The organism is Bradyrhizobium sp. Gha, assembly GCF_900113735.1.
In the GTDB taxonomy this organism is placed as follows: Bacteria; Pseudomonadota; Alphaproteobacteria; order Rhizobiales; family Xanthobacteraceae; genus Bradyrhizobium.
In genome coordinates this window covers 57,672-115,342 of record NZ_FOQM01000011.1, presented here as the reverse complement: position 1 = coordinate 115,342, position 57,671 = coordinate 57,672, and the positions used below count along the sequence as shown (strand labels likewise).

The following is a 57,671-nucleotide window of genomic DNA, read 5'->3' as shown; positions in this document are numbered from 1 at the left end:
TGAAACCGTGCGAAATATGCTGGAGCAGTCAGCGGGCGTGGGGCAGATCGCGACAGCAACAGGACTAAGCCGACAGACAATCTATCGGATCAAGGGGGACCCAGCAGGGGCCGAAGCAGCGCTGGCGCAATGGGCCACCTGAAGCATTAGCTAGGCGGCGTTACAAGCTGAGCCAAGTAAGGGCGCAAATGTTCGCGGACCATCGCAAACTGCTTGCTGCTCAGCAACTGGTTCTTGCGCTCACCAACATCTTGGATGCGTGCATCGTTGCTCGTAATGCCAACAGCCTCCTCGACGCCAAGGATCAACTGGGTGGCTGACGGCCGCCGTTTGACCAAGAATGATATGATTGCTGGCAGGTGTTGAGCGTCTTGTCCTTGTTGGTTCGGCGCATCGATCACGATTGGACAAAAGGCCGACGACCCAAACTCGTGCGCAGTATGCAATAAGGCGTAGCTGTATGCCGCAAGGCCACGCGGACCTTCACTGCCGCGAGCATGGGGGGTCGCCGAGATTGACGCCGTGCGGTCGTCACCAATGCGGACATCAAGTTCCTGTGCGAAGCTAACTAAGTTGGTGGAGAAGAAGTCCTTGATAACTCGCGCACGCTTGCGATCCAGAGACTTACGCATCTCGGCACTCTTCTCGTCCATCTGCGTAACGAGCTGACCGATCTCGGTTTCCACCGCTCCTATGCGGTCGCGCAAGGTACGGGTCGCTGCATTTCGCCCTTCTGCAGCTACGATCTCCCCGAACGTGAGATCATTCTTACGAACAGCAAGGACGGCTCGAACTCTGGAGACCGAAGCTTCGATTTGGCCAATTTCTGTTCGTGCCGCCTCGATCTGCTTCTGTATTTTTTCCTGCTGCTCTTGGGCATGGCGCAGAACCGCAACCAAAGCCTCGGTATCCGCCGCGATGTTGAACCTTGCGGCGATGTCATTTGTGTAGTGCTCGCCGCAGGTCGGGCACTCAACATCGATAGGGTGTCCTACCGCGCTCTTAAATACATCATCGAGTTCGCCAAGAGCTGCCCGGGTCACCTGTATCTGTGATTGCCAAAGAGCGCGTGCATCGACTAGTTCGGACATCTTTGCTCTGTGCGCTGTCTGTTGGTCCAATAACTGAGCACACTCAGCGAGTAGGTGATTTGTTTCGGCCTCGTAGTCTTCAAGATTGAAATAGATAGCTGTTTCGGGCTCCACTGCTCGGAGTTGCTCGACAGCGTCGCTGAGGCCCTGCAAACGTGCGCGAGCGTCCCGCAAGGTAACGGCCAAGCGGTCTTTCTCTGCCTGAGCTACGTAATAAGAGTTGGGCTTAAGGCCGGTATGATACTCAGCAAGCGTTGCAGACGAGCGAGGCAAGTACATGTTCCGGAACGGCTCCCAAGCCGATGTCCAGCTCTTGTCCTGATCCATGTAGAAGGGCGCAAATGCGTATGCAGGTGGTGGCACCACCACTTGCTCGCGTTGATCGGTCATCAGCAGCCTGAAATCTAATAGGTCCGCAAGGAATGGAGCCAGCTCGTGCGTGACAGATGTCGTTTGCAGGGCGCGTCTCCCAGACGCATCGAACACGGTATACGTGCCCGCAAACTTCATTATCGTGTGTGCTTTTCCATCCACTTCAAAATCGACCGCAGAAACTACCTGCGCGCTTCGCCAGCTCTGATCGATCCGATGTGGTTCGGCACCGAAGGTATCATACAGGCTTTTTAGGAGGGCCGACTTGCCGAACCCGTTCGCGGCCCGAAGAACCGTCGCGCCCGGGTCGAACTCGATCATCAAGGCGCGCTGCTCCTCCTGAGATAGAAGCCAGACCTTGTTGAATTTCATTGTGGTCACGCCGCTTTCTCCCAATGTTTAGCAGCAGTCGTCGCAGTCCGAACACGCGCTGCTCATCCATTCAGCGCCTCATATAGCTCCAAGAGGATCGCAGCTTCGACTATCTCTATCGGGTGAGATGGCTTGGGCGTGGGGAGGGCCGCCTTGACAAGTTCTGTGGCCGTCAACAAGCTTCCACATTGTTGTGCTGAAGCTTTGACCTTATGCAAGGCATCGCGCACGTCGGCGGCCAAAACAACGGCCTCATGGGCACGTCTTGAGCGATCGCGTAGATAAGAGACCATCGCTGTCTTGGCTTTGATACGAGCAACGGTGCCGCGACCTGCTTCCTTCAGCGCATCATCGACGACGGCCCAGTCATCAAGTATTCCCCTGCGCGCTTCAGCCGCGGTGAAGGCCGCCTCGATTTCATCACGCCCTAAAGACTTGCGCGAGTACACATCGGATACGCAAGTGCATTCCGTCGTGTCATGTGCTCTCGCCGTGACATCTTCAATAAGGGTGCGATAGAGCGCAGTGATTGCCAGGCCGTCCTTTGTGGACGCGGCATCAACCAACTTTCCCTTCAAGAACACGTCGTACCCGGTCACGGGAACGTCGGTCCGCTCAAAGCATAACACGTCGTCTTCTGAAGGAGTACGAGGTGACGGAAAATCGGCGTCCAGTGCAGCGGAAAAGCGCTTTTTATCGTCTGCCCCAACGCTCGCGTACGTGATCTTTATGTGGTCCGGCGTTGTCTTCGTGCCGTCAGCAAGCGTGAGCTGAAATGGTGCATTCGTGAGAAATGAGCATGCCCCAACAGCCGAACCAAAGTCTTTTGTGTTGTGATACATTTTGCCAATAATGGTTCTAGGAATGTCATCGCTTAAGGCGCAGAGGCCACTCGCGGTCCAACTGCCTTGCTGCTTGCCTTTGATCTGGAAAAAGTCGATCCGATCCGGGCTGTTGGACTTGTTGAGTAGGACAAGATCGTCGAAGTGATCGAAAAGTGCCCGGTAGTCTGCTCCTGACGCATGTACGTCCAGCACCTTCGAGAGTGACACGTGAAGCTGGAACGCATAACGCGCCCCGGTTCGAGGTCCCGCCTTCTCACGCGGCTTGGCCGCGACGAGCGTTGTTGTTAGTCCAGTCATAAGCCCCCGCAAAGCCTAGCCATTAGACGCGAGCTTCGGGTATCACGCAACTGGCGCGAGCCTCTAGTGGGCCCTTCTGCCGTTCCACTTTCGACCTATGATGGGCCGATCGCGGCGGAAGGTCGGCGGGTAGGGGCTTGAGCACTTGGAATTTTGCATCGCAACATTCGGCCCCGAGACAGGACGCTATGCAGGTAAGACGTGACGAAGAAATCGCTGGCGTGCGATTGATGAAAGTGCGGGACCTTTTGAGGTGGGCCGACGATGGCCCGATCCACCTATCAGCAATCAGCGATCGTCTCCATTGCGATCGGGCTAAGGCGGAGCTGGTCCAAAATGCGCTGCTTGAGGCTGGCTACATCGAGATCAACCCAAATGCGTCAGGCCAGAACTGCTACATTGCGAGTGACCTTGGAAGGCAACTGTGCAACGCAAAGTTTGTTCGGCGCATTACCCGCACCGAGGCGGATGAGCTGGTGGCTGACTTCCTTGAGCGCGTGCGGCTCGTGAATGGTCGTGACGAGCTGACCCACCGCGTCCGCGAGGTGCGCGTTTTTGGTAGTTACATCGAAGATGCGGCAGACCTCGGAGACGTAGACTTGGCCGTTGACTTCAGGCCGCGTCGCTCGACACACGTTGAAGAGGCGCAAGCGAGGGCGAAGCAGTCCGGGAAGACAATCGGCAATTTTCTTCAACTGATCACCTTTGGGCAGCGAGAGGTCAGACAAATTCTCAAAAACCGCAGCCCGTACCTTTCAATCCACGAGTTTGGAGAGGTCGAAGCGCTCGGTGCGAAGTACCGAGTGTTGTTTCGCACCGACGCAACATAGGTCTCGGATTGCGGGGGGGAATGCACCGGCTCGACCGTGCTACGGCGACGTGCTACAGTTGGCATGCTAAGGGTCGAACTTTCCCTCAGTAGATCAATGACTTCGATCGTTTAGCAGGCGGTCCCACCCCTTCCGCCATCTGCTAGTCCTAATCCGTCCTAATCCGTCTTTCCGTGTCGAACATGTGCTTGATCCAAAAGCACTTTTCGAACATCTCTGTTCGATCATGTCCGACGCCGCAAGAGTCTACACATTGCACGTCGCGCGTCACCCTGCTCGAAGTCCGGTCTCACGTTGGCGCCGCGGTAACCGCAACCTTTTCAGACGAACTGCGGCTCGAGGTCGGACATCGTCTGGCCAGCGGTCAGCGTCAAGCGCGACGTTGTGGCCGCAGTGGCAATACACCAGGACGCCGCGCAAACCCATTGCGCGCATCTCGCCGAAGGTGATCTTGAGCGGCCGGCCGTCGGAATGTGTTGGCGTGTGGTGTCGAGGGCGTGGCATTCCGCCATCGAAGCGCGTCCCCGGCGGGAGTCAGATTGTCGATTGCTAGTGGCCCGGAACGCGCGAAAGCCACAGCGCGTCGTGGGTATGGACATTCCACCACAGCGAGGCTCGGATGGAAAGGTCGGGCCGAACGACCTGTGCGGAGCGGCCGAAGGCCGCCAGAGGTCGCACTGCTCGCGCCCAGGCTCAAAAATCGAACAGCGAAGGGATTCTGAGATGTCGGACGACGCGGTAGCGAAGATCATCGATGAGATGAGCCTCCCAGAGCTGGTGACGCTGCAAGCGGATCTGCTGGCGCAAGTCGCTTCGGGTAAGATGACGCCGGAGCAAGCAAACGCGATCTCTGCGATAGTCGAAAAACGCATCGAAGCAGTTAGGCGAGAGACCAGATCTCACTGAGATAGTTGGAGCGGGACCGGGTTCCCCCATTCACATCGCCGCGCCGGTTCACGCTGGCGGGCCTACCTCTTCGATCACGTCGTATTCGAAAGCGACGCCTTCCGGATCGTTCTGATCGAACCACATTTCCGCTGCATCCACAGTAGCGAAAACCTTGATGTGATCCTTGTCGCCCACCTGTTTGGCGGTGTTCACATACACGAAAACGGTCATTGATCCCTCTTCAGTTTGGGTCATGACATGTCGGAGAGACGGCCCCGGCTTCAGGGGGCTATTGAGGGGAGGCCGGGGCCACTCCGCCAGCTCGGTCGCCGAGCCAGCGAGACTCACAAGCTTATTCAGTGGCCTTTGTTCCTGACACACTCTGACCGACACGCGACGCGCGGGCACGTCTGGGTTTGTCCTTATTTCCCGGAATGTTCCTATCGGGCTCGGGGTGCTGTCCCTATCTAACCCCCGGTGTCTTTAGTTGAATTGGGGAGTGTCCTAATTCGCTCAGCGGACTAACTTGCTTAAATGTCCGCCACCCATTTGTTGTATGCAGGTCCCGTCAATGAGGACACGGGGCAGAGGCAGAGGCAGAAGACACGAAGGTGAAGAATGCCCCCCGGTGCGAGGATGCCGAGCCCCGACGAGCTTCCGAGCACGCATCTTTGACGTTCGCAAAAATAGCCAGGTCAACGTCTACGATTGTCCGACCTGCAAACGGCTCTACTGGAAAGAGTAAAGCCCGCCAGTCGCCGTCCCGGAGTGGCTTAATTCTCCACGCGCGCACGATCTTGTTCCCGTCACCGTGTCGATGGTACGATCGTCCCTATCGGGGAACGACTGCCATGCACTACCGCGCTTACATCTTAGACGATGACGGGCGTATTACCGGCGTGCATGAGCTGGATTGCGCCAACGACGAAGAAGCCAAGGAGAAGGCGGCCCAACTATTCGATGGGCACGACCTTGATGTCTGGCGACGAGAACGGCATGTCGTTCGGCTGAAGCACCAGGAAAGGCAGTAGAGCTGCCTTAGTCTGTCTTCTTCTTGTGATCGAAGCGAGAGCAGAAAGCGCCAGGGTCCCATTTTCCGGGGCGCATCAACGCCAGAACGAAGGCCTTCTTGGAGATGGCGCTTGGAAGGGCGCCGCGACGTCTACGGCCCGATCTGTGCTCACCAGCGCGCAATCGTTGCATTTGAACAACCTACAGTCGGCTTGTTCGCTCAAGAACTTCATCGGCTCCAAGCACAGCTCACAGGTCTTGGGGGGATTGTCAGTGTTAGAAAAAATGATTTTCATTATGTGCTCCACGAAATGCGCTTCAGGAACGAGCACATAAGACGCTGATTCGACGGAGGTGTTAAATCCTCTTTAGGACTAACCTTAAGGCCGCTCGAGCTGTGTTGCCGCGAAGCCGCGGCGATTTCGAGATGGCCGCGGCCGGCGCATGGTCAAATCAGCCGGGTGAATTCGGCAACAACACATGTGAATCCGGTTGCGGCCTGTTGGGCCGACCGTTCGCGCTGGCGCGGCTACAGCGCGCGGGCCGCCCGACGAAGCTAGGGCATGCCGCGATAGAAGCGGCGACGTAAGCACCTCGCAAATGATCAATTCCAAGCGGCTCGGAAAGGCGGGGAGCTACTGCGTATCGTGGCTATGGGTTTATCAGGTGACCATTAGCCAAGCCACCCCGGCGACCATTACATAAAATCCCGTCAGCGCGATAAGGATAAAAGCTCGCTCGGTTCTGTCCATGGATTCCCCCTACGCAAAACTACGCAAAATCCCGGCATTTCCAGAAACGAGGTTATCCGCCCGAAGGACCGAATCAACTGCACTGTCAATCCCACTCGCACCTGAGGCTGTGGATAGCGGGGGAAACACAAAATGCACCGCGTGAACGGTCGCGGTCAGATTATCGCCGTATCCGGCCGGTCACCCGGGGGGCATCGGTCGGCTGTGTCCCTTGTGGGAGACTGCCACCGCGGGCGTGCCCACGACCCAAGGCCGGAAGAAAGGTCAATGCTGCGTCGCCTTCACATAAGCGAAGCACTCGGGAAACGCCCTGCCACTCGTTCTAGGAAGGCAGTGAGCCGATACTCATCCCTCGGTCTTGAGGCTGTTTTTTTTTGGCCATCTGTGAACCACTTCACAAAGGGCAATGAGGATAGTTTGCTATCGAGCGTCCATTGCGTTACCTAGGTCATACTTAGATCCCACCCCCGGCGTCGCAGGCGCTGGGGGTTTTGTTTGCGCCGCGGTGGTTGGTACGGACGCATAAAAGGCCGCCATTCCGCAGTGGTGGTCAGCCGCCGCCCTCAATTGGTCCCTTTGGGTTCAAAGCGCGCTAAGCGCCGTGGCCATCCCAGAGTTCGACGGGGTTAGTCTCGACTAACCCCTCGGCAAGCTTTCTGGCGTTCTCCTCGGTCGCACAGACCAAATCGACCGACTCCAAAATCTGCCCTTCGAACGTGGTGACAAAAGCCCGATAAGTCTTCATTGGACTCCATTACCACTTTTCCCCGAGAGCGTAAGGCCGCCTCAGTTGGCGGCCTCTCTCGCCTTCATCGCTCGACGCTGGTCACCTCGGTCGAAGTCGGGCCGAACGTCGGCGCCGCGATAACCACAGGCCTTGCAGACGAAGCGCGGCTCAAGATCCGACAGGCGTGTGTCGACCGGCCAGCGATCGGCGCTGAGCGCGATATGATGGCCGCAATGGCAATAGACCATGACGTCGCGCAGGCCCATCTCGCGCATCTCGCCGAAGGTGATCTTGAGGCGGCGGCCGTCGGCATGCGTCGGTGTAGGACGTCGAGGTCTTGGCATGGCGCCATCGAAGCGCGGCGCCTGAGAGTCAAATTGTCGATGGGTTGTGTCCCGGAACGCGCGCGAGCTACTGCGCGTCGTGGGTGTGGAAAAGCAAAGCGCGTGGTCACACTAAGAGAGCGCGAGGGCTCCCTATGCTCAAAAGGATACAGACCCGATTGCCGAATACCGCTAGACCTTAGCAAGCCTCGGGCCCCCCTTACGGTCGAGGCCTCCAACGGCTCCGGCGGGTTGTGCCGGGGCCGTTTTTTTTGCGAGTGCAGTAATGAGCGCGCCCCCTTCAACGCGTCGTGGGTGTATATTCGGCATCAGGTCGCGCGCCGCTCCGTTCAGTCCAACTGGCGCTTCAAGATTGCGATCGTCGCCAGAAGATTGTCCCGCCGGCTCCGCAGGTTTCGGGCAAGGATCGAATATGTCGGGTGAGCGAGGTCTTGGACCCGGGTCCGCGCTTCTTCGTGGGCGATGTCGGTTTCCAGCAGTTCGATTCGCCTTTGAAGGTCGGCAACCAACACTTTCATTTTGAGAGCGGTCTTGTCGGTGCGAGTCTCGAAAAGGGATGACGTCTGCATCTGTCTGCTCCGGTTTGGCACGGACTGACGATCGCCGCGCGGTCCTGAGCTGTAACTGGCAACACGCGGGCCAACGGCTTCCGTCAAGACGCGCGAGGCGCTCCGCCGTCGTGAGACCCCAGCTCAAAATCTTCTCGCGCAGTCCGTCGGCCGCTGCCTTGCGAGCTTCGCCCCTGGTCATCCGGGAGCCATGTCGACTGGCTGCCGCGATCGCGTTGCGGATGGCCGCGGGGCTGGCTTCCGTAGAGAATGCTTGCACCTCCGGGGGAGGGCAGGGAGTAAAGCGTGCGATTTGAGTGATTTACAGGCGATGGCAACGTGGATGTTGTTGGTAACCGTTCTTGCCCGGCTTCAGTTATAGGTTGTTTCGTGCTGAACTCACCCGACGGGGAATTCAGTGACCGAGCTTGCTCAGGCATATACTCATCTCAAACCATACTCAGCGTCTCGCCGCGATATTCAATCGCTGGGGCGGTATGCTAAGCGCGTCGCTATTCGAACGGCAGCCGACATTTACGGCGGCGAAGTCGAGATCGAAGTTCAAATAGAAGAGGGCTCACTTGTCGACCGCATCACGGTGATTGGATCACTTTTGCTGGCCGCCCATGGACATATCGCGGACTATAAGGGATTTAAAGAAAGCGTTGTCGATATGTGCGACGACGCGAGAGAGTTCGCAATAGACGTCTGCGCGCCTTTCATTAAAAAGGCGGGTGTCCCTAAGGAAGACGTCTACCGATTTGAGCGGCGGTTGAAAACGCCTGGTAAGCTCTATCGCTTCAGCAAGCGGCTTGAAAAGCTGGAGCACTCAGTTGGCGAATTGAGCCCGCATGATGTTCAAAAAGAACTTGGAAGTCTTCGGGCAGAACTGGATTTCATCACCGAGCATCTTTCACCGCAAGAAAGGCAGGCACTGGATCCAATCCTCAACCGCCCCGAGCTTCCGCCGCCAAAAGAATGGCCCATTCCAGAAGAGCCGAAATTCGCAGTGCGAAAGGAAGATGATCTACAGCAGGCTCTCTTGTTCTCTGAACCTGAACCGACAGCATTGGACCGGCACAGACCGAGAATCGTATTTCGAGAGGTTGCAAAGGTTCCTCGTCGAAAAGGAGGTCGTCGCAATAACCCGCGCAAACTTGAACAGCCGAAATTGCTCTCCTGATTCTAGCCCGTGGGGTAGGGCGTGGGTTTAACCGTAGAAAATCGAAATAGCGTCGCTTATTCAATGACCTTCGGTTGAAACCCTTCGCCAATATAGATTCCCGGTGATTTCCGGCGTGCACCGTCATTGTACGGCGATTTTACGCAGGGCAAGTATCTCACCCGCCGGGGCAACAGCTTCGTTTTCCAGGTCCGTCCACCGAAATCTATAGTCCCGGACCTTCCGCTTTCTCCAATCCGGGTGACGCTGGGTCCCGTACCAGCGCGCGTGGCGCGGCGAGTGGAATGACTTGGCCGGTAGTGCTCAAGTCCTGTTCGCGGCGCTTCAGAGGAAAAGGGACGTGTCCGAAGACCACATTTCAGCACAAGACCTTAAGCGGCGGATTCTCGTCCAGGCGCTCCCATTTTTCCAGGGGCTCGATGCTGCTGCGAACGTAGAAAGCTCGAGCGACGGAATGACCCGGCTTATGGTGCAGGCCGGCCTGAATGGGCTGATCGGCATCGGCATAGACCGGTCGCACGGAGCTTACTTGGCTACGTGTGAAGGCGAGGTGCTAACCAACCATTACTTGCGTGTCATTCAGGCCGAAGCTACCGCGCGGGCCCACCTCGGCCTTGAGCCCTGCAGCGTTGATCAGGTTCGCGAAAGCCTTGAGCAGCTCTCGGTCCAGCTCCAGCCAAAAATGGGACCCGGCCTAGACTGTCCCAATTTCAACGTGCGTTTAGACAAATGGACTTGCTGTGGCGGCGACCTTCGGCGCTGTTCGGGGGCAACCCGCGCGCCCATTGACGAATGCTAGCGCCAAGCACCGGCATCACGGTCCCATCGGCCCTTCGCACCCTCCGGGACGCTGAGGCTGGCGATGACAGGGCCGAAGAAGCGCCGCAGATCCTCCTGCAGCTGTGGAAACGGCGGCGGCTCGAGGCTTGGCGGAGTCCGGCGGAGGAAGCCCGTCCACAACCCACGCTCTTCGGCGATGGGCAAATGCTTCGGTGAGGCCCACAGGCATCTCGGTCGGGAACGCCGTCTCTCTGCGCCGAAGCGTGCCGCCGACCGCCTCGACCAAGCTGGGCAGGTCGAACTGGAATGTGCGCGTTGTGACCCAGATGTCGTGGAAATCCTTGATCCGGCCGTTGATCTCGCCGAACCGGAGCATCGCTTCGAACTTCTCGGCGACGACGGTTTCGGGTGGGTACATTAGGATATTCGCCTGCGGCAGGCCGGGCAGTAGGCTGGGGAAGTTCTCGCGCTTCGGCGGCGGATAGACGTGGTCTCCGAAGCCGATGTCAACCAGCACGGGGATGATCGCCCCGGCTAGGCATGCTTTCAAACTCAACCGAGCGCCCTGATACTTGTCGGCTTCGCGGAGGGGCTCGGCCTTCAGTGTCGCTGGGTCGAAAACGATACCATCGTCGGGAACGTCCACTTGGCAGATGCGCGTGAAGAGTTCAGCGAGCGCTGCAGGATCGGGATCGCCTTGGCCGAGCAGGTCGAGGTCTCCAGTGGGGCGAAAGACATGCTTGGGCCGGGTGACGAACAGCATCGCGTCTTTCAGTACATAGCGCTCGGCGGCGTCTGTCTGGCCGAGACGGAACAGCAGGCGTTCGATGGCGTAGCGCGTCAGCACGCGTCCGAAATCGTCACGGTGCAGTTTGGCGTGCGCGAGCAGTTTGGCACGGATCGACGCGGCTGGATCCTTGACGATCTTGCCCGTCATTGCATGGCCTTGATAAGAGGCTCTATCCGGCTTGCGACGCGGTCGATGGCCGCAAACTTCATCAGCTCACTTGGAGTGGTCTTCCTCTGTTGCAGGGCATCGCGGAGCGCTTCGATCGCCACGTCCTCGCCGACCTGGCGGCGATGCTTAAAGCAATCGGCGACAGTTTTCGCCACGCCGTAGATTGGCACCTGCACACCTTCCACCTCGACGTGTTCGATGCCGGCGGTTAGGGCTTCGCCGGTCGCACGAACAATTTCCAGCCGCAGACCCGGCGCATTCGGCGTGCGGGACTTGTGAGGTATGGTCATCCAGACAGCGTGCGGCAGTTGGGTGGTCAGCTCGTGCTGACGAAGGGCGCTGACCAGGCTGACAACGCCGTTCGGGACCAAACGCGTTGCCTCGGCCAGATTGTGTGCCACGTCTTGCCCGACGCGCTCGGGATCTTGGTAGAGGCCGCGACCGAGGCGGACAAGATCGCCGGCGTCGGTTAGGCGCTTTAGGTAGACGAGAGGGATGCCGGCAGCCTTGAAATCGCGCGCGCGCGCAATCCCCCGAGCCCGGGTGAGGCTAAGGGCGCGCTGGCGATAATTAAGCTGACGTTCGGCCATATTGTTATCTAATGCTGGCAAAAATCGTCAATTGTCAACGAAAAGGAACATTCTAGATTTCTTAGCTGATGTCATATATATACTATGACATGGCTCCGCCTGGTTCTCCCACGGATCTCACACCGAAGCACGTGCGGGCGGCACGGGCACTCCTTGCATGGTCGCAGCGCGACCTTGCCAAGGAGGCTGGAGTGGCAACGTCGACCGTCGCCGATTTCGAGCGCGGACAGCGGACGCCCGTGGCAAATAACGCCCAAGCCATCCGTGGCGCCCTCGAAAAGGCCGGTATCCGGTTCCTGCCTGCTGGCGCCGTCATTGGGCCGGCCGTGCCAATCATTAACAAGTCCGACCGTCCCGGCGCGCCGATCCGATGGGTCACCGCTGAAGATCTTTCGAACTGGGCCAACCGTACTGATGGTGCTGTTAGCCTGCCGACCCTTCTAGCATACCTGATTCAGGCCACCCATGGTTCGGCGGCCCAACTTCGCTTCCCCGCCGATGAGGGCGTGCGGCATCCTGGCTGGGACGGCCGTACTTCGACTGTGGTTGGAAGCGCCTACGTGCCTCTAGGCGACGCCGGGTGGGAGATCGGCGCCCAGCGTAACAACATCGCCCAGAAGGCGAACGATGACTACCTAAAGCGAACGGCCAAACCCGCGCCGCTCGACCCTCCCAACGCAACCTATGTATTCGTCACCCCGCGCCACTGGCCGCAAAAGGACGCATGGGCAAAGGCGCGCCAGGATGAAGGTCCTTGGAAAAAGGTCCTCGCCTATGACGCCGACGACCTAGTTCACTGGATCGAGCAAACGCCAGCGGTCGGACTCTGGCTTGCGGCCCGTCTGGACAAACGGCCGCCAGGAACACGAGAGCTCGAAGAGGTTTGGGAAGAATGGTCGCTCGCGACCCAATGGCCTTTGACCGAAGACCTAGTTCTCAGCGACCGCGACCAGGACGCCGCCGAGGTCCTACGTTGGCTTCGCGGCGACCCGTCCGTTTTCTCCCTCCAGGCGACCACAACTGAAGAGGTGGTGGCATTCTTCCACGCCACCCTCAACGAGCTGCCGGGCGACATGGCGAATGCCTACCGCGCGCGCTGTCTTGTCGCGACAACCGTCGCTGCGGCCCGGGCCCTGGCCAATGCTCCCGCGCCTCTAATCCTGCTGCTGGCAGAACCAGAGCCCGGTCTAGCCCGGAGCCTTGCGGAGCGCGGCCACTACGTCCTGCAGGCCTATGACGAGCGTCTGATCTCGCGCGGAGAGGTCCGCACCCTTGCCCGACCGTCACGCGAAGGAATCGCCAGCGCGTTGACCGGGGCGGGCATTGCCGAGCCGCGTGCCAAGGCGCTTGCCCGCGACAGTGCCCGCAATCTGGCCGTTCTACGTCGCCTGATCCCGGGAGCTCCCGGGCGACTTCCAAAATGGGCGGAGGAGCCGCCGCCGCACGCCTTGCTGGCGGCACTCTTGGCCGGGGGCTGGGATGAAAACGCCGGAGCTGATCAGGCTCGGCTCTCGGAACTTGCCGATCAGCCCTACGACACGGTGATCGCCGCTCTAGCGCCGTATATCGGGCAATTCGACAGCCCGTTGCAGAAGATCGGTTCGACTTGGCGTGTCGCGTCTCCGTCAGATGCTTGGTTTCTGCTCGCGCACAACCTGACGAGCGCCGACATCAAGCGGTTTGAGGCCGCGGCGTACGCCGTCCTTGGGTCGGCGGACCCGCGTTTCGACATGGATCCCGACGAGCGCTGGATGGCGGCCGTTCGCGGCATTCACCGGGACTACTCGGGCATGCTGCGCCACGGCATCGGTCAGGTTCTCATCATGCTCGCCCTATGGGGTGATCGGGTTCGTGCTGTGCCCGACGCCGCTCGGCGGGCCGACGACATTGTAGGAAAGCTGCTTCAAAAAGCCGATCAGCGGCGGTGGTGGTCGCTTTCCCGCGACTTTCGCCTGCTAGCCGAGGCGTCACCGGGCGCCTTCCTGACCGCGATCGAAGACAGTCTCGACCAGAACGACCCGCCCATTGGAGCCCTCTTTGGTCACGACGAGGGTGGAGTGTTCGGCGCCGAACACCTGTCCGACTTGATGGGGGCGCTCGAAGCGCTCGCCTGGTCGCCCGACTGGATGCCCCAGGTGACCCACGTCCTGGCGCGCTTGGACGCCATCGACAACCAGCCACGCCGCTACACAAATGGCCCAGCTAACAGCCTGCGCGAGATCCATCTGCTCTGGATTCCGCAGACCTACGCCAAGCTCGACGAGCGGCTTCGCGCGCTAGATCTGATTCGAAAGCGGGAGCCAAACGCTGCGTGGAAGCTGATGCTTGGTATCTTGCCTCGGGGGCACGACACCTCGACCCCGTCACCTAGGCCGCGTTGGCGAGACTTCACTGTTGACAATCCGGAGACGGTTACCTGGGCCCTCATCGGGCGGGGGACTACCGGGATCAGCGAGCGCCTGCTTGCTGATGTTGGGCTGAGCCCAGTGCGGTGGTCACTCCTGCTCGACCGCCTTGGGGATCTGGCGCCAAACCCAGCAGCTGCGCTGGAGGCGCTTGAGGCGACAGAGCCGCGGATTACGGATAAGAACGATCGGACGACGTTCTGGGACAAGCTGCGACGGGTGCTCCATCATCACCGACAATTTCCGGACCCCGAGTGGAGCCTGCCAGCGGCAGTGTTGGATCGACTAGAAGCGGTCTACAACAGGTTCGCGCCCACCGATCCGCTCGAGCAGGCTGGCTGGCTTTTCCAGCAATCGGTTCAGCTGCCGAAGCCTTCAAAGGCAGGCTGGGAAGCGGAACAACGGGATGTCGAGGCCGCTCGGCAGAAAGCAGCGCAGGCAGTCTACGCCAAAGGCGGGATTGCGGCCGTGCTGTCACTCGCCAGACTGACCGATACAGCCGGCTATCTCGGCAAGGCCCTCCATGATAGCGGGCTGTCGGCCCCCGAGCTCGACGTCCTACTCGAAGCAGCAGTTCGAAGCGACCACCCCCGCGAGCGAGACGTCGCGCACGGTCTGATTATCTCCATTTTCCGAGACCGAAAGAAGCGCTGGGCGGCGGCGCTGATTTCGAAGGCGCGAGCCGAGAGATGGGGCGACACCGCCCTGCAAACGATCCTCCGCGCACTTCCAGTCGAGCGCTGGACCTGGGATCAGGTTGCCGAGATCGGCGGCGAAATCGAAACAACATACTGGCGCCTGGCGCCGGTGTTCTGGATCAGCGACGACGGCGAAGATGTCGCTTACGCCATCCATAAACTGGTCAGCGTCGGCCGCGCCCGCCACGCCCTGCCGCTGGCGGAGCGGGGCAATAAGGCTCATCTGCCGACAAGCTTGCTGGTCGAGGTACTGCAGGAGGCCGCCCGCCAACCGTTCGAAAATGACGGTGACAGCAACGAAGCGACCATGTTCCAGCACTACGTTGCAGAGATTCTGCAGCTGCTCGACGAGCGTAAGGATGTCGACCGAAACGCTCTGGTCGCCTTGGAATGGAACTATCTTCGGGTGCTGGAGCATTCCCGCCGACCGGCGAAGGTGCTGCTAACGGCGCTCTCTGAGCAACCGTCGCTGTTCATCGAAACGCTGAGTGCCGTCTTCAAGGCGAGCGAGGAAAGTGGCGTCGTCGATCCCGAGCCGGAAAACGCTGAAAATGCGCGAGCGGTCGCCACTCAGGCTTACCGCTTACTGGAGCTTTGGAATCGGATTCCCGGGACAGTCGACGACGGCTCGATCGACGGCAAGGTGCTGGAGGCTTGGATCAAGGAGGCGCGAGCCCTGGCCAAGGCGGCCGGGCGGGAGGACGTCGCCGACAGCCGCATCGGCCACATGCTGTCGGCCTCGCCAATGGGCTCCGACGGTAATTGGCCAGCGGAGCCTGTCCGGGAGGTGATCGACCTTTTTCGTAGCAGGCCGATGATCGAAGGGTTTCAGATCGGCAAGGGAAACCGGCGCGGAGTCACCACCCGCATGCCAGGCGATGGCGGTGAACTCGAACGCCAGGAAGCTGCAAAGTACCGGACGTGGGCCAAAGCGATCGCTTACGATCACCCCCATACTGCTAAGGCGCTCGATGCTGCGGCGGAGAGGTACGAATGGGAAGCGCGTCGACACGACGAGGACGCCGAGCGCCTCGATTGGGAGCCTTAGGACCAGTCTCGGGAAAGTCCCACCCCTTGCGCCAATAATCATTAAGCTTTTTGGCGTCTTCTTGTTAGGCCCATACTTGAGCCCATCTACAGGGCAGGGGTTGCTGATAAGCCTTCTTGGACCCCCAGCTCGGGAATGGTCGCTCCTATGGTGTCGACGTCTCTCTGCAGGATCTCGGTGATCAGCCGCTGCATGGCCATAGACCGCTCCCTAGCAGATCCCGGTCGACGATGAAGGTCAACTTCCGGCGAACCTCTTCCACGGTCGTCACGTCGGCAAGGACCACGGCGCTCTCAAGGGCGAGGGCTTCGCGGTAGTTGTCCTGGTCCGCCATCTCGGCGTGACGGAGGAGGGCTTCCGCAAACGTGGGCTTAGAGTAAGTCGTCATCATCGCATCCTTCACGCGCCTCAAGGACCAAGCCCGGCCGGCTCGGCGCCTTAAGCGCCGGCTGGGCAGTTCTGGTCTCCTTGAAGAACCGGGAGGGCTGCGACCCCGTGCCGGCACGCGTCCCATCATGCATGAGCGCGTTACCGAGTCAATGAACCAGACTGGTGCAATTCACACTGCGTTACCCACACGACCCACAGTAGCTCGGCGCCTTTCCGACCGGAAGGCGAGCTGCCTAACGCTGAGGGGTCTTCATCATAAACATTGAGCAGACTGAGAGTGAAACCTGCGCATTGTGATCGTTGATATGATCGACCCGGACGATGAGAAGGCTCACGTGATCATTTGAGTAATTGAATTGGAATGCAGCGCTATCCTCGCAAGAACTGCCCGATGAAGATGCCGGCAAACTGAACCGATTGGTTCTTATTTTCTTTGCTTTTTCGCCTGCGTAAATGAGAGAACCGCCAGTCGTAAATTCGAGTTCTGCAAAAAGGTCGCCCTGTTCTCTCGGTACGTTCCTTAGCGTGACGCGCACGACACCAAGCCTATGTCGAATATCCCAATAGTCGCCCAACCTCAGTATTCGGGTTTCCATCAAAAGGCCATCATCGCCCAGTTTGAACGTCTCCTCTTTCAATTTAGATGAAGACGCTGGAAACGCGTCTGCGCTTGATGCTGCCGGTTTCGGGATTGGCGCTACGGTCTCCACCGCGTCAATGGGCGGTGAAGTTGACAACCCCACTGCGTATTTGCCTCCGAAGCGGAGCGTAAGCGCATAAGTGAAATAGACCGCGACAATGACTACAAATACCGGCCAAGATGCGAGCAGCGGTTGTTGAAAGACCGACCAGTTAACAGTAACCGCGACCATCAACGACAAGATGGAAACGACTAAAGCCCAGAACTGTCCCGGATTGCTAAAAAGTTTTTCGCCCGACATGAAGTACCTCCGACCCCTCAAGAATATATTGCCTGACCGGGCACCCGCGGTACAGACCTGCAAAGAAATTTTCCCGGGATAGTTGCTCTCGGCAGAAGTCTCTCAGGCCTAAAGCAAGTTCATGGCTCCTAGCGCCTCGCGCTCGCGTTTCGTACCCATCACGGCACCGCAGAAAGCCTCCACCGTCCGGCTGGAAAGGTCGGTACCGACGATGGGTGTGAGCTGGCGTCGCAATCTCTCACTCAAATTCTTTAATCGCAGCAACGTCTCTTCCTCAGGCTTGCCCGTCTCGAAGATCGCGATGTCCTCGGCGCTGTTGATCATGGTATTGACGAAGTCGCGAACAGCGTCAGTCATTCGTCGCTTCCCTCATCGTCACCCAGGATGTCCTCTCCCAACTCCTTGAGGGCGTGTCCGGCGCGATGAAGAAGCTGTAGCAGTTTTCGTGGAGCGCAGCCGAATGATCGTGTCCGAGCACGTTGATCGTGCGGCCTATATAGTCGCAGCTAACCTTGCTCACGCGGCCGGTGAAGATGGTAACAGTGTTGCCGCGCGCCATCACGGTGACGGTGGCGCCGCTACCATTCTCGATAGCAGCTAAGCTTGCTGCGCCGTTGAGTTCCATGGGGATCGAGGCCGAGAAATCAGAGTCATGCGCATGCTATTCTGCGAGACGGAGCCGCGTTCGATAAGGAACGCGCTTCCGTTGATGCTCAGTCAAGCGGCGTGGGGCCGCCCTGCACTTGTCGTGATTGCCATGTTGTGATGCCTGTCTTTTGGGAGACGCGACAGACCGCAGTGCATCCGTGCGAGCCGCCGCAGTCCTCAGCAGCGCGCGCAAGCCGTCCCCGGCCGCGCAGCGCTCGATTACTGGATGAACCCTTCGGGATCGTTTTGTCCGATTTGAGCGACGTAGCCGGTCAAGGCGGACTGAACCGCGCTTCGCCACACCGGAGCTATATCTAAGGTTGCTGCCCGTCGCTCTTTGAATATTGGAGCCGCCGAAGGGCGGCGTGCCGAAGTTTGTCGGCGTTGTCGCCACTGCGTCGGCGAACTCCGCCTGCAACGCCGCGGAGAACGACGACAAAGCCACGTTATGTCCGAGGATCGAGACGGTAGACGCGCTGAGACTGCGCGGGGACGCGGACTGCACTTTTACGTCGACACCATTGTTGAGGCTCAGAGACGAGGCGGTGCGACCGATGCACGAACTGCTACGCAATGCGTCTTGCTCGCCCATTGGAAGCGATGGGGGAGCCAAAATACGCGGGCACGACTCGCGTGACCGGTAGCAGCGCTAAGAGGAATGGCAAAATCGTTCTAGACGATGCCGTCTTAAACATACCCTCAAGTGGAAGACCGCAGAAGTCATCTTCGTCAATCGATGTCGAACTTGTTCCACGAGAACGTGCCACTGGAATTCATCGGCAAAGTTTTTGATGTGATGCAACGTGCTAGACATCACACGTTTCAAAATCTTGACCAAACGTGCAGAACGGCTCGCCAGCGTTGCGAACCGACTTCCGCGGCCGAACATTGTTTGGATGGGAGTAAGCGTCGAAAGCGAGGAATATACCGATCGAATGACCATCTGCGTTCGACACCGGCATTCATTAAGTTCTTGAGCCTCGAACCATTGCTTGGTCCGCTTGAGAACCTTAATCTTGAGGTCATTGACTGGGCTATTGCGGGCGGTGAAGGCGGTCCCGCCGCGCGTCCGATGGAGCCCGATTGGGTGCGATCTATTCGGGATCAATGCATAGACGCGGGCGTTGCCTACCAGTGGGGTGGAGTGCAAAGAAAGCAAACCGGTCGCGTGTTGGAGGGGCGAACGTGGGATGGAACTTCCAACCGCGAAGGCATCCGCGATTTTGGCTTAAGGGGAGTTTTACGCCAAAATGGCTAGCTGTTTGGTGTTGAAGTGTTTCCACAACAGTCATCGCAAATCATTCAAGCGTTTGCGATGCGAACGGGGCGGATGATGTTTCCGCCTTGACCATGCGCATGGCGGCCGATCTTATACGTTCACGCGCTAGCCTGCGTCGCATCAATCATGACGCTCGAACAGGGTAAGCCGCTCACCGAACCGAGTGCTGAATCGCTCCTTGCCTTCCGGTATCATCGGCTGGCTCACCAAGGAAGAGCGGCCTGCTTATGGGCGGATCGTCCCGGCGCGCTTTGGCAATACCCACCTCGCGACCAAGGTGCCGGCGGACGGGTTCGCGGCATTTACGCAGAAAGATGGTCCGCTTAAATTCATACTAAGCGTCTATTGTCGGGCCAAATGCGGTAGGGTCAGTTCACCTTTGCCTGCGACAACCGAGACGCTGAATTCCAGCGCGGCAGCATCCAGAACCGGCACGCACACCGCGCTCTCGCGCGCTAGGCGCACCGCACACTCGATATCCTTTGCAGCATTCGCAATCGAGATTGCCAGTGCATCTGGTCTCTCTCCCAATAAAAAGGCAGCGAAGGCTTGAAATATTCCACTGTTAGTAGAACCCCGACTGACCAAGGAACGCAGCGTTACAAGATCAATCTGAAGACGATCTGCCAATTGGCAAACTTCAGCGGCAACCGCAGCTATGCCCATAGTCATGCTGTTGTAAACGAGCTTCAGCTTGTGGCCTTGTCCGACATCGCCAGCATGCATCACGGTCTCGCAAAACGCGGCCAGAATGCGTTCGGCGGCGGGAAAGAGTGTTGCATCCGATCCAACCATCGCATTGAGAAGGCCAAGCTCAGCTTGCGCGGGGCTTCGTGTCACTGGAGCATCAATAAAGCTTAGACCTCGTCTTTGAGCCTCTTTGGCCAATGCAATGGTCGAGGCAGGATACGAGGTTGTGCAATCAATTATCAAACCTCCTCGGCTCATGTGCGCAAACAGCCCATCGTGCTCGAGGCACACCGTCTCAACCTCGCGGCTGGATGGTAAGGACAACACCACCACACTTACGTGCTGCGCCAACTCAGCGAGCGACTTATGCTCTCGGGCTCCTGCACCTGTCAGGCGATCAGCACCAAGCCGGTTCTTGTTGACTTTGATGTGGAGTTCGAATTGCTGACGCAGCAGGCTCATGCCGATACCCGTTCCCATGCGGCCCGCTCCGATAAGTCCTATGCACTGCTTGATAGTTTTGAGAGGCGCGTTCACTGATGATCCCTTGCTCATGATTCAGCATCCTGAAAAGAAGCCCTGCCTTTGCAGGATGGGCACCAGCTCGTGGTGGTTGTCGATCGTGTAATCCGGGCGCGCGGCTTGCAGGCGAGAGGTCGAGACAAATCCTCCGGTAATGGATATGCTTGTCAGCCCGAGATCACGTGCAATATCGGTCTCGACAGGCATATCGCCGATGATGAAGGTGGACGACGGCTTCAGGTTGTGGTTTTCCATATAAAGCCGAAGTCGCTCTCCCTTGCTCATCGATTTGTACTGCGTGGCACGGCTCTCAAACGCGAGCACCTCGGTGATGTAGTTATCCACACCAAGTCGTCTCAGCTGGGACTTCAGAGGCGCAACTATGTGGTTGCTGAGAATGATGAGCAGTGCGGATTCTCGTTGCGCCAACTCCAGCACTCTGCGCGCCCCTTCACGTAAATCGGCTTTATCCGCAAGAGGCTCGTAGGTGTCGTGGAACAGTGCGCCCTCGTCACGCTCCACTGCCTCGACCTCCTCATGCGACATTCCAAGGCTATGATAGAGACGAGAGAGGGGGACATCACAACGATCTCGAAAGGTCTTTATATCGATGCTCGGACGACTAAAGCGGTCCAAAATGACATTCGTCGTTTCGAGCAGCGCATAGGTGTCATCGAGCAGTGTTCCGTTCCAGTCAAATACGAGAGCGGGTTTCATGATCTTGACCTCAAACGGGTATTGACAGGAAGAGCGTTCAGCAACGCTTCCAAGTGTCCACGCGCGCGTTGCCGTCCAGCGGGAGTCGGCATTTCGAACGTGAAGGGTGACAGATCGATGCCCTCTACCCTGTTGGCTAATACGGATACAAGAGCGCTAAACGGCAGGTAAGTTATCGATGCTGCTTGGATCGCCGTCGCAATGTTGCTCTCAATAATTCTGAGCGCTGGCGGCTCCATCCTGTGAAAGCGAAGGCACTGGGCGCGCAGTTCGGGCGGCAGCCGCTTCAATGCCTGCCAGAATGCGAGCTCATCTAGCGTATCAATACCCATGCCGTAGTAGTTTGGAGCAACGATAGGAGGAGAGCCAATCGCCCAATGAACGGCTTTGGCTCCAGCGGCATGGAGCATCGTTGTGACGGCTTGGCTGGTATCGCCTCGAATAAGGGCTTCGTCGACAACAATTACGGTCCGTTCAGCTGCGGCGCGTTCCAACACTCGATACTTCCGGGCAATGCGTGATTGCCGGGCGCTGGTTCTGCCGAGCAGCGTTCGCTCAAGAAATTGGGTTGCAATTACGTCAGTACGCGTAGCAAGCATGCCCTGTTCAGCGAGCGAGTCAAACAGGCCATCGGCGTACGGTCCCCCGGTATTCGGCATGGAGGACACGATTGGGGGCATCAAGAGTGACTCTGCTTGAAGTCGCTCCGCAACAATTCTGCCCAAAGAGCGCCCGATGTTGTAACGGGTTTGGCGATGTGAATGGCCCTCGACTGACGTGCTTGGACTACCCAAATAGATAGCTTCGTAGGCGCAGAGCTTGGCCTTCTGTCCTCGGCAGTTCAGGGGATAGTCAACGCTGGCGCCCGTCTTAGCATCCACGCGCTGTATGCTCCCAGGCAAGAGCTGGCGGGTCTCACCTTGCAAGCCTGCGAAGGCACAATTTTCAGAAGCGAACAGCAATAATCCATTACTTGCTCGCATGGTCTCCAATGGCCGCAAACCGCTTCGACTGCGGTATGCAACAAGATCTCCGTCCGTATCTAGCAAAAGCGCACTAAGGGCACCATCGATGCGATCATCAAGCTCGCGAAAGATAGCTTCGTAGTCTACGGTCCGGCCGTGGCGCCAATAGTCTCGTTCGCAAGTTTGTTCAATCCACCTCAGTAAGAGCTCGGCGTCGGTGTTGGTATCTATTAGTCGGCCTCGAGCGAGTAATTCGCTCCTGAGTTCATGAGCGTTCACCAAGGCGCCGTCTAGAGAAATGGCAAAATGGTGGCTAGGAATTGACTGCACGTCGCGGCCATCTGCAGGTCCACAGGATGCGCTATGGATCTGGGCGATTGCAACATGAGGCCGAAAGCACGGATCCCGTTCGATGCAGTCAATGCGCACTGGATTATCGTGCGATTGAAACGCCCTTCCATGTCGGAGTCCACGCTCTTGCATAAAAGCGGAGACTACGACACCCGCTTGCCCACGCAGTGCAAGTGTCGGAATCATCTTGTTCAGCTGGTCAACGACACGTGAGGATGGTTCGCTTGAAGCGCAGAGAAACGCACCGGCGACACCGGACATATAGTCACCCACTTGTTAAGGAGTCGCTCTGGTGGGGCGCCTCGATGGCAGATCGCGTCATCCTCAAGCAAGCGTCGTACCAGCCCGTTGCATGCGTTGGCTGTCAGTTCCGGAGCGAGGAGAGCTCGAACACAAGCCATTCTAACCATCGAGTGGGTATTGTGCGTCGTTTAAGCACCCACGCGATGTTCGGGATGCTACGACCATGTGCGAAGCGCGCCACACCGGATCGATCGGATACCGAGCTTAAAGCCGGAGAAAGCGTTCTGATCTTTCACTCATGTCCTTCATTTTGCGTACGGCCGCCAACGCGGGCTTTAGGGACCGGACTAAGGAGAAGGGCTCTAAGCATGCCAGAGTGGCGTTCGACGCTCGCCTGATCAACTACCAACGCTGGTGATTGATCAGGACCATGAAGCTTTGCCATGACGCACCGTGTCGCTAGCGCGGACCAGTACCACGAAATGCACCAACAGCTTGGCCAATAACTGCGATATGTCACCTTCAACGGCTCTGTCGCGGGGCGCGACGCCCAATCCTCACGCTTGCGAAACCCTTCGAACCCGGAATGAGCGAGGTGTCCACGCGCTGGCGGCGAAACGCTTCGCAAGGAGAACGATGGCAGGTCCCGTATTTGCAAGCAGTCCAGGATGGCGTTCTCTGCAGCGATAGTCGAGCCATAGATCATTCCGCTTGATGTTGAGCCCAAACGGCGATCGCGAGCATAGGCACGCCGTTCGAGTTCGACTGCCGTATGAGGTCGCGTTGCCGTCCCTCCTGACATCGTTCTGTTTCACAGAGCATGCGCCGCGCGGCCAGGACGTGGCGTCGAGTTCTGCGTTTTGCAAACACCAGTTCATCGATCTCGCAAACGACGATATCTTCCATCCAGGGTTATCAGCGCTCGAGAGGGCGGTGGCCGGGGAATCGGGGAAAAGCGACGTCGTGGATCCCATCGGCCACCTGCCGCTCCGCAAAGCTATTGCGGAAAGGATCGTGGCCCAGACAGGCTTTGATTGGAGCCCGGAAGAGATCGCAATCACTGCTGGGTCAAAGGAGGCGCTGCTCAATGCGGGCTTGGCTGTCCTGGAGAAGGGCGACGAAGTTATCATTATCCGGCCCTGGCAGCCGTTAGTACCGGCGCTGGTTCACGCCGCTGGCGCAGTACCAGTGTTCGTCGATGCTCGGCGACCACGATATACCCCAGATGTAAGCTCGATCCGAGCTGCCGTCACATCGCGCACGAAAGCGATGATCATCAACTCACCCAACAATCCGACCGGTGCAGTCTACAATCGAACAACATTGCAAAAGGTCGCCGAGCTTGCTATCGAATCTCAAATATGGATCATTTCGGACGAGCGCTATTCAAGATTGGTATTCACAGGTTTGCACCGCCATGACTCGATCGTGGTGGTGCACCCCGCCGTGCGTTCGCGAACGATCATGGTCAATCCATCTTCACAGGCATTGGCAATATCTGGCTCTCGCTTGGGTTATTTCGTCGCTCCTCGGGGCATCGTTTCGGCCGCAAGAAAGCTTCGGGGATATGCAGCGAAAACACCAAGCCGAGAGGCGCAGCGGGTCACGATAAGGCACTTTCGCGCCGGCGGCCACGTTGCGCGGGAGACATACGAACGGATTTTCAGCGCTCGCGATATAGGTCTTAACATTCTTTCTAGTCTCCGTGATGTAACCGTATCTCGCGCCGACGGCGCGTTCTTCTTCTATCTTGATTTAAGTAGGCTTGCATCTGCTTTGCAGGACGAGGGGCAATTTGGCGTGACAGACGATTTTGCAAGCTGGCTTTTGAAGCAAACTAACGTGGCTTGCGCTGGGGGAGAAGCGTTTGGCGACGTCAGCGGCCTGCGAGTCTCATTCGGCGTTCCACCAGAGACGTTGGCGATCGGACTGAAGCGAATCGTCCAGGCGTTAAACAGCCTTAGGCTCAGATAACCGCCGGTCAGGTCTGAGATGAAGGCATTTGGTATAAATCTGCGCTTCGGCTCTTAACTTTCGCTGTGCAGTGTAAGCAGCTGTGTCCGTGAAGACGAGTATCGGTGAGGTGTAACATCAAAGAATGCGATTCGTAGCTGCCTCTTCGGCGCCACGTCTCCTGATCCTGGAATAGAAGGCCCGGTCGCGATCTCAATCAAGTATGCGGATCGCAGCCCCAGGTCGTGCGCATCGAAATTGTTGCAGCAGGCCCGAGTGGTTGGTCCGAAACCGAACGCGTGCGGTGTCACGAATCGGTCAAGCTGGCTCTAACCTCGACTTTGATCAGACAATTGCCAGCGATTCCTCTGATTGGAACTGGCCCAGAGCGTGCATCATGCCAGTGGGAGCCCATCTGACTGTCGCGACATGAGCAGCAGTTGGGGCCCCTTCAAATCGTGAATCTGACATAGGTGCGGAGACTGTATGCGAATCTGCGGTATCAAACTGACCCATGACGGAGCAGTCGCCCTTGTCGAGGACGGACGGCTGGTCTTTTGTGTCGAGCAGGAGAAGCGGGACAATAATCCGCGATATCAAAAACTCCACAATCTCGATGCGGTTGTTCTCGCCTTGGCAGAGCACGGTTTGGAGCCGCGGGACGTCGACCGGTTCGTTATCGATGGATGGTGGGGCGAGGTTGAGTCACAATTCCAGGTTCTCAGCGGGACTGCACCCATTGTCCTTAAAGGGGCGCCGTATGTTGAGAGCGATGCCGAAGGCCTCCTCATAGCGCACGAAGGCGCTGGGCTCATGCTCAAGGAGAGCGCCTTCCCCTATCAAAGCTATCCGCATGTCGCAGCCCACGTGGCTTCCGCTTTTTGTACTAGTCCTTTCGCCAAGGCCGGGCAGCCCGCGTTCTGTCTGGTTTGGGACGGCGCCTCCTTCCCACGGCTCTATCATGTAGAACGGCGCGCAGCCAGGTTCCTCGAGTGTCTCTTCCCGCTGATCGGGCATGCTTATGCTGCCGCAGGCTATCACTTCGGGCCTTATAAGCAGGCGAACCGGACCAAGTGGGACCTCGGTGTTGCGGGCAAGTTGATGGCTTACATCGCGCTCGGTTCAATCGATGAAAGCATCGTCGAGGTGTTTCAGGAGCTCTACGAAAAGCACTTTAGCACGTTTACGGAGCCTGTCGGTCGTTGCAGCGAGGACGTCGCACTTGAGCCGGTCCATGCGTTCTTCGATGCTTGCGCGGTTCGGCTAAGGGCCAAACCTTCCGCAAATGTGCTTGCATCCTTTCATCGCTTCCAAGAGCGACTGCTCGTTAGCAAGCTCGCGAGTGCGATACAGAGACATTCGAGCCTTCCCGCGCCCAATCTCTGCATAACCGGCGGCTGCGGTCTCAACATAAAATGGAATAGTGCATTACGAGCTGCCGGCTTGTTCGACGATATCTGGGTGCCCCCCTTTCCGAATGACAGTGGCTCGGCAATAGGTGCTGCTTGCTCCGCGTTGGCGGCGGAACAAGGTTTTGTACCCTTGGAATGGTCCGTCTATAGTGGTCCAGCCGTGGAACGAGGCGACGTGCCGCCCGGATGGGGCGGCTCACCATGCAATATGCGTGAACTTGCAACCATTCTCGCCAGCAACCAGCCGGTCATTTTCCTTGCAGGCCGCGCGGAGCTTGGACCTCGGGCTCTGGGTAGCAGAAGCATACTGGCCTCGGCGACATCGCCGCAAATGAAGAACCGTCTCAACGACATCAAACTTCGTGAGCACTTTCGGCCTGTAGCGCCAATATGCCTGGAGGATCGGGCGCCGGATATTTTTAGCCCTGGAACGCCAGACCCTTACATGCTCTTCGAGCACCTAACACGAGCAGAATGGCGGGATAAGATCCCCGCTGTTGTGCATCTGGACGGATCAGCGCGATTGCAGACTGTTAGCAGGACCTCTCAGCATAAAGTCGCCGAACTTCTCCTGGAATACGAAGGTCTCACGGGCATTCCGCTACTATGCAACACCAGCGCCAATCACAATGGTCGCGGCTTTTTTCCGAATGCCGCTTCTGCGTGCCAGTGGGACCGCGTTGATCACGTGTGGTGCGATGGCATGCTTTGGACGAAACAAGGGGGCGGCGACTGAGCGCCGCCGGGCACTGCTAGCTCTTCTTGCTTGCCGAGGCGCTCCGCCGCAGCAAAAGTGATGAGACGCAGCACAAGTCATCGGACATTGCGGTGATTGGAGGCGAGGTTGTTAGCCCCAGTTCAATCGTATCCTGGCGCGGAGGGCTGGCTAGCGCTCGGCAGGACCGCGACGGTGTGAATTTCAGCTACCCAATCCGGCGACTGGCGAGCTTGAAGAAGAGAGGCTCATGCCGAGTTTAAGGCTCATTGAAAGTCGTTGCCGCGGCCGGCATACAACTTGCTGACAGATCCGGAAACGAAACAGGCTTGATGACAAGAAGCGACATCATTCGGCAATTACCCAACACGGGCGCGTCTCTCAAGGACTGTAGGCGAGAAGCAGCATTATGAAGATACTGACAAAAACCAAACATACCCTCGCCTGGGTCCACGACGCGATCGATCGTGTGGTCAGCTGGGTTCTGCGTGTCCTTGCTTGGCTATCCGAGTCGATTGCGCCATTTGGGCCGATCGATCCCGGCCTTAATGATAAGCACCGTGAGCCGCCAATGACTTCTCGGGCAGTCAATGAGCTGAATGGCGCCAGAACGACTAAGCGAAGGTACAACAAATCAACTGCACGACGCATGTAGCGCATCGAGCGGAATAAGGCCAACGACCATCCTTTCACTCCCGCTAGGAGCTTCGCACGGATCATCAAGTTCGCACTGTGCCCGCGTCCGTTCGGCTGGTTTTTCAAGATGCCGGTGAGACGCCGCGGGATTTCGTGGTGGATCTGTTGCGGCAGGTCTTCGGCAAGCACGAGCGCGATGCCTATGCCCTTTCCATGTTGATCGAACGGCGGGACAAGGCGGAGTGCGGGCCCTTCCCACCGTCTGTTGCAGAGGCGCTCTTCGATGCGGCGCAGGAACGAATCCGAGCTGAAGGACATACGTTGCAAATCACCTCCGAGCCTGCTGGCGAAACCGTGGCGCCAGATCCGTCCGAAATCCAGTTTGAATGGGCCCATGACGCGCTTGCCTGGCATTTCGCCGATATCCCGCCGAACAGTCTCGTAAATATGGTGCGGCAATTTCCTGGCCACATGCGCGCGGACGTCCAGAGTTCGCTTCGCCGGTCCGCTTCTTTGGCCTGCAGCCGCGATGGACTTTTGAGAAGCTGTCATTCGCGCAGCTCCGGCGCGCCGGAGACGATCCCGTCTTGCTGGCGTCGCCACAATACCACGAGATCGACGTAGGGGAGGCTACGCCAGTCAAATCCTTGCACAACGGGCTGTGGCTTTGCGAGACGAACGAGTTTCGTTACGCTGTCGTGCTGTCCTATTATCGCGAGCCAGCGCAATGCGGGACAGACTCAGAGGAGATGATGGTCACTGAGGTCGCGGTGCGTGCCGGCGGGGCCGACGAGTCTTTCGCGCAGCACTGCTTCGTTGAACTAGAGAGCGCGGTACAATTCGCCGCATCGTATCGTGGCAAGATCCTGTCCCTCGAGAGCGATCCGAATTACAGCGGCCGTTCGCGCGGCGTTACGGTGCATCGTTGGCCCCGGGTAGACCGCGCGGACGTGATCCTGCCCGAAAAGGTGCTCAAACTGCTCGATGGAAACGTATTGAGCTTTGTCGGAATGCGCGATGCGCTGCGCCGCCTCGGCCAATCGACACGCAAGGGCATCTTGCTTTATGGCCCGCCCGGCACTGGCAAGACCCACACGATCCGCTACTCGCAACTAACCTGGTTGATCAGACCACCCTAATAATGGCAGCCGAGCAGGTCGGTTTGCCCGGTGTCTATATGAACCTCGCGCGGCTGTTGCAGCCGGCATTGGTGGTGATCGAGGACGTCGATCTGATCGCGCGCGACCGTAACGCGATGCGGGAAACCCGCGAAGAAGTGATGCTCAACAAGCTGCTCAATGAGATGGATGGGCTAAAGGAGGACGCCGACATCATGTTCTTACTCACCACCAATCGACTGGAAGAGCTCGAGGGTGCGCTCGCGGCGCGGCCTGGCAGGATCGACCAGGTCATCGAGGTGCCTTTACCCGACGCTCATGGCCGCGACAAGCTGGTGCGGCTTTATGGCAAACGCCTGCCACTCACTGAGGCTGTTATCAGTGAAGCCGTGCAACGGTGCGAGGGCCTCAGCGCTGCGTTCATCAAGGAGGTCATGCGGCGCATTGCGCAATCGTCCATCGCGCGCGATGCCGGCAAAACGGTCAACTGCAATGATATCGACCAGGCACTCGACGATATGCTGCCGATGAGAGGGCACACATGGGCCGCCGCGTAAGCTGGATCGTGAGCCGCGACAACGCGCAGGAGCGGCCACAAAGTGTGCGCGCAGCTGCCAGAAATCAGTCGGGAGGAAGATTGCGTCTCACCAATGCACGGACGACCAGGTATCAGCCCGGAACGGCAACGTGTCCGAACTGGCGATTGGATCCGCGACTGGACGCGGTGGCGGAAGATGAAAGCGACGTCATGTTAATTGCCGTTTCGCCCAAGCCGCTGCGTCATGGCGATTCCATCGATCGCGTCTGCCAGCACTTCCATGAAAAACTGATACCACGCATCATCATCGGAAGCTCCTACTCTCGTAGGCTGCCGACGTAGCGGGTCAGAGCAATAACGCCCGCGATTGTAGTTGGCGCTGAACGGATGAGCATAGTCGCATGCTCCGCGAGAGCATGGTTCCTTTTGCCTGCTGATTCGTCGGCGGCATCAAGCCCGGCCCCCATCGAGCTTCGCCGATACGGACAAGGCCGCGTCCTAATGCGCCGACAGCTCGCGATGACGCTCGATCACGACACAATGTTGGCCCCGAGCAAGTAGCAGGCCTACGTTACTATCGCAGTCATGATGATAGTCAGCGCAGCGGGTCCTCATCTGCGGTATTTCTCCTCGACCGGATTGAACGTTCAAACGATGTCACCGGGTCCCCTCGTGCCGGAAAACGGCTCCGCTCTCGCTATTCTGGGCGTAAAGCTGCATATTTTGACCGGATTAAAGGTTGTTATCCCTCATAGGCCGCGCTTGGATATGCTTTCCACATTCGAAAGGGCGAGGGGGATATGAGGTTGATTGCAATAGCTGCCGGTCTGTTGCTGCTCGGCGTGATCGGACAAGTAAACGCACGCGGAGGACATGGAGGGCGCGTCAGCTACGGCGGCGGACATCACACTACCAGTCATGGCGGCAGCTATTTGGGTGGATCCGGCTCATCACACCGTGGCGGGACTTATGTCAATTCGAGAACTGGCAACCGTTACGGCACTCATCAATAACGCGTGCGGCCGCACTACCAGTTACGCAGAGAGGATTGCATCGAGATTGTCAATCGGGCGGCACTCACGGTTTCGCCGGGAGCCTTGGTCTATGACTTCGAGTGCGTGTAAGATTTAGTCGTGCCGCTGACGGGGGATTGTCCCGCTGCGAACAAGGAGGCGCGGCGAGGGGCGCCGCCGCGCGGATAGTCAACCTACAGCGCTGATTGGAACCCGTGCTGCAGGACGTTAGTGGCCTAGCCGAGCTTCTTGCAATCATCGCAGCGCAGCCTATCACCTCGACCGGGTTTGCGATGCCACTGCTTGATCTGTTTCCCGGCCGGGCAGTTGTCGTGGTCGTGGTAGACGTTGCGGTGAGATGGTGGATATTCGCGGGAATCCGTGTGGTAGGGGGCAGTTTTTGACATAGTTCTCCTTGTGTCGCGCGATGGCGCCAGTCTCCGCGTCTGCCGTGCAGCCCTCCTATCGGGGTGCGCACAATCAAGTTGACGGCTGGGCCAATAGCTTCCAAACCCATTGCGCTCAGCAGGTTTGAAATCGGCTTGAACTTCGCGCAAAGCGCCTGTTGAAATCCGTCAAAAAAACGCGCTCGATCGAGGAATTTGAGCGTCCAGGCATGCTAAGGGCCCTAGGATCCTCGGCGGTATCGACATCAGCGATTGTGAAGAACCTCCGACGACCGGCGAGTTCCAAGCCCATGTAGGCTGAGTATCGATATTCGCAATTGACTCTACGCCACCGAGCCATATTCTTAACGCAATTACTGGGTGCAAAGCTCCAGATACGGGCGCCCCGACGACCATTGCGCTTTTTGCTCGCTGTTTGATCCACGAGGCGTGAGCCGCGTCAACACGACACCGGACAATCATGATGCGAAAATGGTTGTTACTATTCGTCGTTGGATTTCTTTGGTGGAATACCGCCGCCGATGCGCAAATCAAAAGGCCGTTGGTATTTATCCCAGGCATCCTTGGCACCCGTCTGTGTGATGAGCAAAATAATCTGGTATGGGGAGGCTTAGGTTCTCTCTCTAACTTTGGGCAGATCGATCTTTTGGCCGATCAACCAAAGAACTTGCATCACTGCGGCCTAATCGAAACAATTGTGTCGCTGGGGCCTTTTTGGCAGGCCGACGTCTACGCGCCGCTTCTCACCCATTTGAGAACGATCGGCTACCAGGAGGGCACCAGTCTGATCATCTTCGATTATGATTGGCGCCGGAGCAACGAGACTACTGCGGATGATCTTGCCGCGTTTCTGACCAATCACAAAGACCTGCAAAATCGCGATTTTGACATTCTGGCGCACAGCATGGGCGGCCTGGTTGCGCGGCTCTTAGTCACGCGCCATCCCGAAATGGCGAGCTCGATTAAGCGGATCATTACAATGGGCACACCATTCCAGGGAAGTGGTCGCGCCTTGGAGGTTGTTGCAAAGGGGTGGGGACCGATACCGAACTTTCTGGCTGGACGAATGAAGACTATTCGTAGGACAGCACTGTCTTTTCCGTCTCTTTATGAACTGTTTCCCAGCTACAAGTTTGGGAGAGATTGCTGCAGGTCGGGATCTCTTGGTCAAGCCAAAACGAGCAACTTTGATATTTTCGACTTCTCTCTCTGGGAGAAGAACGGGTGGGCCGCCGAGATCTACGACACAGCGCAAGGCCGCGAGTACTTACGAGTCAATCTCACGCGAGCGCGGTCCATCAGAGCTGAAATCGAGGATGGAGCGTCTGTTTCTCGACCCGAACTCCATTTCGTTGGAACAAAGCGTGATACACCTTTCTATGTCTACGTGAACCCTAACTCTCCAAGTCTAGATCATTGGGAGTTTGCATTTGGGCCAGGAGACGGCGTCGTTCCTGCCTGGAGTGCCGCGGACGCTTTCTCAGATTCGTTGGCAGGGTCTCGACCAGCTTTCCCCGCGCACGCGACGATTTTTACTGATGAGAACCTGCAGGAAAGTTTGAAGCTGGAGCTGACGGAATCTCCGGCGCCTCGCAAGAAGAACGAGGCAATCATTCAGACGAGCGAAGGAGGTAAAGCTCTCAACGGGGTCGCGGTGGACGTGGATCGTTATTTTGTAGGTGAATCCGGCGATACCGTTAATCTCCGGGTGACTCTGCGATTGGGAGAAAGGCTTGATCGGGCGATTGTGTCTCTTACGGCCATTCAAGCCGATGCGGGGATGCCGGAAATTCCTCTTCTCGATGTTACCTCGGACGGTCAGAGGGACGCAGACACCTTTGTCGCTGAAGGAACGTTGAAGATTACTGGCCAACCCAGCGTGAAGAGGATCGACGTAGATATTCCTGGTGTTGGTATCCAAAGCTCTTACGTCGAGATCGTTCAATGACAGTAGGTGGCCTCGGACGATTAGTGGTTATTTTGTCTGTCCTGACGGGACTTTCGTCTTTGTCTTATGCGCAGAGTCCTGATCGCGGTGCCATATTAAACCAGTATAAGCGCGCCATAGTGTCGATCCGAGTTGTCGGAACTGACACTAACGGAAAAGCAACGACTCGCCGAGGCACAGGTGTCTTAGTCTCGGATAATTGGGTGGTCACAGCACGACACGTCGTAGGCGCGGATTCGATGTGGCAGGAGCTTCCGTCGGGACCCAATCGTCGTATTGAAGTTTCTTCGATAGAGCCCAATGGAAGGAGAACCGTTCTTTCCGAAGCTTCGGCGAAACTCTCGACCACCGATGACATTGCGGTTCTCATTTTAGACAGTAAAGGAGATACCTGTGCTCCGATCAGCAACAGCTCGATTTCCGATGATCCGAAGACCCTAGTCGGCCTGTTCTGGGGCAGAGACACGAACGAGCCTGATTCAAGGAATGTAGATACTTTGGCAAGAGGGCGTGGCCAGGGCGATCGTATCGTGATTGGCTACAAACCCATCGATGGCGACAGTGGATCTCCACTCTTTGACGCGAAGGGGTACGTTATCGCAATCCTTTCTGGCGATGCTGATCGCCCAGAAGCGTCGGCCGCAGTACCGGCCTATACAGCGAGGAGCCTTCTTCCAGGAGACGCGGTTTGCAAGCGCGACGTGCCAACTGGCAGTGGTGCAAGCAGTTTTGACGTCTTACCGTCCCCCTGGAAGCAGCTTGAAAGCGAACAACGTGACGTCATTCGAGCTCGAGTGTCGACCAGCAAATCAGTGCCATTCCCCGGTAACTTCGTGATTTCAGGTGACAGGTACTGGACAGAACCGAGTCTGGCGGCGGAGCGGCTGGTGTTCGAGCCGGGTTCGCGGCTGATATTCAAAGAATCCAACGCTCGGACAGCCAGAGAACTCACGGTAGTCGCCGGGGAGATTAGATCCTTGTCTCAAGAAAATCCGGGAGTCATTACTTGGGAACCATCTTCCGCACCCGACACGGCACCCGCTGGCTCCGTCGGACAAAGTGGACCCGCTGGCGCCAGTGATGGTGCGCCCGGCGGAAATGGCGGCAAAGGAGGTACAGGAGCCACCCCTTCTCCCGGACGCGATGGCCCCAAGCTTACGTTGGTGGTGAAGCGATCAATCAATCCGATCGTTTTAGACGTGAGGGGCCAAGGTGGCGGTCCTGGCGGAAACGGAGGGGAAGGAGGAGTTGGAGGTGCTGGCGCGCCCGGCCGTAGAGCATCTTCTTCGGCATTCGACTGTAAGCGCGGGCCAGGGGACGGTGGTCGCGGCGGCGATGGTGGTATGGGGGGCGATGGAGGTCGCGGCGGTGCTGGTGGCAATGGCGGTATTGTTACGATGCTCACACCTGAGCCAGAAATACACGCTCTTAGTCGTATAATTCTGCGCGTTGGTGCGGGACGCGAAGCGGCGGGTGGTGCTGCGGGCCAAGGCGGACGAGGCGGGCCCGGAGGACCAAGAGGCCTTCCTGCGCCGCCATTTTGTGCCAATGACGGCCGGGATGGTGACCCTGGAGTTTCAGGTCGAGCTGGCGCTGGCGGTGAATCTGGTCTTCCAAGTAAAGACGGCTCAGCTTTCGTCGGCTCCATATCCGAGGATGAAGTGACGCGCCTAGTTTCTCGATAGCTCGTACCGCCTCACCGGTCATGGGTAGCAGGGAGCGGTTCCTTTCACGTGCACCGGCGGCCGGCAGACGTCAGACATTGAACGTTGCCGGTCGCTCATCAGCTTTCGCGACCCGAACCGCTCTTGGGCGCGGGTGGCTCATGATGGTGGGTCTGCCCGAGCCGATCGCGACAAGGTGGCGGCAGGTCTGACTTGGGGTCGGCTGATCAGCTGATCAGGAGGTAACCAGTAGCTTTCCGGCGGCCCTACGCCTAACTTGGCGCACAGAACTGGGCAGGGGTTCAGCAGCAGCCTCTTCAGAGAGCCCCTACTCGGGCTACCGACAGATTGTCCTCGATCCCTCGGGACCAAGATTTCGATCGCATCCCGAATGGCACGCGCGCTGACGAGGCGCGCGGGAAGCTCGAAGGTAGCGGCGCCGACACACAGGTCGTCGGGCAAGCATAGCTCATAAAGTTTTGAGATACTCAACAAGCGCTCGGCGCTCGGCTTCGGTCAATTCTGGCCCGATGACGCCAGGCGGCAGCTTCGTTAAGTCGGTTTCTTTGCCCTCGAACGAATGTCCACGATTGCTGTTGCCAAGCAGCGACACATCAAAGTGCGTAAGGCCAGCCGCACAGCTGTTGATCGCCTTTGCTTTCGTGACAAGCCCGACCTTGACCGGGTCGAACGCACGGCTGCCGACGCAAAACGACGTCGGCCGTCTGGCTTGCGGCACCAACATGTCTCTCAGTGTCGGAACGGACCCATTGTGCAGATACGGAGCCGTTGCCCAAACACCGTCCAGCGGGCGCGCCCGGTACTGAGGCTCAAGGGCGAGAACTATTTCGTCCTTGCCATTGCGGCTCGCACGCGCCCCGATATAGACTCGCTGGTTTTGGCAGTTCTTCCTCGGCCCCCACATTTGCTGCTTGGTTTCTTCAGAGGTTCCGTTCGCAACGAGCCATTGGTCGATCGTTTTGCCCACCACATCCATGAGCGCGAGTACAAACAGAGGATCTGCGCCTTTATCGGCCAGAAGGCCGCAACCTCCGGCCCTGTTGAGGTCATCTGCAGGATTCAATCGGAGTTGCTCGGGAAGGTGAACGCGTCGCGTCGTAAGGACGTTAGATTGTTGGCGGTCGGTGCCGATCGCCGAGACCGGCATCTGGACGACGTTAAAATAATGCCGACCGCCGATCTCTACCCAATTCTTCTCGTCTTTGGCTGAGCGATCGGGGTTCTCTGCACGCCAGAACGAGTCTTCCGGCCATTTTTTGTCGAACGCAGCATCGTTTACCGGGCCTCGGTGGCATTCAAAGCAGTGAGCACGATAAAGATCGCGACCTTGTTCAACGAGCGTTTCATCGATCGCCCAGGCCGGGTCACCGCGAAATTTCTCCTGCGCGTCCTTCCATCGCGGTGCTACGAGCCCGGTGAATTTTCTGCCTCCCGCATCTTCGGACGAAAACGGATCGGTGCCGCGCAGAAGCTCTTCGAACCGCGCGATGTCGGATAGATGTATGGATGAGGCAAAAAGCGGCCGTCCGGGCGCGGTCGCGGTCATATTGATTTTCGCGCTGACACCCAGCGCTTCACCTGCATTGCGAACGAGCTCGTTGAGAACAGAAGCGTCATACTGTGCCCAAAGGAAATACGGCGTGTCCCAGATCGGCGGAAAGCTCACGGGCGCATCATGGCGCGCAAAGTTGCCCTTGAGGAGTGGCTCGGAGAGTTCGCCGGTTACGGGATCGAGTAGATTGCTATAGAAAACCTGGTTCCCGATCCGGTTCAGCGCATCAAGTCGACCGAACCCTTCATCGAGATCCGACACGCCCAGTCCCGTCAAAAGTCTGTCGGTCTCTGCCTTTTGGTTCTTAATCTTCTGAAGTGCTCGCTCAAGATCGTTTCGCAGCTGCTTCCGATCGACGCTCTGCCCTTTGATCTGCTCCAGCTTGCTGGCGAAACGCTCAAAACGCCATGGCAAGATCAGCGTGTAGCCAATCGACAGCCCAATGGCTCTTTCTACCTCGCCCAGATTGACCATCGCCGGGCCGCCGTCGAACCGTATGCTGACGTTTTTGTATTCGAGATGACCCGTATGACAGGCGGCACAGGTTAGACCGATCTGATCTTCATACGGGGCGCCAGTCGTCGGATCGACACCGCCCTTGAGGATGGCAAAGCCGACGGGAAGAGCATTTGGGTTCTCGGGCGCGCTTGGAGTCCAACCGGGCGCGGCTGTGTTCCCGTTCGGCGCATCGTCGTGATAACCGTATGCGGGGGCAATAGCGGCGAAGTCCTTTGAGCTGGGGCTCGGAATGAAGCCGAGGCGGCGCAGGTAGTTCTCGTCCGTTAAGCTCGTGTAAGAGAAGGATAGCTCCGGGCGTTCCAGGGCCAAAAACCACTGATAAGGGACAGGGATTGTCGCTGTCCCCTGCGATGTGTGGTGAAACCAGTAACGCTGGCGGGCGCTCCAATTTTGCGGGAGCCAATAAGCGCTTTCGACTTTTGATGGCTCAGGCAGGGTCGCAGGCAACAATTGAGCGACCAGATTAGCATCGCTTTTGATCTTTAGGGCTGCGTCGCGAACCTTCTGGGGGGCGAAATACACCACGCTGGCGGCCACGATCACGACAACGACGATTGCTAATAACAGGCCGGTGATGTGAGGCCAGCGCATCAGCCAGGAAAAAAGACGAGAGCCAAAAGAAGGTCTCCCCATAGCAGGACTCCATCCATCTTTCGTGCGTCCAGCCGGCCCGGCGGGCGACCGGAAAAGGCGAGGCCGCCAGTTATTTGTTCAGCAGTTGGTTATTGATGAAGGCGACCACGTCGGCCGTCTCAGCTGCCGCGCGCCTGGTTATGGTCGCCGCTGCCGGGCCGCCGTGCAAAAAGGATGGGAACCAACCGAAGTTGCGCAGATTCCAGTCTTCCTTCGGCCAGACCGCCCGGTTCACGCCAGGGACTGCGAAATTTGGAATTCTCCTGGCGAGTGGCTGTGCCGTCTCGGTGTGACAGCTCACGCAATCGGTATTGAAGAAGTGGCTCTTCGTCGGATCGGCAATGGTATTGACGATCTCGATGATGCGGCTGTTGGGCACGCTACTATCGATGAACTCGGAGGTTGAAACACCGTTACGATTACTCCCGGGCAAGGGCGGATTTTGCAATGCCGCGTGTCGACAGGTGATCGGATTCTGATTGTTCGTGCCCGGTTGCGGGACCACATGCTTTTCGCCGATGGCGCTGAACATCTCTGCCACGTGCAGGCCGTCAAGCGTCGGGCCGGGGACTGGTATTAGGCCTGCTTGCGGGACCCTTAACATCGACACGAAAATCCAGGGTTCAGGCGGTACGATGCCCATCACGGCCATGGTGTTGAGGCGCTGCGGCGAGAGATGCTTCTCAATCAAAGCCTTCAGTGCATCGCTGAACGCTTTTGCCGATGGCCCTACAAGACCCGGATGCACATTCAGATCACCGGCAGTCGAGACTTTGACATTGCCAAACTGTCCGGCCTCAAGCTGATCGCGCAAGGTCGCGACGTCACGAACGATTGCCTTGAACGCTTCATCGTCTGGTTTGAATCGAGGGAACGGCGCACAACCGTCCAGAGATGGGTCCGGGTCGAGGGTGAAGCTGAAGATAAGGTGGCCTGCAGTGTCATGGACCTTGAAGCCCTCCGGCCCATTGGTCACCGGCTGAATGATGAGCCGGATTTGGGGTTGCCGGCCAAACTGAGCGATGATCTCCGGCGACAATCCCGGCGCGCCCGGATCGATCCGGATGCCGGCCACAAACCAGGCGTCGATTTTTTTCACGGCATCGGGAAACTGAATGTGCCGTGCACCTGAATCCGGAAGGCCCGGATGCTCTGGATTTTCGGCGTTGGCGATAAAGCGCGCGAAGTCCGCGTCGGAAAACAGCCGCTGCGGCGATCCCGAAGGTCGCGCAAGATCGGACACGGCGATCAGATTGGGGAGGTCGGCCGCTGACTTCGGCGGAGGAAAGAGAATGGACACGTCATTGGGCGCGAGCGGCTTTGAGGCCGCTTGCGCCGGAGCCGTTCCTAGCTCCAAAGCTGCGGCGAACATCACCCCCGCCGCTAATAACTTTGCAAGCCGCCGCGGAAACAGAGATCTATTGATTTGACCCCTCGCGATCATTGGAAATCCCCTGTAAGACCAAAAATTTAAACATCAGCTGTCGAGCAATCCCGCGCTACGCGCCTCGCCAAGGCAATGCGCGCGACCCGATCAAACCCTTCATTCCTCACCGTAAAATCGGCTTTGCAAAGTCTTGAGTTTCGTCGGATGCAAGGCTTCCTCGATACAGGCGAGGAACATCTCACTGCGTGCATTGACCCGCGCGTGGTCGGCTGGATGCGCCATATCCGTTTGCAGCGCGCGCACGGTTGTCCAGTCGTTCGCACGATCCTTGAGCAATTCGAACAGCGTTCGGCGGTTGTTCGGCGGAGATAACCGGTCGTCCTTATATCGGTGCAACCGGAAGTGAGCGAAAGTAACCTTAGCCGAGATCTTCGCATCCCATAGCGCGTCGGGCAGCGTTAGCAGATCAAGTCCTTGTAGCTCGCCCAATTGCTGGATTTGATTCTGGGCTTCCTGATACTGCTCACGGCCGATCAACTGATACATTCCCCGCGGTCGAAACAGCCAGCCGTCATCCGTCCCGGGCTGGTTGCCGAAGTCGTTGCCTTCGTAAGCGAGCACGAAATCGGCAAGTTCCTTGGGATGATTAAGCAAAGAGTTCACGTCGACCGCGGGCTTGTTGGCAGCCACAAGCCTTACGTTATTCATGTCGATGCGATCGCGCCATTTCTGCGGAAGTTGAGAAACCGCGCTGTAAGAAAAGTTCTCGCTGCTGCGAGTAAAATCGGCGCTGTCGTAAGAGACGGATCCCAAAATATAGGCGAGGATCCGGGGATCGGTTTCCTCGACGCGATCCCATTCCTGCAACAAGGCCTTGACCCGCTCGGCCTGATAGTAGGCCATATAGCTCTTGCGATATGGCGGAACGGGTGGAGGGGCCGGCGACTGACCTTTGCCTGATTTGCTCAGCTGATGCTCGTAGTCGGCGACTTTTTGTTGATATTCCTCATAACCACGCTGTTGCAACCAATTGCTCTCATAACACGCCAGTAATGGCTGCGGCTTGATCTTTGCGGTTGGTTGATATTCCTTCGCTAGCTCGTCGGCGTAGGCGGCCTGCGCAAGCTTGGCATCCTTCAGCGTTTCAAATGCGGTGGCGACCGATCCATTCAGAAGATGGAACAACTTCACCTGCAGGCAGTCTGCATTGCTCTGCCGTTCGCGGGACTGATCGAAGTCGTCCTTCGGCACGCAGTCCCAAAAGCGGCCGCTGCTCAATGAGATGATATCCTCGGTTTTCTGGGACAACGTCCAGCCGAGTGGAAGGCTATAAAACAAGCCTGTGATGTCCGTCCGGCCGAACGTTGGAAAGCGTTGAACACTTGGCGTCACTTCGGCGTCGGGCCGACGGTCGATGCTGGTTGCATGATTGAGGGCGACATAGGTTCGGGAAGTTCGCGTGCTCAGAAGCGCGCGTACCGGCTCCATGAGCTCCCCGAACATGAATGAACCATGGTCACCGAACTGGCCGCTGACGAGGGACAGCAGGTAAATCCTGAATTTCGGCGCATCGGAGGTGCCCTTGATGGCATTAAGCTTCTCAATCAGCTCGAGTGCGGTCTCAATCCCGGAATTCTCCACATATCCGCCGTCCACCAGGCGCGCCTGCGGATGAGAGGTTATGCAGTCATTTTTGACTGAGACGGTCGCCGCGGGCGTCACCCACGGAAAACGTGCGCTTGTGAAAGCGGCTGTGCTGAGCGGAATATGAAGCGAGTGGCTTTTGACAGTTTGGTCGGCCCCAGTGCCCGCACGTTCAAGCGCCGCAAGCACGCATAAGTCGGTGTCTTTCGGATGCTGCGGATCGAAATCGAAGGGAGAGATAACGGCCCGTTTGCCGCTGCCGGCATCTGTCGTGTTGAACAACAGCGCCGGCATGTTGTTGCCAGGCGCCCAATGGGACTGAAAGTCAGCCCTTAGCAGATTGGATTGATTGCCAGTGGCCTTCTGGCTGCCGAGCATCCTGTCACCGGCATTCTCCAAAGTGTATTCTAAAAAGCGCGCGCGATCGAAGGCCGGGATCGCGAACGGTGAAAACATCTGGGTGAAATCAGTAAACAGAAAGCCCGCAACCAACGGCGACAGAAAATCGGTTGCCAAAACGCTTGCAACGCGCTGCTCGACCGGGCCAGGCGCCTCAAGATCTTGGACTCGCCCAACCCCCGCCAGGAAATCAGCGATTTTTGGGCATGTCTTTCCATCGACGATATTCGAATTAAGGGACGTATTTTCGACGTGGAGCGCAGCGGCGAATATTGCCGAACCGACGCTGCCCCCGGATACACCGCTTATCGCAAACAGATGTTGCCGAAATGCCGGACAGAGATCCTGCATCCGCGCAAGAAACCGCGCCGCATTATTGGCGGCATAGATCCCTCCGCCTTGAGCTGCCACAACGAAGACGGGGTATTCGCCGAGCCTCTTGGCTTCCTCAACCCGCGGCTCTTGTAAAAGCCACTCGCGGAATGCGGCGGCTGCGGACATGCGCTCCGTTTCCGGCTGGCTGTTTGCTTCAGAGACAGTACACAGTTCGTGGTCGTCACCTCCCAACAAAGAGGCAAGTAGAAACAGGCCGCCAAAGACAAGCGGAATAAACGGAAAGGTAAATTTGATCGTTAAGAGAGCAAAATGGACCGTGAGACCAAGGACGCAAACCGCAAAGAGGGCGATTACGCCAAACGATCCGACAAGTTGTGCAAGCCTATCAGGCAGCATGAGGAATGCTGCCGTCAACAGCACGATCCCGCCGATCGAGAGCCCGAGAAACCTATACCGGATGAAGTACGCGTTGTTGGCACGGCTCGCGAGATCAATCGAGCGATCTCTTGATCCTATTCGCCAAGTAAATGCCACGAAGCAGACGAGCATGATCAGCATGGCAATTGCGAGGATGAGCAGCATGTTCCGTTCAAACGCAAGCGCCTGATCCTGAATGCGGAAGATACTTCCGACTTCCTCGACCTCGCCAATCTTTCGCGCCGGCCGCGAGGCGAATTGACCTGCTGTGGCGGCGATGATCGGCAGTGCTCCAAGTAGGACGGGAGCAAGTCTTATATAGAAAGCCAGGCGCCCCGAAGGCTTGGGGATTTGTGGCAGGGATGCAGTTGTGAGCTGAAACGCGCTCGCCCAAATCGTTATGGCAATCACGCCCAAGGCAGCGAACTCCTTAAACGTCACCCAACCAAAGTCGTCGGCAGCTATCCGGTAGAGCTCCTGAATCTGATCTGGCAGGTAGAGCAATACTGAGAGGGCTACCGACAGGACAATTATCCATCGAAGGTTGCGCAACAAAGTAAACAGCTGCTCGCGCACAGTCATCGCGTGATCTCCTCAGACATCCATGGAGGTCGCTGGCAAGCTAGTGAAACACGCTCGGGTATCAGGCATTCGCGCCAGCTCACATTAAAAGCATTCTGGCCCAAGCATCAGGGCGAATCGAAACAGATTGAACTACGGTAACGCTCTTAGGTAGCGCGCTTAATATTGTGCACTTCCCTACAGGAGTGTTCCAGGTTTGTCGATGTTTTCTATGCAGCGATCTCAGAGTTTTCCTCCGAATGGCCGCGACTTGCTCATCGCAGCGCAGTCGACGGCTGACGTGTGACTCCCGTTGAGGCGGATGGCAAAGCGTGATCGCAAGCGCTCAGTACGAAACGCACCGTTGCCAGTTGGAGGAATGCGCGCTTTGTCAGCACAGGATGCGAGATGGCCCGCGACTAAGCTGGGATCGAATGGTCCTTCCGAGAGCGACGTCTTGCGGCTTGAAAAAGAGGCCCCGCGCTCTTGTTCAGCGTAAGCGCTGTTCAGTGACCACCTACCGGATGACGGGGCGATCTGCGAGTCTGCGGTTCGGTTTGGACCGTTAGGCTTAGAATGGACACAGTGCATACTGCTATCACGGAGCCGGTGCGGCGGCTTGAGGTCTTCACCGGAGCCGGTCGTCGGCGGAAGTGGAGCGACGAGGACAAGGCGCGGATCGTCGCGGAGATCGTGGCGAGTGGCGACTCGGTGTGTTCCGTGGCTCGACGGCATGGATTGTCGCCGCAGCAGCTGTTTGGCTGGCGGCGTCAGTTGCGAGAAGCTGCAGGCGGTCATTCCGAGGCAGACGAAGTACAGTTTGTGCCGGCGGTGGTGGACGCTGTGGTGCCGGCGCCGACTGCTCGCCAGGAGCGCAAAGCGGTACGCAAGCCAGATAGCGGGATCATCGAGATTGAAGTCGACGGCATCACCATCCGAGCCGGTCGTGGAGCGGACACGGCGATGATTGCCTCGATCGTCCAGGCACTGAAGGCGAGCCGGTGATCGGTCCGTCAGGCGCGGTCCGGGTGATGGTGGCGACCAAACCGGTAGACTTCCGCAAGGGCATGGAGGGTCTTGCGACCCTGGTGCGCGAGAGCATGGGTGCAGATCCATTCTCGGGAGCTGTCTATGTGTTCCGGGCCAAGCGGGCGGATCGGATTAAGCTGGTGTTCTGGGATGGAACGGGCCTGTGCCTGTTCGCCAAGAGGCTTGAGGATGGGATCTTCCGCTGGCCGAAGATCGAGGACGGTGTGATGCGCCTGTCAGCGGCGCAATTGTCGGCGCTGCTGGAAGGACTGGACTGGCGGCTTGTGCACGAGGCACGGGAGACGGCGCCGCCAGCGCAGCCCGGATAACTGTTGGCAGCGCTGCGGCGAAATGAATCGGGAGCGCCGAACGCGTCGCAAGATGGCGGCGAATATGCTCTGATTTGGGTGTGAGCGACGCCCTGCCTGACGATCTCGAGACGCTGAAAGCGATGCTGCTTGCCGAGCGGTGCGAGAGCGAACGGCTGCGTCAGATCATCAAGGAAATGCAGCGTCACCGGTTTGGCCGGCGGGCGGAGACGCTACCCGAAGATCAGATGCTGCTGGGCCTGGAAGACGTCGAGCAAGTCGCCGCGTACGGCAAGACGGCACAGAACGTCAGTGCACCTGAAGGCCGCGATGCGCGAGCTCGCAAGCGCCGCGCCAACCGTGGCGCGTTGCCGGCGCACCTGCCGCGGATCGAGGTCATCGTCGACATCGAGAACAAGACCTGTCCCTGCTGCCAAGGCGAGTTGCACCGTATCGGTGAGGACAGAAGCGAGCGGCTGGACCTGGTCCCGGCGCAGTTCCGGATCCTCGTGACCCGGCGGCCCAAATACGCCTGCCGGGCCTGCGAGGATGGCATCATGCAGGCGCCAGCCCCGGCTAGGCTGATCGAGGGCGGATTGCCGACCGAGGCTACCGTCGCCCAGGTGCTGGTCTCCAAATATGCCGATCACCTGCCGCTCTACCGGCAGGCGCAGATTTACGCCCGCCAGGGCATTGAGCTTGATCGTTCGACGCTGGCGGACTGGGTAGGACAAGCTGCCTTCCACCTGCGTCCGCTGCATGACCGTCTCCTTAGCAAGCTCAGGCAACGGCCAAAGCTGTTCGCGGACGAGACGACGATGCCGGTGCTCGATCCCGGCCGCGGGCGTACCAAGACCGGTCAGCTCTGGACTTATGCGGCGGACGACCGGCCATGGGGCGGCGCTGATCCGCCGGGCGTCGCCTACGTCTATGCGCCCGACCGCAAAGCCGACCGACCGATCGCCCATCTTGCAGGCTTCAAGGGGATCCTGCAGGTCGATGGCTATGCCGGCTATGGCAAGCTCACCGAACGTGGCGACGTCCAACTTGCATTCTGCTGGTCGCACATGCGACGGAACTTCTACGAACTTGCCACACCCGGTCCCGCGCCCATCGCAAACGAGGCGCTTCGGCATATCGCCGAGTTCTACGCGATCGAGAAGGACATCCGTGGCCGTAGCGCCGAGGAGCGCTGCCTCGTCCGGCAGCATAAGAGCCGGCCGGTGGCGGAAGCCTTCGAACGCTGGCTGCGCGCAAAGCTCGCGTTGATCAGTCAAAAGGGCAAGCTGGCCGACGCCATCCGTTATGCGCTCTCACGCTGGGAGGGTCTGACGCGCTTCATCGATGATGGCCGTATAGAGCTCGACAACAACGCCGTCGAACGTTCGATCCGTCCGATCACGCTCAACCGGAAGAACGCGCTCTTCGCAGGCTCCGACGGCGGTGCCGAGCACTGGGCGATCATCGCCTCCTTGGTCGAAACCTGTAAGCTGAATGGCGTCGATCCGCTTGCTTACCTGACCGACGCGCTCACCGGCATCGTCAATGGTCATCCAAACCGGGACATCGACCAGCTACTGCCCTGGGCTTACCGCGCTCAAGCCCTCAAAGCCGTGGCCTAAGAACGACGCTTACTGTTCAGCGTGACTCTGGGCAGAAACGCAATAAACCGGCGCCGGTGCTGCTCTAGGCTGTGGGGCTATGAAATTTGGAAGCTTGCTCTGTTGCGCACCCTGCCCACGGCATCGCCGAAGAATCACAGCATTTCAGGAGCGATGCTCATTAGGAACGAGGACGGGCTCCCGCGACCTGCCGTCAGCCTCTCGTGCTGAAGCTTTCCTCGCGCATGTGACGATTGGAGTTTCTACGCGTTGCTGCAACGAGGTAAGGAAGCAAATCACCAACAAGATGCCGCTGCCGCCGACAGGATGAGCAGTGCGGTGAACGAGAGGGACTTCAGGATCGGCATGCGGGTTCTCCGTGTTGGATAAACCCTCACGAACTTATCTGTGCAGCGCACTGTACGTGCCTGTGCAGAAGATGGGGCCGCCCTAGCGACTACTAATTGTCAAGTAATGCGCTCAAAAGTTGAGCAATAACAATTCCTATACAACGAATTAACACGTCGGAACGTTTCCGTTGATTGATCTATCCTTCCTTGAACTGCAAAACAAGTTCCGCGGCCTCATTTCCGATCTGAAGTCGAAGAAATTCGTCAAAGTTCGGACCGTACCAGTCTCGAGGGAATTCAGAACCGGTCTTCGTCGGCTATTTCTAGAAGCAAGATCAGGACTGACGCCAGATAGGGACACCGAGTTCCTCTCGTGGATTGGTCAGCAGACGAGCGCCCAAGCCGGCGAACTGAGCCACATACCGATCGAATACGATGAGCTTTCAGGGGTCATCGATGCTGTTGCAGTGCCGCTCGAGCGCGAACTGCAATGGATTACCGCAAGAATTCTAAACAATGTTGAGCTCATCAATACTTCACGTGCACTAGCTCAAGAGATTGAAGAGCTAGTTTCCAAACAGAATTTGCGCGAAGCCGTTCATCGGCTCGGCATCATGAACGCGGGCCTTGGCGTCACGCTGTGGGCGGTACAGTTGCGCGTTGCTTTGGAGCAGATGCTCAACGGCCTAGAAGGCCAGAAGAAGTACGTGGCACAAGTGCGGAATGTCTACAAAAGAGGGCTATTGGGATTCGTTGCGTATCATACCGGCGTGCGAAATGAGGAAAAGACAACTTTTCCCAAATTCATCGAGGATATTGTTGCTCGGATTCAGCGACATCAATATTTCACCCCGCCAATTCAACAATACCTCGGCTATCGTCTCGCAAGTATCTGGCCCAATTCGCCGGAAAGGTTAGCAGACGTTCTACGTGTCGAACAAAGCCATTCGTTGTTCGATGTGTATGAGACGTTCGTCGCCGTACTGCAGCAGATCGTGCATGCTCCGGACCTGTTAAATCTTCGGCAGTGCGTCCACGCAGTCCTGCTCACACTTAGTCCCATCGATGACTTTCGTCTTTGTAAGCTCCGAGTTCACCTCGGTATTGTTGCCTCATCAGCACTCCCGCCCCGGGACACCTCCATTTCCGATCCATTACTCGCCGAGGAGATCGTTCCGGCGTTGCGTGCCCTTCGAAGGAACGCGCAACATGTGCGCTCAGTCGACATTTGGCGACAGTTTTACTGTGGCTTTGCTTTGGCAGCGACGCGTCAACGAGCAGTTAGCGCTTTCAAGAAGTGGGATGATGTCCCCCGGTTGCTAGCGACGATTCTCAGACGAGGTGCATCGGCGGACGAAGCTCTTGCCAGCCTTACGAAAGCTTCGGTCAATCTGCGAGCTTTACCAACTATGGCGGGGCTGTCAGACCTATTGGGCCAAATTCGACGAGGCAGACCCGACGATCGATGGGAGCCTTGGTTGATCGGGCTGAACAGCCCCACGCTTGGCGTCGAAGACTTCTCGGAAATAGCAAACCCGGCGGATTGCATAGACCAAAACGCGTTGAGCCGCGTTACGGCGCGCACTTGGCTTCACCTCACCAGCGAGGTGCCTCCTTGCCATCGGATGCAATCTTCGGCGGCACTTATCTTGGTAGCTATCCGCCTTTTGCGAAACACGGAATACCAAGCTGCGCGGGAGTTATTATCTGACCTCAGCGCCTACCCAAATAATGAGGTGCTCGCGGCTATTCTGGCACAAGCGCGTTTGCATGCAACTTCCGCTGTCGGCGATCGCCAAGCCGCAATCGAACTGATTGCCTTTGAAGAAACTCGGACTGACGCGGCAAGGCCCTTCCTCCCGATAGTTCCAGCGATAGACACGTTCGCGTGGGCGGACTACAAGTCGGTTACCAATCCCCTTGCCCCCTCCATTGTTCTCAACCTTCTCTGGGCGCAAGAGCAGCGGGATGCTATCGGCTCGCAATTGAGGTACGCCGCAGGCTCTTTTCTCCGAGGGAGTAAGGCTGAGAAGCCATCTAAGTTGTTCGACTATTCCGGTGAGTACGACCTTAGACAGCTGATCTACTTCCTTAGATTCGTGTGTGTCCCTAACGTTCTAGATGTATCGCGTATCCTAAAAAGCTCGCGTCAAGTGCTTGATGAGCGGATAGCCATCTGTGCGGCGCTTCGCGATCTAGACCCTTCTAACTCTCCAACTTACGAGGCTGAAGTGCTCCAAATTACGGATCAGCAGATTCTTGATGAAGGTCGACAAATCGTGGACCGCACAAGGATTCACGTGGATATTGCTGCTCTGGAACGTTGGGCATTCGGAGAACTGTCGGAGGACTTTGCCCGTTATGGGGACTTACTGTCTCTGCAGATCGGGCCGGAGCAGGGATTTGACGACGTGCTGAAGGAGCTGATGGTCGCACCAGGCCCGCGCCAAACGTTCGTGCCGGAGACTGAGGCCGATGCGGTGCTCTTCAGCATTTTGAGGCGTGTTGGGGAAGAATTTTTGACCAACTCGAGCTTCGGTTTAGACTTCTACTTGAGCAAACGAATTCGGCATCAGTCCTTTATAGGATTGATCCGTGGACCGCTAGAGTTTGCGAACCTGATCACGACGAAGGAAACCGGCGGGAGCGGCTATCGTCGCAACGACGCGCTGCTTTCGAGATTTCGTTTTCTTTCTCCTGAAGCGCTGGGCGATTTGGATAGAGCAATTTCTGAGTTTGCAGCAAAATTCGACGCCCTGCTCTTGGAAGCAAAGGATAGTCGGCTGCATATTCGATCGCCTGAAAAGCCGGCAGGTGTGATTTACCTGGATCTTTCGTCGCAACTTATGACATTGACCCGATCGATCGTGGCTGAAGACACGAACTTCGATGCCTTCTTTTTAACTGCAATGGCGGTGATGTGGGCTGCACTTGAGCCGTCTCTGGCTCAGGCAAGGCTTTTCCTTTCAGAGGATTTAAAGACCCAAATTACCGATGCGTTTGATAAATTCCGGGCGGCGGTCCGAATGATCGCGGAGGATGATCCCGCGTTTCTGGAGATCGATACCGAAATCGGCCTACGGTCCACTGATGTTCAGCGGGCATTGGACGAGGCAGCTACCTGGTTCACCCATTCGAACATAGAGGCAAGCAAGAGGTACTTCACGTTGACTCAGGCGGTCGACATTGCAATCGAATCTGCTTTGAAGTGCCAACGAGCGTTCGAGCCCATCATCGAGAAAACAGTAGAGGAAACGGAGGACATCCGTATTTCCGCATCCAATCTCATTTTTGTTCACGATGCTCTGTTTGTTGCGCTGGACAACGCGCGCGCTCACTCTGGTCTGAAGAAGCCAAAGGTCAGAATCGTGGTTACTCCAGATTTTGCGGCCGGTCGACTAGCTATTGACACCACCTGCGAAACACGATCTGGGAGCACCCCAGCTCGGCTCCGTCAGCTGGAGGAAATCCGTGCTCTCATCGATGCTGGCGCTGTGGGAAGGCGAACTCGCCGTGAGGGCGGGAGTGGGTTCCTGAAGCTAGCCGCAGTCGTCCGCCAATCTGAAAAAGGGGAGCTGACTTTTGGCTTCGGCCAAGGAAGAGACTTTCGGCTTACAGTAGTTTATGCCCTAGTCATCCAGCAGGAAGCGAAGCACTGAGTAGGCTCAACATTCTCCTCGTCGAGGACGAGTCCCCTAAAAGAAGGCACGTCGAACGCTTTCTGCAGCGGTGGTCTTCCACCGTTTCGGCTCGGTTTGCGATGTCCGTCAATTCAGCCTTGGATGCGCTCGACGATTCGTTGCCAGATCTTCTACTTCTTGACATGTCCCTGCCAACGTTCGATGTCGGCGAGAACGAAGCTGGGGGACGCCCACAAGGCTTTGGAGGTGTTGAAATTCTTCGACACATGACCCACGCGGGGATCCGCTGCCCGACCATTGTGATAACTGGCTACGAAGCTTTCCCTACGGCAGCCGGCAAGACCGTCGAACTATCAGAACTTCGAGACAATTTATCCAATGAGTTTCCCGACTTGTTCCTCGGCGTGCTGCATTTCAACTCAACCTACGATGAATGGAAGATTGCTTTGGAGAAGACGCTGGTCGGCCTCGGCTTAAATTCCGGAGAATCTCAGTGAAGATCCTTATCACCGATGACCAATCCAACAGGTACCAACGCCTTGTGACTCGCCTCGAAGCCATAGGCGTCAAGAGAGGAGATATCCAGTTCGTTCAGAGCACCCGACAAGCGCGAGACGTTTTAGAGAAAACATACTGTGACATTCTGATATTGGACATCGTGGTTCCGCTTTGGCCCGATCAAGATCCCGCCAAACAGCATTCTCTTGATCTTCTGTTTGAGCTTCATGAGACAGAATCGATGATCAAGCCAGGTCGCATCGTCGGCCTAACTGCTGATAGAGAGGTGGCAGATGATGCTCTCGGATCATTTATGGATTGGACGTGGACTATACTGGAGTACTCGTCGATCAACGACGAATGGATCGATCGATGTATAAACTGCGTAAAGTATGAAATTGAGCAATCCGAAGCCGGACGTCGGCGGGCAGAATACGGAGTCGACCTGGCTGTCGTTTGCGCATTGGCGTCCCCTGAACTCGAAGAGGTCTTGAAACTACGGCGCGTACTCATAACGCGCGGCCAACCATAGCCGGATAGATGCGAGTTGGATGAAGGCAAGGTAGTTTCCCGCAAGCCTATCGTAGCGGGTTGCCACCCGACGGCATTGTTTGATCCTGTTGAAGAACCGCTCGACCTGGTTGCGGGCACGATAGAGGTACGGGCTAAAGCAGATCGGATCGCTTCGGTTGCTTTTCGGCGGGATGTTGGCCCACGCGCCTTTGTTCATGGCAAGCTCTCTGATCCAATCGGCGTCGTAGCCTCGGTCGGCAAGCAGCATTGATCCGGATTTGAGACCAGACAGCAGTTTTCCGGCAAGTCGAACGTCGTGGGTCTCGCCGGGACTCAACGCAAGCCGTATTGGTAGACCATTGCTATCAACCACCGCATGGATTTTGCTCGTCAGACCGCCACGTGACCTTCCCATCGATTGACGCCAGTTTCTTGTGATGCAGGCCCCATGTTGATGTACGCGAACAATAGAAGTGTCGATCATCTGCACTGCAGCATCACGGGCACCAGCCAGTGCGCTCATGAGCTTGGCCCACACTCCCGCCCGTCGCCAGCGAACGAACCGATTGTAGCAAGTCGTATACGGACCGAAGTTTTCTGGCAGGTCGCGCCATGGCGCTCCGGATCGCAAGACCCAGAAGATGCCGTTGAGGACACGACGGTCGTTCACTCGTGGCACGCCGCGCGACTTATTCGGCAGCATCGGCTTGATGGCAAACCACTCATAATCTGTGAGTTCGTAGCGCATGATTCGGCCCCTTCCGTTGGTGGGCTTGAATCATGGCTCGGCTGTCGCGCTCAACTGGTCGCTATGCACCCGAAAGCAGACCTACTATGCTCATTTTGAGTTTTGTCGTTCATCAACGAATGCAGACATCGGCAATGAGCGGCGCCTATGTGCGGCGCTCGTGCCAAGATCTGCTCGACAACTACGCGAGGCCACCATCCGTCACGCGGCTCACCAACACACGTTCACTGGCCTGAGCCGCCAACCCCAACCGGTCCAAACCCGACGCCATCGCGTGCAACCACCATACGCCGCGTAACTCCAACCGGGCGCTCCCCAGCCGGGCCCCCAGCCAGGTCCTCCCCACCCCCAGCCAGGACCCCATGCGGCCGCGCTGGCGAGCCCGAGGCCGATACCTATTCCTACCGCTGGTGCACCCCAGCCACCCCCGCGCCAACCGCCGCCATGCCAACCGCCGCCGTGCCATCCACCGTGAAAGCCACGTTGGGCGGACACCCCAGTAGGAGCCAAGGCAAGCACGGCTGCAACAGCGAGAGCGAGAAACGGCTTCTTGACCATGACCACCTCCATTCGAGTTGTGCGGCATAAACGCTGCGCGATCAGCTTGGTTCTTATCGCGTCAATCATCAGGACGAGATCAGTGCGTTCGGTAGGCTGAACACCTGCTTATCGGTAAGTGGCAACCGAGCACCCGGTGGGCTCTCCGCGCAGTCCCTGTGGGACATGGATGCTGTCCTATGCAGCAGGCCATAGACGGACCGCGACGATCGAACGATATTGGAAGATCATCAGCTAAATAAAACGCTCGACGATCAAGGGAGCTTGCGAATGTATGCCAACATTCTCTTGAGCACGGATGGATCGGATGTCGCGAGAAAAGGCATTAAGGAAGGCGTCGCCCTGGCAAAGGCGTTGAATGCCAAAGTGACAATCATCACCGTGACGGAATCGCTGCCGGTCGACTATGGAAGCGGACACGCCGGGGGATGGTTTCCCTCGCAGGAAGAATTTGATCGCTTTGACGCGGCAAAGAAAGAACGAGCGGCCAAAATCCTCGATGAAGCGCGGGCCATCGCCGCGAAGGTCGGGATGTCTGCCGAGCTCTTGCATGTTCCTAATGCGCACCCCGCCACCGCGATTGTCGACACAGCAAAGTCCAGAGGTTGCGACCTGATCGTCATGTCCTCTCATGGGCGTCGCGGCTTCAGAAAATTGTTGTTGGGAAGCCAAACGTCGGAGGTCCTGGTCGACGGAAGCGTGCCCGTGTTGGTTGTGCACTAGCGAATGGAGTGCTCGGCCGTCTTCTCTCTACAGCTTCGTTAAAGCGCGCGAGCTGGCCTGACTCGGGGACCCGCATGTCTATCGCAATCTCGGCCCTCGGCGGCGTGGGACTCTTCCTGCTTGGTATGACCGTGATGACGGACGGCTTGAAGTTGCTGGCCGGCTCCGCCCTCCGCACTGTGCTCGCCAAGGCGGCAGCGACTCCGCTGCTCGGCTCCTTCTGGGGCGCGATCGTGACGCTCCTGGTGCAGTCCTCTAGTGCAACAACCATGACGACGATCGGACTTGTGAGCGCAGGTTTGTTGACGTTCCAGCAAGGGTTGGGACTCGTCTTCGGCGCGAATGTCGGCACGACGGCGACGGGCTGGCTGGTTGCGCTGGTGGGCGTGCGTGTCTCGCTCACGTCAGCCGCGCTGCCGATGATCTTCGTTGGCGCGTTGACCAAGCTTTTGACGCGCGGACGAATATCTGGGGTCGGCGCCGCGGTTGCAGGATTTGGGCTTGTGCTTTTCGGGCTGACCACCCTGCAGCAAGGCATGGGCGGACTAGCCGAACGATTGCATCCGGCGGACTTGCCTGCAGTGCTTGCCGGTCCCGAAGCCCAGTCGTGGTCGGGCCTGCTGGGCGTGCTGGCGTTGGTGGGGGCCGGGCTGGTGATGACCGCGCTGATGCAGTCGTCAACCGCCGCGGTCGCGGTTACGTTATCCGCCTACTACGCCGGTGCGATCGGGTTGGACCAGGGCTGTGCGCTGATCATCGGCCAAAATATCGGGACAGCGACGAGTTCCGCATTGGCGGCGATTGGTGCGAGTACCACCGCCAAGCGGCTCGCCATCGCCTATGTCCTTTTCAAGCTTGTCGCCGCCATCATCGCGCTGATGTTCTTTCCCGTCGTCATCCCTCTGCTCGTGCGTGGCTCAAACAGTATCGACGGCGTCACACTGCTGGCTGGGTATCACACCGCGTATAACGTCGTCGGGGTCGCGGTCCTATTGCCTCTGGTCGACTGGTTCACGCGACTAGTCGAGCGCATTTTGCCGGAGCGTGGCTCGCCGCTCACGCGATGCCTCGATCCCTCGGCCCTGGCTACACCTGTCGTCGCGGTGGAAGCGGTGCGTCGAACGATCGCGCGTGTGCTCGCAAAGCTATGTGGTGCGATCGAGGCGGCATTGGCCGGCCGCGCTGAGCCAATACGTCTTGGGGACGCGGCATCGGTACAAGAAGCGGCCGATGCCCTGCGTCAGGCGCGAACATTTTTATCCGACGTCAGGGGACCATCTGAGACTGGCGACGAGCAACGGCGACGCACGAGCACATTGCACGCACTCGACCACACGTCTCGACTGACGGAAATCGCGAAGGCAGGAATTCACGCCAATTCGAAGAATGGCGGACCGGAGGAAATCCGCGCTGCGGAGCTGTGCATGGAAGCGATGCGAAGCGCCGCCACGATTGCGCAGGAGGTGGCGGGCTCGCCCCGCACCACTGACTTGCCGCAAATCATCGAAGCCGAACTCCGCGCCGACGTCGGTCGGCGCGTGAGCTCGACTGACCAGGCCCTGGCCGAGCTGGAGCATTGTACGACACAACTTCGGGGCGTGTTGCGCACTCACCGCAGTTCGACTGTCGGGGCAGTCGCCAATGCAACACTCACCGCCGACGCGGCGCTCACTCGCGTCGAAGCGGTCCGAAACATCGAAGCGCTCTCGCATCACGCCTGGCGCTCTGCAGCCCATCTTGTCGGTCGCGGCTAGAGGCTACGTGGCGTTACGTCGGATGATCTTCAGCACAAGGAGACCCATGCCAAAGGCAAGCGCGATAATTCCGGCGACAAGACATCCGTTTGAACCGGACTCGAACCCGATCGCGATACCGAGGACGCCGAGAACGATCAGGACCAATCCCCCGAACTTCTTCAGCAGTAGCGTCGAGCTGTCTGCAGTGTACGCGGCCATGATAAATCTCCCGCTCTGCAGCACTAAACTATCATGCTTGCGCCCTGAAGCTAGACCCGGTCGCATGTTACTGCACGCGCGGCTTCGTTTTTCTAAATTCGCGCATCTGGACGCTCGCACCAGCTCCGTCCCGCATATGACAGTTGGTCTTACTCAAACTGCGGTGAGAGGGTCACATCTCTTAATTGTGAATGGGCGGTCGGCGTTTGAGGCGGCGCCGGATTTATCAGTTCTGTGTTAGATTTTGGGCTCACGCATCAGAATGCGTGAAGGGGCGGGACATCACATCGTTGCGGGAGAGCTCCATGTCGGATCTAGTCGCGATTGTGTATCCATCCGAAGCCAAAGCAGAAGAAGTTCGGCAGAAAATCCTCGAGCTCCAGAAAGAGTATCTGATCGCGATCCAAGATGCCGTGATCGCGGTCAAGACCGGCGAAACGGTCAAACTCAATCAACTCGTGAACACCACCATGGCGGGTGCCGCAGGAGGAAGCTTCTGGGGACTGCTGTTCGGAATCGTGTTCCTTAACCCCCTCATTGGCGTGGCGCTAGGTGCCGGCGCCGGCGCATTGGGCGGCGCGCTGACTGATTTCGGTATTAACGATCAGTTCATGAAGGACCTCAGCTCGAAGGTGAAATCCGGAGATGCCGTTCTGTTCCTGCTGATCAAAAGCATGACTGCAGACAAGGTCCTCAACGAAATCAAGGATGCGGGAGGGACCGTCCTGAAAACCTCTCTCGACGAAAAGAAAGAACAACATCTGCGCGACACCCTTGCCGCGGCTACTCAGGCCAAGGCTGCCTAGTCATGTGAGGCAAAGCCGAAAGGTTGGAGCTGAACACGAGAGCGCTTGTCGTGTTCGGCCGACGTCCTTGCCGCTGACCAGGTCAGTTGATCCGTAACGCCGGGTCAGCGCGCGAGCGGCAAAGATGGTTGCGCAGTTTCGCGTGCGAAAGGGTTGGCCGAGCTCCGTTTGGCGAGTTCTCTTTCTGGGCGGTCAAGTTCTGGGCGGTCAAGAACCAAGGTGGAAATCATGCGGAAATCAATTTTTTGGATGCTCGCTCTTGGGGCCGCGTTGGCGGTGGTGACGACGACGGGCAGTCGCTCGCATGCCGGAATTATCGGAGCACCGCTCGGCCTGCATGAGGCCGCCGGTGATCTTGGGCTTGCTGAGACTGTCCAATTCCGCTGGAGGGGCCACGGCTATTGTTGGTACAGCCGCGGGTGGCGCGGCGCCGGCTGGTATCGGTGTGGCTTTAATTGGCGGCGCGGCCATGGCTGGGGTGGTCCTGCCGGCTGGCATGGATGGCGGCACCCAGGCCGCCCGGTGGCTCGTCCGCCGAAGCCGGGCAGGCCAGGAATCCAGCGTCCACGACCGCTCCCCGACAGGGTGCCGGGTCGGCCGGGAGCCCGGCCATTGCCTGACAGGATGTGATGGATACGCTCTCGCCGCCTAAGCACGCGCGCTGGCCCTACATATCGACCGGGCATCTGCCTGAAGCGGGTACGGTGCAGGACCTCGTGCGCGAAGCGCACGCCCGCTTTCGATCGAACAATGAGGGCGAGAACTCCAAGGTGTACCCGACGCTCGAGCGAGCGCCGAGCGACCTGTTCGGCGTGTGCATTGCCGATACCAGTGGGCAAATCTACGCCGCCGGAGATACCGACTACGAGTTCACGATCATGAGCGTGTCCAAGCCGTTCGTCTTTGCGCTGATTTGCGACGTCATCGGACCCGAGGAAGCGCGCGACAAGCTTGGTGCCAATGCCACTGGCCTCGCCTTCAACTCGCTCGGGGCGGTCGAAAAGACGCCGGACGGGCGAACCAACCCGATGGTGAACGCCGGCGCGATCGCGACGACCAGCCTGGTTCCCGGGGCGTCGGGGGCGGACAAATGGAAGTTCATCCGTGACGGCCTGTCGAAATTCGCAGGCCGAACCCTGCTGCTGAACGAGGAAGTCTATGCTTCGGCATCGGCGACTAACTTTCGTAACCGGGGCCTGGCCCGCCTGCTACAGAGTTACGATCGCATCTACAGCCACCCCAAGGAAGCAACCGACCTTTATACCCGCCAGTGCTCGCTGAACGTCTGCGCAAGGGACCTTGCCGTGATGGGCGCGACGCTCGCCGACGGTGGCGTCAATCCGCTGACCAGGCAGCGTGTGGTCGATGTGTCCGTTTGCCACTACACGCTCGCCGTGATGGCGACCGCGGGACTGTACGAAACCTCCGGAGACTGGCTCTACGACATTGGGCTGCCGGGCAAAAGTGGCGTCGGCGGCGGCATCGTTGCCGTTTCGCCCGGCAAGGGCGGCTTCGGAACCTTCGCTCCGAGGCTCGATGCCGCCGGCAACAGCGTCAAGGGACAACTTGCTGCAAAATTCCTGTCGCAGAACCTGGGAATGGATTTGTTCGTCTCGAACGCTGAAACGTAAGGCGGTCGCAGTCCGCCGCGCCGACCCTGAATAGGAGATTGGCCATGTCGGTACAAGCCGTTCCAGCCTCACACGTGGAGTCGGAGGTGCGCGCCTCCTGGGTGCCGATGATCGCGATCGCGCTCTCCCAAATCATCATGTCCTTCAATGTCGCGGCTCTGCCGGTGTCGTTGGGCGGCATGGTGAAGAGTTTTGGCGTTCCGCCGACGACGGTAGCGACCGGCATTGTGGTCTACGGGATGCTCGTCGCGGGCCTGGTGATGCTCGGCGCGAAGCTCCTTCAGCGCTTTGGTCCGAGCCGGGTTTTTCGGATCGCGGTCGTCGTGTTCTGCGCCTCCCAGGTTTTGATGACATTCAGTCCCACCGCGACTCTGATGATCACGGCGCAAGGGCTGATAGGGGCATCCGCGGCCATTATCGTGCCGGCGCTGGTCGCGCTGATCGCGGAGAATTATCGCGGAGAACAGCAGGCTACGGCCGTGGGCGCGCTTGGTTCGGCGCGCGCGGCTGCCGGTGTGCTCGCATTCATCATCGGGGGTATCTTCGGTACCTATATCGGCTGGCGCCCGGTATTCGGGATTTTGATTGCGGTGTCGGCGATCGTTTTTCTGCTGAGCTTTAAACTCAAGGCGGACGAAGCACGTCCCGACGTGACCATCGACATGGTCGGCGTCCTACTGGCCGCGGCCGCGATCGTTTTCATGGTGTTCGGATTCAATAATCTGAATCGATGGGGCCTTACGCTTGCCGCGCCTAACGCGCCATTCGACCTGCTGGGGATGTCGCCGGCGCCGATCCTGATCGTGATCGGTATTGTCCTCGGACAGGGCTTCCTGATGTGGACGCGCAAACGCCAGGAAACCGGAAGAACCCCGCTGCTTTCACTTGAGGTCCTCGACTCTGTCGAGGAGCGCGCGGCGGTGTACGCTATGTTTGCTGTCGTCGCGCTTGAAGCGTCCCTCAATTTCACAGTTCCGCTCTACATCCAGATCGTGCAGGGCCGGACGCCCATTGCGACCGCGATCGCGATGATGCCGTTCAACCTCACGGTCTTCTTCGCCGCGATGCTGATCGTGCGGCTTTACGGCCGTCTGGCGCCGCGCCAGATCGGCCGCTACGGCTTCACGCTCTGCGCCATTGCGCTGGTGTGGCTGGCCTTCGTGGTCCGCAATAATTGGAACGAGTGGCCGGTGCTGCTCGGCCTGATCATTTTCGGCATCGGGCAGGGTTCGCTGGTCACCCTGTTATTCAACGTGCTGGTGACCTCCTCGCCGAAAGAGCTCGCGAGCGACGTCGGATCGCTGCGCGGCACCACACAAAATCTCGCTTCCGCCGTCGGAACGGCCACAGCCGGCGCATTGCTGGTTGGCCTCCTGAGCGCGATTGCGCTCGGCAGCATCGCGGCGAGCCCGAAGCTGACGCCCGAGCTGCAGGCGCAGGTCGATCTCGATAGCATAAACTTCGTCAGCAATGATCGGCTGCAGGCCGTATTGTCCGGCACCACAGCAACGCCGGGGCAGGTCGCCGAAGCCGTGCGGATCAACACGGAATCTCGACAGCGCGCTTTGAAGATCGGTCTTTTGATCCTGGCCGGTCTGGCGCTCCTCTCGATCATTCCGGCCGGACGTCTGCCCGACTATCGGCCGGGCGAATTGCCGGATCGACCGACGCGGAAAGGGAGTTGACGCAACTTGGCGACTAGGTGGGTTAGTCACCGGATTTGAAACTGCTCGAAGCGGGGCGTTTTGGAACAACAGCCGCCAATCCGCGAAGTTAGCCCGCCGAAAGAGTAAGGCCGCCTCAGTTGCCGCCCTAACCTTGATCTAACGCAAGGATTCCGCTGCGTGGGGCCAGACAATCGGCTCATGGCCGGTCCCGACAAGCAGAGCGAGGCAGAGGAAGCCAAACCCTCCCGGTTGGAGGAGGCTCGGCGCGTGATCGAAGAGTACGCG

47 protein-coding genes and 1 pseudogene (1 of these 48 only partly in view) are annotated in these 57,671 nt (G+C 58.1%); 28 read left to right on the top strand and 20 right to left on the bottom strand.

Annotation, left to right across the window (positions count from 1 at the left end; genetic code table 11):
* A protein-coding gene (locus BM222_RS16250) for a recombinase family protein (protein WP_092229231.1) crosses the window boundary here: on the top strand, window positions 1-142 show its 3' portion. Its footprint begins 497 nt before the window's first position; 142 of the gene's 639 nt are visible here — the last part of the coding sequence; the start codon falls outside the window, past its left edge; the stop codon is at window positions 140-142.
* A gap of 4 nt (window positions 143-146) precedes the next feature.
* Here the strand turns inward: BM222_RS16250 and BM222_RS16245 are convergent, their stop codons facing one another.
* Both BM222_RS16245 and BM222_RS16240 read right to left on the bottom strand, forming a co-directional pair.
* Window positions 147-1,844 (bottom strand): hypothetical protein, encoded by a 1,698-nt coding sequence (locus BM222_RS16245; protein ID WP_143105980.1) that lies wholly within the window; start codon window positions 1,842-1,844, stop codon window positions 147-149.
* Between the two features lie 53 nt (window positions 1,845-1,897).
* The gene (locus BM222_RS16240) at window positions 1,898-2,977 is read right to left on the bottom strand and encodes a dsDNA nuclease domain-containing protein (protein WP_092229229.1); all 1,080 of its coding nucleotides are present in this window, start codon (window positions 2,975-2,977) and stop codon (window positions 1,898-1,900) included.
* 188 nt (window positions 2,978-3,165) lie between these two features.
* On the opposite strand from BM222_RS16240, the gene BM222_RS16235 reads away from it, so the two are divergent.
* Window positions 3,166-3,807 (top strand): hypothetical protein, encoded by a 642-nt coding sequence (locus BM222_RS16235; protein ID WP_092229228.1) that lies wholly within the window; start codon window positions 3,166-3,168, stop codon window positions 3,805-3,807.
* Window positions 3,808-4,530: 723 nt separating this feature from the next.
* A complete protein-coding gene (locus tag BM222_RS16225) occupies window positions 4,531-4,713 on the top strand; it encodes a hypothetical protein (protein ID WP_092229227.1) in 183 nt (60 codons plus the stop codon).
* 48 nt (window positions 4,714-4,761) lie between these two features.
* Here the strand turns inward: BM222_RS16225 and BM222_RS41125 are convergent, their stop codons facing one another.
* Complete coding sequence (locus BM222_RS41125) at window positions 4,762-4,926, bottom strand: hypothetical protein (protein WP_177243257.1); 165 nt, start codon at window positions 4,924-4,926, stop codon at window positions 4,762-4,764.
* A gap of 620 nt (window positions 4,927-5,546) precedes the next feature.
* Between BM222_RS41125 and BM222_RS16220 the strand changes: the two genes are divergently transcribed.
* Entirely contained in the window at window positions 5,547-5,726 is a 180-nt protein-coding gene (locus tag BM222_RS16220) for a hypothetical protein (protein ID WP_092229226.1), read from the top strand.
* A 1,324-nt stretch (window positions 5,727-7,050) separates the two neighbouring features.
* Here the strand turns inward: BM222_RS16220 and BM222_RS41120 are convergent.
* From BM222_RS41120 to BM222_RS16210, 3 genes are all read right to left on the bottom strand, one after another.
* Window positions 7,051-7,203 carry a hypothetical protein gene (locus BM222_RS41120; protein WP_177243256.1) on the bottom strand — a complete coding sequence of 51 codons (153 nt, stop codon included), beginning with the start codon at window positions 7,201-7,203 and terminating at the stop codon, window positions 7,051-7,053.
* Window positions 7,204-7,244: 41 nt separating this feature from the next.
* Entirely contained in the window at window positions 7,245-7,529 is a 285-nt protein-coding gene (locus BM222_RS16215; protein WP_092229225.1) for a hypothetical protein, read from the bottom strand.
* Between the two features lie 329 nt (window positions 7,530-7,858).
* Window positions 7,859-8,098, bottom strand: coding sequence for a hypothetical protein (locus tag BM222_RS16210; protein ID WP_092229224.1), 240 nt, complete (start codon window positions 8,096-8,098; stop codon window positions 7,859-7,861).
* 397 nt (window positions 8,099-8,495) lie between these two features.
* On the opposite strand from BM222_RS16210, the gene BM222_RS40060 reads away from it, so the two are divergent.
* Together BM222_RS40060 and BM222_RS16200 are read left to right on the top strand one after the other, a co-directional pair.
* Window positions 8,496-9,260, top strand: coding sequence for a hypothetical protein (locus tag BM222_RS40060; protein WP_143105979.1), 765 nt, complete (start codon window positions 8,496-8,498; stop codon window positions 9,258-9,260).
* Between the two features lie 340 nt (window positions 9,261-9,600).
* Window positions 9,601-10,059: a hypothetical protein gene (locus tag BM222_RS16200; RefSeq protein ID WP_143105978.1), complete on the top strand. Its 459-nt coding sequence runs from the start codon at window positions 9,601-9,603 to the stop codon at window positions 10,057-10,059.
* A gap of 15 nt (window positions 10,060-10,074) precedes the next feature.
* On the opposite strand, the gene BM222_RS16195 is transcribed toward BM222_RS16200, so the two are convergent.
* Entirely contained in the window at window positions 10,075-10,977 is a 903-nt protein-coding gene (locus tag BM222_RS16195; protein ID WP_092229221.1) for a nucleotidyl transferase AbiEii/AbiGii toxin family protein, read from the bottom strand.
* Window positions 10,974-11,588 (bottom strand): type IV toxin-antitoxin system AbiEi family antitoxin domain-containing protein, encoded by a 615-nt coding sequence (locus BM222_RS16190; protein ID WP_092229220.1) that lies wholly within the window; start codon window positions 11,586-11,588, stop codon window positions 10,974-10,976. The genes BM222_RS16195 and BM222_RS16190 overlap by 4 nt, the downstream gene beginning before the upstream one ends.
* A 68-nt stretch (window positions 11,589-11,656) precedes the next feature.
* Between BM222_RS16190 and BM222_RS16185 the strand changes: the two genes are divergently transcribed.
* Window positions 11,657-15,739, top strand: coding sequence for a helix-turn-helix domain-containing protein (locus BM222_RS16185; RefSeq protein WP_349509862.1), 4,083 nt, complete (start codon window positions 11,657-11,659; stop codon window positions 15,737-15,739).
* Window positions 15,740-15,920: 181 nt separating this feature from the next.
* Here BM222_RS16185 and BM222_RS16180 read toward each other — a convergent pair whose 3' ends face one another.
* The 4 genes from BM222_RS16180 to BM222_RS16165 all read right to left on the bottom strand — a co-directional run bounded on the left by BM222_RS16180 (window position 15,921) and on the right by BM222_RS16165 (window position 17,695).
* On the bottom strand, window positions 15,921-16,130 hold the full coding sequence (locus BM222_RS16180) for a hypothetical protein (RefSeq protein ID WP_092229219.1): 210 nt from the start codon (window positions 16,128-16,130) through the stop codon (window positions 15,921-15,923).
* A gap of 232 nt (window positions 16,131-16,362) precedes the next feature.
* Window positions 16,363-17,070, bottom strand: coding sequence for a hypothetical protein (locus BM222_RS16175; protein WP_143105977.1), 708 nt, complete (start codon window positions 17,068-17,070; stop codon window positions 16,363-16,365).
* 108 nt (window positions 17,071-17,178) lie between these two features.
* Entirely contained in the window at window positions 17,179-17,427 is a 249-nt protein-coding gene (locus tag BM222_RS16170; protein WP_092229217.1) for a hypothetical protein, read from the bottom strand.
* Window positions 17,420-17,695: a hypothetical protein gene (locus tag BM222_RS16165; protein ID WP_092229216.1), complete on the bottom strand. Its 276-nt coding sequence runs from the start codon at window positions 17,693-17,695 to the stop codon at window positions 17,420-17,422. The genes BM222_RS16170 and BM222_RS16165 overlap by 8 nt, the downstream gene beginning before the upstream one ends.
* Before the next feature lie 759 nt (window positions 17,696-18,454).
* Here BM222_RS16165 and BM222_RS43330 point away from each other — a divergent pair.
* Complete coding sequence (locus BM222_RS43330) at window positions 18,455-18,976, top strand: DUF5131 family protein (RefSeq protein WP_092229215.1); 522 nt, start codon at window positions 18,455-18,457, stop codon at window positions 18,974-18,976.
* A 363-nt stretch (window positions 18,977-19,339) separates the two neighbouring features.
* On the opposite strand, the gene BM222_RS16155 is transcribed toward BM222_RS43330, so the two are convergent.
* Genes BM222_RS16155 through BM222_RS16145 form a run of 3 tightly spaced genes read right to left on the bottom strand, consistent with a single transcriptional unit; the run spans window position 19,340 to window position 22,221 of the window.
* Window positions 19,340-20,242, bottom strand: coding sequence for an NAD(P)-dependent oxidoreductase (locus BM222_RS16155; RefSeq protein WP_092229214.1), 903 nt, complete (start codon window positions 20,240-20,242; stop codon window positions 19,340-19,342).
* Window positions 20,243-20,245: 3 nt separating this feature from the next.
* Window positions 20,246-20,926 carry an HAD family hydrolase gene (locus tag BM222_RS16150; RefSeq protein WP_092229213.1) on the bottom strand — a complete coding sequence of 227 codons (681 nt, stop codon included), beginning with the start codon at window positions 20,924-20,926 and terminating at the stop codon, window positions 20,246-20,248.
* Window positions 20,923-22,221 carry an amidophosphoribosyltransferase gene (locus BM222_RS16145; RefSeq protein ID WP_244547158.1) on the bottom strand — a complete coding sequence of 433 codons (1,299 nt, stop codon included), beginning with the start codon at window positions 22,219-22,221 and terminating at the stop codon, window positions 20,923-20,925. The genes BM222_RS16150 and BM222_RS16145 overlap by 4 nt, the downstream gene beginning before the upstream one ends.
* A 1,047-nt stretch (window positions 22,222-23,268) precedes the next feature.
* Here BM222_RS16145 and BM222_RS16140 point away from each other — a divergent pair.
* From BM222_RS16140 to BM222_RS42140, 9 genes and pseudogenes are all read left to right on the top strand, one after another.
* Window positions 23,269-24,459 carry a pyridoxal phosphate-dependent aminotransferase gene (locus BM222_RS16140; protein ID WP_177243254.1) on the top strand — a complete coding sequence of 397 codons (1,191 nt, stop codon included), beginning with the start codon at window positions 23,269-23,271 and terminating at the stop codon, window positions 24,457-24,459.
* A 465-nt stretch (window positions 24,460-24,924) separates the two neighbouring features.
* Window positions 24,925-26,586, top strand: coding sequence for a nodulation protein NodU (nodU, locus tag BM222_RS16135; protein WP_092229211.1), 1,662 nt, complete (start codon window positions 24,925-24,927; stop codon window positions 26,584-26,586).
* 711 nt (window positions 26,587-27,297) lie between these two features.
* The gene (locus BM222_RS42155; protein WP_349509860.1) at window positions 27,298-27,825 is read left to right on the top strand and encodes an ATP-dependent Clp protease adaptor ClpS; all 528 of its coding nucleotides are present in this window, start codon (window positions 27,298-27,300) and stop codon (window positions 27,823-27,825) included.
* Complete coding sequence (locus BM222_RS42150; RefSeq protein ID WP_244547156.1) at window positions 27,789-28,340, top strand: P-loop NTPase and SpoVK domain-containing protein; 552 nt, start codon at window positions 27,789-27,791, stop codon at window positions 28,338-28,340. Before BM222_RS42155 ends, BM222_RS42150 begins: the two co-directional genes overlap by 37 nt.
* 2 nt (window positions 28,341-28,342) lie before the next feature.
* Window positions 28,343-28,876: an AAA family ATPase gene (locus BM222_RS42145; protein ID WP_244547155.1), complete on the top strand. Its 534-nt coding sequence runs from the start codon at window positions 28,343-28,345 to the stop codon at window positions 28,874-28,876.
* A complete protein-coding gene (locus BM222_RS41115) occupies window positions 28,861-29,199 on the top strand; it encodes a hypothetical protein (protein WP_177243253.1) in 339 nt (112 codons plus the stop codon). Before BM222_RS42145 ends, BM222_RS41115 begins: the two co-directional genes overlap by 16 nt.
* A gap of 1,538 nt (window positions 29,200-30,737) precedes the next feature.
* Complete coding sequence (locus BM222_RS16110) at window positions 30,738-32,225, top strand: alpha/beta fold hydrolase (RefSeq protein WP_092229208.1); 1,488 nt, start codon at window positions 30,738-30,740, stop codon at window positions 32,223-32,225.
* A pseudogene (locus BM222_RS43325) lies at window positions 32,222-32,866 on the top strand (trypsin-like peptidase domain-containing protein); the annotation flags it as partial. The gene BM222_RS16110 and the pseudogene BM222_RS43325, both read left to right, overlap by 4 nt.
* Window positions 32,867-33,698: 832 nt before the next feature.
* The gene (locus tag BM222_RS42140; protein WP_244547154.1) at window positions 33,699-33,890 is read left to right on the top strand and encodes a hypothetical protein; all 192 of its coding nucleotides are present in this window, start codon (window positions 33,699-33,701) and stop codon (window positions 33,888-33,890) included.
* 468 nt (window positions 33,891-34,358) lie between these two features.
* Here the strand turns inward: BM222_RS42140 and BM222_RS41110 are convergent, their stop codons facing one another.
* The 3 genes from BM222_RS41110 to BM222_RS16090 form a co-directional block, all read right to left on the bottom strand.
* On the bottom strand, window positions 34,359-36,614 hold the full coding sequence (locus BM222_RS41110) for a di-heme-cytochrome C peroxidase (RefSeq protein WP_244547153.1): 2,256 nt from the start codon (window positions 36,612-36,614) through the stop codon (window positions 34,359-34,361).
* Window positions 36,615-36,684: 70 nt separating this feature from the next.
* Entirely contained in the window at window positions 36,685-37,986 is a 1,302-nt protein-coding gene (locus tag BM222_RS16095; protein ID WP_244547152.1) for a hypothetical protein, read from the bottom strand.
* Between the two features lie 171 nt (window positions 37,987-38,157).
* Complete coding sequence (locus tag BM222_RS16090) at window positions 38,158-41,379, bottom strand: hypothetical protein (protein ID WP_244547151.1); 3,222 nt, start codon at window positions 41,377-41,379, stop codon at window positions 38,158-38,160.
* A 555-nt stretch (window positions 41,380-41,934) separates the two neighbouring features.
* Between BM222_RS16090 and tnpA the strand changes: the two genes are divergently transcribed.
* From tnpA to BM222_RS16060, 6 genes are all read left to right on the top strand, one after another.
* The gene (tnpA, locus tag BM222_RS16085) at window positions 41,935-42,363 is read left to right on the top strand and encodes an IS66-like element accessory protein TnpA (RefSeq protein ID WP_092229205.1); all 429 of its coding nucleotides are present in this window, start codon (window positions 41,935-41,937) and stop codon (window positions 42,361-42,363) included.
* Window positions 42,360-42,716, top strand: coding sequence for an IS66 family insertion sequence element accessory protein TnpB (tnpB, locus tag BM222_RS16080; RefSeq protein ID WP_092229204.1), 357 nt, complete (start codon window positions 42,360-42,362; stop codon window positions 42,714-42,716). Before tnpA ends, tnpB begins: the two co-directional genes overlap by 4 nt.
* A 122-nt stretch (window positions 42,717-42,838) precedes the next feature.
* Window positions 42,839-44,317 carry an IS66 family transposase gene (gene tnpC / locus BM222_RS16075; RefSeq protein WP_092229277.1) on the top strand — a complete coding sequence of 493 codons (1,479 nt, stop codon included), beginning with the start codon at window positions 42,839-42,841 and terminating at the stop codon, window positions 44,315-44,317.
* Between the two features lie 517 nt (window positions 44,318-44,834).
* Entirely contained in the window at window positions 44,835-48,305 is a 3,471-nt protein-coding gene (locus tag BM222_RS16070; protein WP_092229203.1) for a hypothetical protein, read from the top strand.
* Window positions 48,306-48,406: 101 nt separating this feature from the next.
* Complete coding sequence (locus BM222_RS16065; protein WP_244547150.1) at window positions 48,407-48,784, top strand: response regulator; 378 nt, start codon at window positions 48,407-48,409, stop codon at window positions 48,782-48,784.
* Window positions 48,781-49,317 carry a DNA-binding transcriptional response regulator gene (locus tag BM222_RS16060; RefSeq protein ID WP_092229201.1) on the top strand — a complete coding sequence of 179 codons (537 nt, stop codon included), beginning with the start codon at window positions 48,781-48,783 and terminating at the stop codon, window positions 49,315-49,317. Before BM222_RS16065 ends, BM222_RS16060 begins: the two co-directional genes overlap by 4 nt.
* Here BM222_RS16060 and BM222_RS16055 read toward each other — a convergent pair.
* Window positions 49,282-50,046: an IS5 family transposase gene (locus tag BM222_RS16055; RefSeq protein ID WP_092229200.1), complete on the bottom strand. Its 765-nt coding sequence runs from the start codon at window positions 50,044-50,046 to the stop codon at window positions 49,282-49,284. The two genes, BM222_RS16060 and BM222_RS16055, sit on opposite strands and share 36 nt — an antisense overlap.
* Window positions 50,047-50,874: 828 nt before the next feature.
* Here BM222_RS16055 and BM222_RS16045 point away from each other — a divergent pair.
* Together BM222_RS16045 and BM222_RS16040 are read left to right on the top strand one after the other, a co-directional pair.
* Entirely contained in the window at window positions 50,875-51,327 is a 453-nt protein-coding gene (locus tag BM222_RS16045; RefSeq protein WP_092229199.1) for a universal stress protein, read from the top strand.
* A 74-nt stretch (window positions 51,328-51,401) separates the two neighbouring features.
* Window positions 51,402-53,081: a Na/Pi cotransporter family protein gene (locus BM222_RS16040; RefSeq protein WP_092229198.1), complete on the top strand. Its 1,680-nt coding sequence runs from the start codon at window positions 51,402-51,404 to the stop codon at window positions 53,079-53,081.
* Window positions 53,082-53,084: 3 nt separating this feature from the next.
* Here the strand turns inward: BM222_RS16040 and BM222_RS16035 are convergent, their stop codons facing one another.
* A complete protein-coding gene (locus tag BM222_RS16035) occupies window positions 53,085-53,282 on the bottom strand; it encodes a hypothetical protein (RefSeq protein ID WP_092229197.1) in 198 nt (65 codons plus the stop codon).
* 305 nt (window positions 53,283-53,587) lie between these two features.
* On the opposite strand from BM222_RS16035, the gene BM222_RS16030 reads away from it, so the two are divergent.
* The 3 genes from BM222_RS16030 (at window position 53,588) to BM222_RS16020 (ending at window position 57,404) form a co-directional block, all read left to right on the top strand.
* Window positions 53,588-54,088 (top strand): DUF1269 domain-containing protein, encoded by a 501-nt coding sequence (locus BM222_RS16030; RefSeq protein WP_092229196.1) that lies wholly within the window; start codon window positions 53,588-53,590, stop codon window positions 54,086-54,088.
* A 629-nt stretch (window positions 54,089-54,717) separates the two neighbouring features.
* Complete coding sequence (gene glsA, locus BM222_RS16025) at window positions 54,718-55,719, top strand: glutaminase A (RefSeq protein WP_092229195.1); 1,002 nt, start codon at window positions 54,718-54,720, stop codon at window positions 55,717-55,719.
* Window positions 55,720-55,763: 44 nt separating this feature from the next.
* Entirely contained in the window at window positions 55,764-57,404 is a 1,641-nt protein-coding gene (locus tag BM222_RS16020) for an MFS transporter (RefSeq protein WP_092229194.1), read from the top strand.
* Window positions 57,405-57,671: the final 267 nt, after the last annotated feature.

Excerpts from the sequence above, each read along its gene's own strand:
- BM222_RS16165 (WP_092229216.1), bottom strand. The coding sequence starts at position 17,695 with ATGGAACTCAACGGCGCAGCAAGCTTAGCTGCTATCGAGAATGGTAGC.
- BM222_RS41120 (WP_177243256.1), bottom strand. The coding sequence starts at position 7,203 with ATGAAGACTTATCGGGCTTTTGTCACCACGTTCGAAGGGCAGATTTTG.
- BM222_RS41110 (WP_244547153.1), bottom strand. The coding sequence starts at position 36,614 with ATGGGGAGACCTTCTTTTGGCTCTCGTCTTTTTTCCTGGCTGATGCGC.
- BM222_RS16170 (WP_092229217.1), bottom strand. The coding sequence starts at position 17,427 with ATGACTGACGCTGTTCGCGACTTCGTCAATACCATGATCAACAGCGCC.
- BM222_RS16210 (WP_092229224.1), bottom strand. The coding sequence starts at position 8,098 with ATGCAGACGTCATCCCTTTTCGAGACTCGCACCGACAAGACCGCTCTC.
- BM222_RS16065 (WP_244547150.1), top strand. The coding sequence starts at position 48,407 with ATGTCCGTCAATTCAGCCTTGGATGCGCTCGACGATTCGTTGCCAGAT.
- BM222_RS16055 (WP_092229200.1), bottom strand. The coding sequence starts at position 50,046 with ATGCGCTACGAACTCACAGATTATGAGTGGTTTGCCATCAAGCCGATG.
- nodU (WP_092229211.1), top strand. The coding sequence starts at position 24,925 with ATGCGAATCTGCGGTATCAAACTGACCCATGACGGAGCAGTCGCCCTT.
- BM222_RS16215 (WP_092229225.1), bottom strand. The coding sequence starts at position 7,529 with ATGCCAAGACCTCGACGTCCTACACCGACGCATGCCGACGGCCGCCGC.
- tnpA (WP_092229205.1), top strand. The coding sequence starts at position 41,935 with ATGGACACAGTGCATACTGCTATCACGGAGCCGGTGCGGCGGCTTGAG.
- BM222_RS16090 (WP_244547151.1), bottom strand. The coding sequence starts at position 41,379 with ATGACTGTGCGCGAGCAGCTGTTTACTTTGTTGCGCAACCTTCGATGG.
- BM222_RS16180 (WP_092229219.1), bottom strand. The coding sequence starts at position 16,130 with ATGATGACGACTTACTCTAAGCCCACGTTTGCGGAAGCCCTCCTCCGT.
- tnpC (WP_092229277.1), top strand. The coding sequence starts at position 42,839 with ATGCTGCTTGCCGAGCGGTGCGAGAGCGAACGGCTGCGTCAGATCATC.
- BM222_RS41115 (WP_177243253.1), top strand. The coding sequence starts at position 28,861 with ATGGGCCGCCGCGTAAGCTGGATCGTGAGCCGCGACAACGCGCAGGAG.
- BM222_RS16035 (WP_092229197.1), bottom strand. The coding sequence starts at position 53,282 with ATGGCCGCGTACACTGCAGACAGCTCGACGCTACTGCTGAAGAAGTTC.
- BM222_RS16235 (WP_092229228.1), top strand. The coding sequence starts at position 3,166 with ATGCAGGTAAGACGTGACGAAGAAATCGCTGGCGTGCGATTGATGAAA.
- BM222_RS16155 (WP_092229214.1), bottom strand. The coding sequence starts at position 20,242 with ATGAGCAAGGGATCATCAGTGAACGCGCCTCTCAAAACTATCAAGCAG.
- BM222_RS16020 (WP_092229194.1), top strand. The coding sequence starts at position 55,764 with ATGTCGGTACAAGCCGTTCCAGCCTCACACGTGGAGTCGGAGGTGCGC.
- BM222_RS16240 (WP_092229229.1), bottom strand. The coding sequence starts at position 2,977 with ATGACTGGACTAACAACAACGCTCGTCGCGGCCAAGCCGCGTGAGAAG.
- BM222_RS16040 (WP_092229198.1), top strand. The coding sequence starts at position 51,402 with ATGTCTATCGCAATCTCGGCCCTCGGCGGCGTGGGACTCTTCCTGCTT.
- BM222_RS16030 (WP_092229196.1), top strand. The coding sequence starts at position 53,588 with ATGTCGGATCTAGTCGCGATTGTGTATCCATCCGAAGCCAAAGCAGAA.
- BM222_RS16110 (WP_092229208.1), top strand. The coding sequence starts at position 30,738 with ATGATGCGAAAATGGTTGTTACTATTCGTCGTTGGATTTCTTTGGTGG.
- BM222_RS16195 (WP_092229221.1), bottom strand. The coding sequence starts at position 10,977 with ATGACGGGCAAGATCGTCAAGGATCCAGCCGCGTCGATCCGTGCCAAA.
- BM222_RS16150 (WP_092229213.1), bottom strand. The coding sequence starts at position 20,926 with ATGAAACCCGCTCTCGTATTTGACTGGAACGGAACACTGCTCGATGAC.
- glsA (WP_092229195.1), top strand. The coding sequence starts at position 54,718 with ATGGATACGCTCTCGCCGCCTAAGCACGCGCGCTGGCCCTACATATCG.
- BM222_RS16045 (WP_092229199.1), top strand. The coding sequence starts at position 50,875 with ATGTATGCCAACATTCTCTTGAGCACGGATGGATCGGATGTCGCGAGA.
- BM222_RS42145 (WP_244547155.1), top strand. The coding sequence starts at position 28,343 with ATGGCAGCCGAGCAGGTCGGTTTGCCCGGTGTCTATATGAACCTCGCG.
- BM222_RS16175 (WP_143105977.1), bottom strand. The coding sequence starts at position 17,070 with ATGTCGGGCGAAAAACTTTTTAGCAATCCGGGACAGTTCTGGGCTTTA.
- BM222_RS16190 (WP_092229220.1), bottom strand. The coding sequence starts at position 11,588 with ATGGCCGAACGTCAGCTTAATTATCGCCAGCGCGCCCTTAGCCTCACC.
- BM222_RS41125 (WP_177243257.1), bottom strand. The coding sequence starts at position 4,926 with ATGACCGTTTTCGTGTATGTGAACACCGCCAAACAGGTGGGCGACAAG.
- BM222_RS16185 (WP_349509862.1), top strand. The coding sequence starts at position 11,657 with ATGTCATATATATACTATGACATGGCTCCGCCTGGTTCTCCCACGGAT.
- BM222_RS16220 (WP_092229226.1), top strand. The coding sequence starts at position 5,547 with ATGCACTACCGCGCTTACATCTTAGACGATGACGGGCGTATTACCGGC.
- BM222_RS43330 (WP_092229215.1), top strand. The coding sequence starts at position 18,455 with ATGTCGAACTTGTTCCACGAGAACGTGCCACTGGAATTCATCGGCAAA.
- BM222_RS16095 (WP_244547152.1), bottom strand. The coding sequence starts at position 37,986 with ATGTTCGCCGCAGCTTTGGAGCTAGGAACGGCTCCGGCGCAAGCGGCC.
- BM222_RS16225 (WP_092229227.1), top strand. The coding sequence starts at position 4,531 with ATGTCGGACGACGCGGTAGCGAAGATCATCGATGAGATGAGCCTCCCA.